Origin of the sequence: Pseudomonas putida, from assembly GCF_028682635.1 — a bacterium.
In the GTDB taxonomy this organism is placed as follows: Bacteria; Pseudomonadota; Gammaproteobacteria; order Pseudomonadales; family Pseudomonadaceae; genus Aquipseudomonas; species Aquipseudomonas putida_AE.
This window is the reverse complement of record NZ_JANHLK010000015.1, coordinates 1-57,671: the sequence shown is the minus strand read 5'-3', so window position 1 is coordinate 57,671 and position 57,671 is coordinate 1. Positions and strand designations below refer to the sequence as shown.

At 60.8% G+C, this 57,671-nt stretch carries 44 protein-coding genes and 1 riboswitch; of the genes, 31 read left to right on the top strand and 13 right to left on the bottom strand.

Translation table 11 applies throughout. The annotated features are described in order from the left end of the window. Positions 1-213 precede the first annotated feature (213 nt). Complete coding sequence (putA, locus tag NPS56_RS19100) at positions 214-4,164, bottom strand: trifunctional transcriptional regulator/proline dehydrogenase/L-glutamate gamma-semialdehyde dehydrogenase (protein WP_274076047.1); 3,951 nt, start codon at positions 4,162-4,164, stop codon at positions 214-216. Positions 4,165-4,626: 462 nt separating this feature from the next. Between putA and putP the strand changes: the two genes are divergently transcribed. From putP to NPS56_RS19075, 5 genes are all read left to right on the top strand, one after another. Further along, a complete protein-coding gene (putP, locus tag NPS56_RS19095) occupies positions 4,627-6,111 on the top strand; it encodes a sodium/proline symporter PutP (protein WP_274076046.1) in 1,485 nt (494 codons plus the stop codon). Between the two features lie 289 nt (positions 6,112-6,400). Next, positions 6,401-6,571 (top strand): PAAR domain-containing protein, encoded by a 171-nt coding sequence (locus tag NPS56_RS31340; protein ID WP_274076045.1) that lies wholly within the window; start codon positions 6,401-6,403, stop codon positions 6,569-6,571. Next, entirely contained in the window at positions 6,498-6,815 is a 318-nt protein-coding gene (locus tag NPS56_RS19085) for a hypothetical protein (RefSeq protein WP_274076134.1), read from the top strand. The genes NPS56_RS31340 and NPS56_RS19085 overlap by 74 nt, the downstream gene beginning before the upstream one ends. 569 nt (positions 6,816-7,384) lie before the next feature. Next, positions 7,385-7,714: a hypothetical protein gene (locus tag NPS56_RS19080; RefSeq protein WP_274076044.1), complete on the top strand. Its 330-nt coding sequence runs from the start codon at positions 7,385-7,387 to the stop codon at positions 7,712-7,714. A gap of 187 nt (positions 7,715-7,901) precedes the next feature. Further along, positions 7,902-8,738, top strand: a complete 837-nt coding sequence (locus NPS56_RS19075; protein WP_274076043.1) for a 23S rRNA (adenine(2030)-N(6))-methyltransferase RlmJ — start codon at positions 7,902-7,904, stop codon at positions 8,736-8,738. A 110-nt stretch (positions 8,739-8,848) separates the two neighbouring features. On the opposite strand, the gene msrA is transcribed toward NPS56_RS19075, so the two are convergent. The 5 genes from msrA to aceE all read right to left on the bottom strand — a co-directional run bounded on the left by msrA (position 8,849) and on the right by aceE (position 18,794). Continuing rightward, positions 8,849-9,496, bottom strand: a complete 648-nt coding sequence (gene msrA / locus NPS56_RS19070; protein WP_274076042.1) for a peptide-methionine (S)-S-oxide reductase MsrA — start codon at positions 9,494-9,496, stop codon at positions 8,849-8,851. Positions 9,497-9,558: 62 nt separating this feature from the next. Then, positions 9,559-12,252, bottom strand: coding sequence for a putative bifunctional diguanylate cyclase/phosphodiesterase (locus tag NPS56_RS19065; RefSeq protein ID WP_274076041.1), 2,694 nt, complete (start codon positions 12,250-12,252; stop codon positions 9,559-9,561). 264 nt (positions 12,253-12,516) lie between these two features. Next, positions 12,517-13,911, bottom strand: a complete 1,395-nt coding sequence (locus tag NPS56_RS19060; RefSeq protein WP_274076132.1) for an alkaline phosphatase D family protein — start codon at positions 13,909-13,911, stop codon at positions 12,517-12,519. Positions 13,912-14,175: 264 nt separating this feature from the next. Next, a complete protein-coding gene (gene aceF, locus NPS56_RS19055; RefSeq protein ID WP_274076040.1) occupies positions 14,176-16,137 on the bottom strand; it encodes a dihydrolipoyllysine-residue acetyltransferase in 1,962 nt (653 codons plus the stop codon). An 11-nt stretch (positions 16,138-16,148) separates the two neighbouring features. Then, positions 16,149-18,794, bottom strand: a complete 2,646-nt coding sequence (aceE, locus tag NPS56_RS19050; protein ID WP_274076039.1) for a pyruvate dehydrogenase (acetyl-transferring), homodimeric type — start codon at positions 18,792-18,794, stop codon at positions 16,149-16,151. Positions 18,795-19,177: 383 nt separating this feature from the next. Between aceE and glnE the strand changes: the two genes are divergently transcribed. The 16 genes from glnE (at position 19,178) to NPS56_RS18970 (ending at position 38,247) form a co-directional block, all read left to right on the top strand. Beyond that, positions 19,178-22,117 carry a bifunctional [glutamate--ammonia ligase]-adenylyl-L-tyrosine phosphorylase/[glutamate--ammonia-ligase] adenylyltransferase gene (gene glnE / locus NPS56_RS19045; RefSeq protein ID WP_274076038.1) on the top strand — a complete coding sequence of 980 codons (2,940 nt, stop codon included), beginning with the start codon at positions 19,178-19,180 and terminating at the stop codon, positions 22,115-22,117. A gap of 307 nt (positions 22,118-22,424) precedes the next feature. Continuing rightward, positions 22,425-23,459, top strand: a complete 1,035-nt coding sequence (gene waaF / locus NPS56_RS19040) for a lipopolysaccharide heptosyltransferase II (RefSeq protein WP_274076037.1) — start codon at positions 22,425-22,427, stop codon at positions 23,457-23,459. Between the two features lies 1 nt (position 23,460). Beyond that, the gene (gene waaC, locus NPS56_RS19035; RefSeq protein ID WP_274076036.1) at positions 23,461-24,522 is read left to right on the top strand and encodes a lipopolysaccharide heptosyltransferase I; all 1,062 of its coding nucleotides are present in this window, start codon (positions 23,461-23,463) and stop codon (positions 24,520-24,522) included. Beyond that, entirely contained in the window at positions 24,522-25,643 is a 1,122-nt protein-coding gene (locus NPS56_RS19030) for a glycosyltransferase family 4 protein (RefSeq protein ID WP_274076035.1), read from the top strand. The genes waaC and NPS56_RS19030 overlap by 1 nt, the downstream gene beginning before the upstream one ends. Next, complete coding sequence (gene rfaP, locus NPS56_RS19025; RefSeq protein ID WP_274076034.1) at positions 25,644-26,450, top strand: lipopolysaccharide core heptose(I) kinase RfaP; 807 nt, start codon at positions 25,644-25,646, stop codon at positions 26,448-26,450. Then, positions 26,450-27,184 (top strand): lipopolysaccharide kinase InaA family protein, encoded by a 735-nt coding sequence (locus NPS56_RS19020; RefSeq protein ID WP_274076033.1) that lies wholly within the window; start codon positions 26,450-26,452, stop codon positions 27,182-27,184. The genes rfaP and NPS56_RS19020 overlap by 1 nt, the downstream gene beginning before the upstream one ends. Beyond that, on the top strand, positions 27,181-27,933 hold the full coding sequence (locus NPS56_RS19015; protein WP_274076032.1) for a lipopolysaccharide kinase InaA family protein: 753 nt from the start codon (positions 27,181-27,183) through the stop codon (positions 27,931-27,933). The genes NPS56_RS19020 and NPS56_RS19015 overlap by 4 nt, the downstream gene beginning before the upstream one ends. Further along, positions 27,933-29,384, top strand: coding sequence for a lipopolysaccharide kinase InaA family protein (locus tag NPS56_RS19010; protein ID WP_274076031.1), 1,452 nt, complete (start codon positions 27,933-27,935; stop codon positions 29,382-29,384). The genes NPS56_RS19015 and NPS56_RS19010 overlap by 1 nt, the downstream gene beginning before the upstream one ends. 218 nt (positions 29,385-29,602) lie before the next feature. Next, positions 29,603-29,938, top strand: a complete 336-nt coding sequence (locus NPS56_RS19005) for a YceK/YidQ family lipoprotein (protein WP_274076030.1) — start codon at positions 29,603-29,605, stop codon at positions 29,936-29,938. A 130-nt stretch (positions 29,939-30,068) separates the two neighbouring features. Beyond that, a complete protein-coding gene (locus NPS56_RS19000) occupies positions 30,069-31,826 on the top strand; it encodes a carbamoyltransferase family protein (protein WP_274076029.1) in 1,758 nt (585 codons plus the stop codon). Further along, positions 31,810-32,940, top strand: a complete 1,131-nt coding sequence (locus NPS56_RS18995) for a glycosyltransferase (RefSeq protein WP_274076028.1) — start codon at positions 31,810-31,812, stop codon at positions 32,938-32,940. Before NPS56_RS19000 ends, NPS56_RS18995 begins: the two co-directional genes overlap by 17 nt. Next, entirely contained in the window at positions 32,940-33,836 is an 897-nt protein-coding gene (locus NPS56_RS18990) for an antimicrobial resistance protein Mig-14 (protein ID WP_274076027.1), read from the top strand. The genes NPS56_RS18995 and NPS56_RS18990 overlap by 1 nt, the downstream gene beginning before the upstream one ends. A gap of 8 nt (positions 33,837-33,844) precedes the next feature. Then, entirely contained in the window at positions 33,845-35,245 is a 1,401-nt protein-coding gene (locus NPS56_RS18985) for a PIG-L deacetylase family protein (RefSeq protein ID WP_274076026.1), read from the top strand. Positions 35,246-35,330: 85 nt separating this feature from the next. Continuing rightward, positions 35,331-36,287 carry a glycosyltransferase gene (locus NPS56_RS18980; RefSeq protein WP_274076025.1) on the top strand — a complete coding sequence of 319 codons (957 nt, stop codon included), beginning with the start codon at positions 35,331-35,333 and terminating at the stop codon, positions 36,285-36,287. A 55-nt stretch (positions 36,288-36,342) separates the two neighbouring features. Continuing rightward, on the top strand, positions 36,343-37,104 hold the full coding sequence (locus NPS56_RS18975; RefSeq protein WP_274076024.1) for a glycosyltransferase family 2 protein: 762 nt from the start codon (positions 36,343-36,345) through the stop codon (positions 37,102-37,104). A 48-nt stretch (positions 37,105-37,152) separates the two neighbouring features. Then, positions 37,153-38,247, top strand: coding sequence for a glycosyltransferase (locus NPS56_RS18970; protein WP_274076023.1), 1,095 nt, complete (start codon positions 37,153-37,155; stop codon positions 38,245-38,247). On the opposite strand, the gene NPS56_RS18965 is transcribed toward NPS56_RS18970, so the two are convergent. Then, positions 38,242-38,847 carry a toluene tolerance protein gene (locus tag NPS56_RS18965; protein ID WP_274076131.1) on the bottom strand — a complete coding sequence of 202 codons (606 nt, stop codon included), beginning with the start codon at positions 38,845-38,847 and terminating at the stop codon, positions 38,242-38,244. The genes NPS56_RS18970 and NPS56_RS18965 overlap by 6 nt on opposite strands. Positions 38,848-38,957: 110 nt before the next feature. Between NPS56_RS18965 and NPS56_RS18960 the strand changes: the two genes are divergently transcribed. The 3 genes from NPS56_RS18960 (at position 38,958) to hldE (ending at position 43,575) form a co-directional block, all read left to right on the top strand. Next, positions 38,958-40,130, top strand: coding sequence for an O-antigen ligase family protein (locus tag NPS56_RS18960; protein WP_274076022.1), 1,173 nt, complete (start codon positions 38,958-38,960; stop codon positions 40,128-40,130). 15 nt (positions 40,131-40,145) lie between these two features. Next, a complete protein-coding gene (gene msbA, locus NPS56_RS18955) occupies positions 40,146-41,951 on the top strand; it encodes a lipid A export permease/ATP-binding protein MsbA (RefSeq protein ID WP_274076021.1) in 1,806 nt (601 codons plus the stop codon). Between the two features lie 199 nt (positions 41,952-42,150). Beyond that, a complete protein-coding gene (hldE, locus tag NPS56_RS18950) occupies positions 42,151-43,575 on the top strand; it encodes a bifunctional D-glycero-beta-D-manno-heptose-7-phosphate kinase/D-glycero-beta-D-manno-heptose 1-phosphate adenylyltransferase HldE (protein ID WP_274076020.1) in 1,425 nt (474 codons plus the stop codon). A gap of 69 nt (positions 43,576-43,644) precedes the next feature. Here the strand turns inward: hldE and NPS56_RS18945 are convergent, their stop codons facing one another. From NPS56_RS18945 to NPS56_RS18925, 4 genes are all read right to left on the bottom strand, one after another. Beyond that, positions 43,645-44,613 carry a metal ABC transporter ATPase gene (locus NPS56_RS18945; protein WP_274076019.1) on the bottom strand — a complete coding sequence of 323 codons (969 nt, stop codon included), beginning with the start codon at positions 44,611-44,613 and terminating at the stop codon, positions 43,645-43,647. Between the two features lie 33 nt (positions 44,614-44,646). Further along, a complete protein-coding gene (locus tag NPS56_RS18940; protein WP_274076018.1) occupies positions 44,647-45,459 on the bottom strand; it encodes an aldo/keto reductase in 813 nt (270 codons plus the stop codon). Further along, positions 45,456-46,631: an NAD(P)/FAD-dependent oxidoreductase gene (locus NPS56_RS18935; protein WP_274076017.1), complete on the bottom strand. Its 1,176-nt coding sequence runs from the start codon at positions 46,629-46,631 to the stop codon at positions 45,456-45,458. The genes NPS56_RS18940 and NPS56_RS18935 overlap by 4 nt, the downstream gene beginning before the upstream one ends. Positions 46,632-46,812: 181 nt before the next feature. Further along, positions 46,813-47,145, bottom strand: a complete 333-nt coding sequence (locus NPS56_RS18925) for a DMT family transporter (protein WP_008004867.1) — start codon at positions 47,143-47,145, stop codon at positions 46,813-46,815. A 103-nt stretch (positions 47,146-47,248) separates the two neighbouring features. On the opposite strand from NPS56_RS18925, the gene NPS56_RS18920 reads away from it, so the two are divergent. Both NPS56_RS18920 and waaA read left to right on the top strand, forming a co-directional pair. Next, positions 47,249-48,163 carry a LysR family transcriptional regulator gene (locus NPS56_RS18920; RefSeq protein ID WP_274076016.1) on the top strand — a complete coding sequence of 305 codons (915 nt, stop codon included), beginning with the start codon at positions 47,249-47,251 and terminating at the stop codon, positions 48,161-48,163. After that, entirely contained in the window at positions 48,156-49,433 is a 1,278-nt protein-coding gene (gene waaA / locus NPS56_RS18915) for a lipid IV(A) 3-deoxy-D-manno-octulosonic acid transferase (protein WP_274076015.1), read from the top strand. The genes NPS56_RS18920 and waaA overlap by 8 nt, the downstream gene beginning before the upstream one ends. An 85-nt stretch (positions 49,434-49,518) precedes the next feature. Here waaA and NPS56_RS18910 read toward each other — a convergent pair whose 3' ends face one another. After that, positions 49,519-50,952 (bottom strand): TolC family outer membrane protein, encoded by a 1,434-nt coding sequence (locus NPS56_RS18910; RefSeq protein ID WP_274076014.1) that lies wholly within the window; start codon positions 50,950-50,952, stop codon positions 49,519-49,521. Between the two features lie 205 nt (positions 50,953-51,157). Further along, positions 51,158-51,263, top strand: a riboswitch (TPP riboswitch). 163 nt (positions 51,264-51,426) lie between these two features. On the opposite strand from NPS56_RS18910, the gene thiC reads away from it, so the two are divergent. Together thiC and cytX are read left to right on the top strand one after the other, a co-directional pair. Then, positions 51,427-53,316, top strand: coding sequence for a phosphomethylpyrimidine synthase ThiC (gene thiC, locus NPS56_RS18905; protein ID WP_034148712.1), 1,890 nt, complete (start codon positions 51,427-51,429; stop codon positions 53,314-53,316). A 151-nt stretch (positions 53,317-53,467) separates the two neighbouring features. Beyond that, positions 53,468-54,760: a putative hydroxymethylpyrimidine transporter CytX gene (cytX, locus tag NPS56_RS18900; RefSeq protein WP_274076013.1), complete on the top strand. Its 1,293-nt coding sequence runs from the start codon at positions 53,468-53,470 to the stop codon at positions 54,758-54,760. Here the strand turns inward: cytX and NPS56_RS18895 are convergent. Next, complete coding sequence (locus tag NPS56_RS18895) at positions 54,729-55,475, bottom strand: DUF3298 domain-containing protein (RefSeq protein WP_274076012.1); 747 nt, start codon at positions 55,473-55,475, stop codon at positions 54,729-54,731. The two genes, cytX and NPS56_RS18895, sit on opposite strands and share 32 nt — an antisense overlap. 207 nt (positions 55,476-55,682) lie before the next feature. On the opposite strand from NPS56_RS18895, the gene NPS56_RS18890 reads away from it, so the two are divergent. The 3 genes from NPS56_RS18890 (at position 55,683) to cpdA (ending at position 57,662) form a co-directional block, all read left to right on the top strand. After that, on the top strand, positions 55,683-56,300 hold the full coding sequence (locus NPS56_RS18890; RefSeq protein WP_274076011.1) for an NUDIX domain-containing protein: 618 nt from the start codon (positions 55,683-55,685) through the stop codon (positions 56,298-56,300). Then, positions 56,291-56,743 (top strand): DUF1249 domain-containing protein, encoded by a 453-nt coding sequence (locus NPS56_RS18885; RefSeq protein WP_008063540.1) that lies wholly within the window; start codon positions 56,291-56,293, stop codon positions 56,741-56,743. Before NPS56_RS18890 ends, NPS56_RS18885 begins: the two co-directional genes overlap by 10 nt. Positions 56,744-56,846: 103 nt before the next feature. Continuing rightward, positions 56,847-57,662 (top strand): 3',5'-cyclic-AMP phosphodiesterase, encoded by an 816-nt coding sequence (gene cpdA / locus NPS56_RS18880; RefSeq protein WP_274076010.1) that lies wholly within the window; start codon positions 56,847-56,849, stop codon positions 57,660-57,662. Positions 57,663-57,671 lie beyond the last annotated feature (9 nt).

The window sequence follows — 57,671 nt, the reverse complement described above, 5'->3', positions numbered from 1 at the left end:
GTGGTTGAACAGGATGATTGATGAGCGTGATGGTAGGACAGAGCAGGGCCTTAGCCGGCGCCACAATAACAAATGTGGGAGCGGGCTTGCTCGCGAAGAGGCCGGCAAATTCAACATCTTTGTTGAATGACACACAGCCTTCGCGAGCAAGCCCGCTCCCACAGGGGTATTGCATATCGGGCAGCCATTGCGGCTGCCCGATCGTGTTGCGGTTTATCCGATGGTCATCAAGCTGGCATTACCACCCGCCGCAGCCGTGTTAACGCTCAAGGCCCGCTCAATCACCAGGCGCTCCAACGCAATGTTGGTCTCACCCTGCGACAAGCCCTGAACCCCGACAATGGCGCCCGCACGCTTGGCCACTTGCTGGCAAACCGCGCGCAACTGGTCGGAATGGCCGTGATGCAGCACCGCATCAATTACCACTTCATCCTTGTTCCAGTCGGACACCAGCTTGATGCGTGCCTGAATGTCTTTCGGCAGACGGGCGAACAAAGCCTTGGTCAGCTCAGCTTCCGGCCATACCGCCGAACCGCCGACAGCCAGTACTGCCGCCAGTTGCGTCAGCAGATCGCCTTCGACTTCCGCCAGGCACAGCACGTGCTCACGCGGCAGGATCGCATAACTGTTGCGCTCGCCGGTCGGGCCAGCCAGAACGCGGGTGATACCGCTTTGCGATTGTGCGGCGAACTGTACGCACAGAGTGCTCAGGTCGGTGAACTTGTTGCTGTCGGCCCAGGCTTTCAGGGCGGTCAGCGGCTTGCTCATGGCGTCGCGCAGGCGAACGTCCGGTGCGGCAATCGCGTCGCCTCGGGCGAAGGATTGTTCGATCGCATCGGTAGGACGGGTCGACAGCAGGCGGTACAGGTACAGCGGGCCACCGGCTTTCGGACCAGTACCCGACAGGCCTTCGCCGCCGAACGGTTGTACGCCGACCACGGCACCGACGATGTTGCGGTTCACGTAGACGTTACCGGCATTGACGTTGTCGATCACCTTGGCGATCGTCTCGTCGATGCGGGTGTGCACACCCAGGGTCAGACCGTAGCCGGAAGCGTTGATCTGTGCGATCAGTTGATCGATGTCCTTGCGCTTGTAGCGCACCACGTGCAGCACCGGACCGAAGATCTCCCGTTGCAGTTCGTCGAAGCTTTCCAGTTCGATCAGCGTCGGCATCACGAAGGTGCCGCGTTTGACTTCTTCGGCGTCGGTGATGGCCACCTGGTACACGCTGCGACCTTTGTCGCGCATGGCCTGGATGTGCTTCTCGATGCCAGCCTTGGCTTCGGCGTCGATCACCGGGCCGATGTCCACGGACAGGCGCTCAGGGTTGCCGAGGCGGCTTTCAGCCATGGCGCCCTTGAGCATTTCGATCACGCGGTCGGCGGAATCTTCCTGCAGGCACAGCACGCGCAGGGCTGAGCACCGCTGGCCGGCGCTGTCGAAGGCCGAGGAAACCACGTCGATCACAACCTGTTCGGTCAGTGCCGAAGAGTCGACGATCATCGCGTTCTGGCCACCGGTTTCGGCGATCAGCGGAATCGGGCGACCCTGGCTGTCCAGGCGACCGGCAATGTTGCGTTGCAGCAGACGAGCGACTTCGGTGGAACCGGTGAACATCACGCCTTTGACGCGATCGTCACCCACAAGGCCAGCGCCGACGGTTTCGCCGCGACCCGGCAGCAGTTGCAGCACGCCCTCGGGAATGCCGGCTTCGAGCAGCAGGCGCACGGCTTGAGCAGCGACCAGCGGAGTCTGTTCCGCAGGCTTGGCCAAGACCGGGTTACCGGCTGCCAGTGCCGCAGCTACCTGGCCGCTGAAAATCGCCAGCGGGAAGTTCCACGGGCTGATGCACACCACCGGGCCCAGCGGACGGTGGGCGTCATTGGTGAAGTCGTTGCGTGCCTGCACCGCGTAGTAACGCAGGAAGTCCACGGCTTCACGCACTTCGGCGATGGCGTTGGCGAAGGTCTTGCCGGCTTCGCGAGCCAGCAGGCCCATCAGCGGCTGGATCTCACCTTCCATCAAATCGGCAGCGCGTTCCAGGATCGCAGCGCGTTCGGCCGGCGGGGTGGCCTGCCAGATCGGCGCAGCGTTCAGGGCGCACTGGATCGCGTTGTCGACGTCTTCGACGGTCGCTTCCTGTACATGGCCAACCACGTCACGCAGGTCGGACGGGTTCAGCACTGGCGCGGGGGTTTCGCTGCTGGACGCGCAACCGAGCATCGGCGCGGCCTTCCAGTGGTTGTGCGCGGTAGCCAGCAGGGCGCAGGACAGGGAAGCCAGACGATGTTCGTTGGCCATGTCGATGCCGCTGGAGTTGGCGCGCTCGGCACCGTACAGGTCACGCGGCAGCGGAATGCGCGGGTGCGGCAGGCCGAAACCACCTTCCACGGTCGCCATCTGCTCGATGCTGGCTACCGGGTCGGCTACCAGTTCCTGGATCGAAATCGACTGGTCGGCAATCCGGTTGACGAACGAGGTGTTCGCGCCGTTTTCCAGCAGGCGACGCACCAGGTAGGCCAGCAGGGTTTCATGGGTGCCGACCGGTGCGTACACGCGGCACGGACGGTTCAGCTTACCTTCGGAAACTTTGCCTACAACCTGTTCGTACAGCGGTTCACCCATGCCGTGCAGGCACTGGAACTCATACTGGCCCGGGTAATAGTTCTGACCGGCGATGTGATAAATGGCCGACAGGGTGTGGGCGTTGTGCGTGGCGAACTGCGGGTAGATGACTTCCGGCACCGACAGCAGTTTGCGTGCGCAAGCGATGTAGGACACGTCGGTGTACACCTTGCGGGTGTAGACCGGATAGCCTTCCAGGCCTTCGACCTGGGCGCGCTTGATCTCGCTGTCCCAGTACGCGCCTTTCACCAGGCGGATCATCAGGCGATGACGGCTGCGGCGAGCCAGGTCGATCACGTAGTCGATCACGTACGGGCAACGCTTCTGGTAAGCCTGGATGACGAAACCGATGCCGTTCCAGCCAGTCAGTTGCGGCTCGAAGCACAGGCGCTCGAGCAAATCCAGCGACAGCTCCAGGCGGTCGGCTTCTTCGGCGTCGATGTTCAGGCCGATGTCGTATTGCTTGGCCAGCAGGGTCAGCGACAGCAGGCGCGGGTACAGCTCGTCCATCACGCGCTCGTACTGCGCACGGCTGTAACGCGGGTGCAGGGCGGACAGCTTGATCGAAATGCCCGGGCCTTCATAAATCCCACGACCGTGGGACGCTTTGCCGATCGAGTGGATGGCTTGTTCGTACGAGGCCAGGTACTTCTGCGCATCGTGCTCGGTCAGTGCGGCTTCACCGAGCATGTCGTAGGAATAGCGGAAACCCTTGGCTTCGAACTTGCTGGCGTTGGCCAGGGCTTCGGCGATGGTTTCGCCGGTGACGAACTGCTCGCCCATCAGGCGCATGGCCATGTCGACGCCCTTGCGGATCATCGGCTCGCCGCTCTTGCCGATGATGCGGCTCAGGGACGACGTCAGGCCGGCTTCGTTGTGCGTGGACACCAGCTTGCCGGTCAGCAGCAGGCCCCAGGTCGCGGCGTTGACGAACAACGACGGGCTGTTGCCCAGGTGCGGGTGCCAGTTGCCGGTGCTGATCTTGTCGCGGATCAGGGCGTCGCGGGTGCCTTTATCCGGGATGCGCAGCAGCGCTTCGGCCAGGCACATCAGCGCCACGCCTTCCTGGGACGACAGGGAGAACTCCTGCAGCAGGCCTTGAACGATACCGGCACGGCCGCCAGCGCTCTTCTGGTTGCGCAGTTTTTCCGCGATAGACGCGGCGAGTTTGTTGGTGGCTTCGGCCATAGGCGCCGGCAGGCGTGCCTGCTCGATCAGCATCGGCACCACTTCCGGCTCAGGGCGACGGTAGGCGGCAGTGATCGAAGCGCGCAGTACGGATTGCGGCAGGATGCTTTCGGCGAATTCGAGGAAGCACTGGTGGGCGTGATCCAGAGGCGCGTCGACGCTGTCGTCGGAATCCTTGGTCAAACCGTTCAGCTCGGACAGGGTTGCACCACCCTCGAGTTTTTCCAGGTAATTGAAGATTGCCTGCTTGATCAGCCAATGCGGCGTGCGATCAATCGAGGTCGCGGCAGCCTTGAGGCGTTCGCGGGTCGGGTCGTCAAGTTTGACCCCAAGGGTGGTGGTAGCCATGTTTTTATCCTCATGTTTGCCACGACTGCGTGGCATCAGCTGGCGGCAAGATTAGCCGTGCGACTGTTGAGGTGCAACCGGGTGCAACCCTTTTTTTGTCGGAATGTTACGCAGCTCGTCAGGAAATAAATTCTGGTACGCAAGTGCCGCCTCTGCTTGGTGCTTTTTAGGGTGGCTGCTCCTTCTTCTTGCTCCGAAAAGGAGCAAAAAACCGGTTTTGAAATTTATTTCCGACTAGGTGCAACTTATTCTCGAGAAACTGGTTGCACCTTATTTGCTTTGTTGAATAGCATTCGCGCCCAAGGTGCAACCCGAACTCGATTCGGGTGCTCCGGCTGATGGCTTTCCTGGGGAAACATCAGTCATAAATGCGCGGGATCCCGGATCGCCTGTCAAACGTCACCGTTTGCCAGCGGTTCACCAGCCGCCGCTACATAAAAACAAAGCCAGGGCGTCACTTAAATGAGCGTAAGCAATCCAACCCTGATCACGTTCGTGATCTACATCGCAGCAATGGTGCTGATCGGCTTCATGGCCTATCGCTCTACCAACAACCTTTCCGATTACATCCTGGGCGGCCGTAGCCTGGGCAGCGTCGTGACCGCGTTGTCCGCTGGTGCCTCCGACATGAGCGGCTGGTTGTTGATGGGCCTGCCGGGCGCGATCTACATGTCCGGTCTGTCCGAAAGCTGGATCGCCATCGGCCTGATCGTCGGTGCGTACCTCAACTGGCTGTTCGTCGCTGGCCGTCTGCGTGTGCAGACCGAGCACAACGGCGATGCGCTGACCCTGCCGGACTACTTCTCCAGTCGTTTCGAAGACAAAAGCGGCCTGCTGCGGATCATCTCCGCCGTCGTGATCCTGGTGTTCTTCACCATCTACTGCGCTTCCGGCATCGTGGCCGGCGCCCGTCTGTTCGAAAGCACCTTCGGCATGTCCTACGAGACTGCGCTGTGGGCCGGCGCTGCGGCGACGATTGCCTACACCTTCGTCGGCGGTTTCCTGGCAGTGAGCTGGACTGACACCGTACAAGCGACCCTGATGATCTTCGCCCTGTTGCTCACGCCGATCATCGTGCTGCTGGCCACCGGTGGCGTCGACACCACGTTCCTGGCCATCGAAGCGCAAGACGCCAGCAACTTCGACATGCTGAAGAACACCACCTTCATCGGCATCATCTCGCTGATGGGTTGGGGCCTGGGCTACTTCGGCCAGCCGCACATCCTGGCGCGTTTCATGGCAGCCGATTCCGTGAAGTCGATCGCCAAGGCCCGTCGCATCTCCATGGCCTGGATGATCCTGTGCCTGGGCGGCACCGTGGCGGTAGGCTTCTTCGGTATCGCCTACTTCTCGGCGCACCCGGAAGTAGCAGGTCCTGTGACCGAAAACCACGAGCGTGTGTTCATCGAGCTGGCGAAAATCCTGTTCAACCCATGGGTTGCCGGTGTACTGCTGTCGGCCATTCTGGCGGCGGTCATGAGCACCCTGAGCTGCCAGCTGCTAGTGTGCTCGAGCGCCCTGACCGAAGACTTCTACAAGACCTTCCTGCGTAAATCCGCTTCCCAGGTTGAACTGGTCTGGGTCGGCCGCGCCATGGTGCTGCTGGTTGCCCTGATTGCCATCGCGATGGCCGCCAACCCGGAAAACCGCGTACTGGGCCTGGTGAGCTACGCCTGGGCCGGTTTCGGCGCTGCATTCGGTCCGGTCGTACTGATCTCCGTGATCTGGAAAGACATGACCCGCAACGGCGCACTGGCCGGCATCCTGGTCGGCGCGATCACCGTGATCGTCTGGAAGCATTTCGAACTGCTGGGCCTGTACGAAATCATCCCTGGCTTCATCTTCGCCAGCCTGGCGATCTACATCGTCAGCAAGCTGGGCACGCCGACTGCCGGCATGCTTTCGCGCTTTGCTGCTGCCGAGGCGGATTTCCGTTTGAACAAGTGATAAGTGATGGGGTGAACGCTCCCCGTCGCTGATGAAAGAACGGCTCGCAGCCTCAAGGTGCGGGCCGTTTTTTTTTGGCGCGCCAGGACCGAAAACCGGCGTTAGTCATCCCGTTTCCGTGGTCCTTTTCCGTCCAGCTCGTAAGGCATTTCCTGATTTTCTAGACCGTCTTGAGTTTCCTCTCTGTCCACGTACTTTGCGTTAAGCCGCTCATCCCGAGTCGGCTTATCGATGGTTAACAGTGGTGCGCTTTCCATGACTGGGGCGCCAGCAGAGAGGGAGATCAGCAATGGCCAAAGGACATTTCATTCGCCTGGGTGACGAGACCACTTGCGGCGGCAAGGTGTTGGAAGCCGACACACGCGTCATGATGTTTGGTATCGCCCATGCGCGTGAAGGCGACCGCGTTTCCTGCGGCGGTTCAGGATGTGTGTTCTGCGGGAAACACCGAAGCTTGTGAGAGAGTCAAATTCACTGAGGCGGGAAGCTTTGCTGGAGGTCTGGCCGGTGGCTGGGCATCCGGTATTGTGTTAAGTGCCCCTCTAGTTGGAGGGCTCTGCGTGGGACTTGGTGGTTATACCAGAGGATTATCCGTATTGGCTTGCGGAGTTTTGGTGGTCGGAGGAGCAACCTTTTCTGCAGGTCAAGCGGGTGAAAAAGTTGGTGAGAATATCGCTGAGAAAATTTATGAGTTAGTGAAGTGACTTTGAGCACGGCTGATAAATTATTTCTCGTAGTCGGACTAATTGATTTCGGAGGGCTCATCGCATGCATTGGATTTACCCTGTACCTGGCCTATACAAAAATGAAGGTCTTGCTGGGTTATTTCCAAAACAGCCCTGCCGTTATAAGTCTTGCACCTCTAAGCTGCGGCGGACCTTGGGGGAAATTGATGGTGGTAGGGGGGATCTCTGGGTTTGTGACATTCCCCGATTTCTACATTAAACGCGGTCGTATCAGTGCCGACGATATAAGAAGCCTACCGTCATCACTTAGATTTAGGCTGATTGTATTGCAGTGGTCTGTGATCGTTCTTCTATTGATTATGTTCTGCCTCGCAGCGATGGTTGAAATGGAGATTTTCTAGTCGGCCTCTGCAGCTTAAAGATGTCGTTTATATGCGTCCGTAAGATCAGTTGCGGCGGCTACGCGCGGGCACGCTTCGGCGTGGTCGAGTTTTCCCAAGGTCTCGATATTCCTACCCCGCGCTTAGCTGCCACCCTAGCCTGTAGGAAGGCTGATGGCAGCTCCGATTCATCTTTAGGAGCTACTAATGAAAACAATTCACCCCGATCCGCCCTACGAAAAACCAACTCCCCATCCCGACAACCGCTTCATGGCATTGACCAGCAACTGCACCGATATGCCCACCCTGTTCGTCGACACCCACGCGCCACTCGACGTCCTTGCGGACGCCGCAAACTACAGAGTCCGCGCAGTTACCCAGGTGCTTGAGAACCTGTCGATGCGCGGTTCCATTGAGTGTGAGTCCTTTATCCTCAGCGACTTTGCCTTGCTTTGCGCTATTCCGCTGCGCGATGGCTGTGACGTGCTGGATGTGGTTGGGCGGCGATTGCGGGCGCGGCATTCGGCAGGGGTGTAGGCGTCGTCACAAGATCAAGATCAAAAGATCGCAGCCTTCGGCAGCTCCTACAGGTGTCAGATCCATCTTGCGCGATCCTTGTAGCTGCCGAAGGCTGCGATCTTTTGACGTTGAGGGCCACTCAGCCCCCAACCCCTGACTTGCTGGCCGGTAAAAGGTAAACTTGCCGGCCTTCGCAGGAGCAACCATGAATTATCGCCACGCCTTCCATGCCGGCAATCACGCCGATGTGTTCAAACACCTGACCTTGACCCGCCTCATCGCACTGATGTCGCGCAAGGAGCAGCCGTTTGCCTATCTCGACACTCACGCCGGCATTGGTCTGTACGACCTTCAAGGCGATCAGGCCAGCCGTACCGGTGAGTACCTGGAAGGCATCGCGCGTTTGTGGGATCAGCCGGATCTGCCGATCCTGACGGCTGATTACATGCAGGTGCTGCATGAGATGAACCCGGATGGACAGTTACGCTATTACCCGGGGTCGCCGGAGTTGGCGCGGCGCCTGACGCGTGCGCAGGACCGTGTGTTGCTCAACGAGAAACACCCGGAAGACGGCGTGTTGCTCAAGGACAATATGGCCGGGGATCGGCGGGTCAAGGTGCATCTTGGTGAAGGCTGGCATGTGCCGCGGGCGTTGCTTCCAGTGCCCGAGAAGCGCGCGGTGATGTTGATCGATCCGCCGTTCGAAAAGCTCGACGAGATGCAGCGCTGTGCAGCGTCCTTGAAAGAGGCTGTGGGGCGGATGCGCCAGACCGTGGCGGCGATCTGGTATCCGGTGAAGGATCAGCGCGCGTTGCGGCGTTTCTATAAGGATCTGGCCGGTACCGGTGCGCCGAAGTTGTTGCGGGTCGAGTTGCTGGTGCATCCGTTGGATACGCCTAACAGCCTGAACGGCTCCGGTTTGGCGATTGCCAATCCGCCGTGGGGGCTGGAGGAAGAGTTGCGTGAGTTGCTGCCGTGGTTGTCCGAGAAGCTTGGGCAGACGCAGGGCGGGTGGCGGATGGATTGGTTGATTGCCGAGTAATGCTCGGCCTGTAGGAGCCGGCTTGCCGGCGAAGGGGCCCGTAAACCTTGTGGTGATCTATCGGCCGTCTTCGCTGGCAAGCCAGCTCCTACAAAAGATTTTGCGTCAAATCAGATCGGGCAAGTCACGCCCGTACCGCCAATCCCGCAATAACCTTCCGGGTTTTTCGCCAGATACTGCTGGTGATAAGCCTCGGCGAAGAAAAACGTCGGCGCTTCGTCGATTTCGGTAGTGATGGTGCCCTTGCCGGCCTTGGTCAGTTCGACCTGGAACACCTGCGCGCTTTTTTTCGCGGCTTCCAGTTGGCTCGGGTTGGTCGCGTAGATCACCGAGCGATACTGGGTGCCGAGGTCATTGCCCTGGCGCATGCCCTGGGTCGGGTTGTGCAGTTCCCAGAACATCTTCAGCAGCGCTTCGTAGCTGACTTTTGCCGGCTCGTAGACCACCAGCACGACTTCGCTATGGCCGGTCAAGCCAGAGCAGACTTCTTCGTAAGTCGGGTTCGGGGTGAAGCCGCCAGCGTAACCCACGGCCGTACTGACCACGCCTTCACGCTGCCAGAACCTGCGTTCCGCGCCCCAGAAGCAGCCAAGGCCGAAGATCGCGAAATCCACGTCCATCGCGAACGGGCCCAGCAGCGGCGCGTCGTGGACGAAGTGTTTTTCCGGCACGGTCATGGGGGTTTCACGGCCAGGCAGAGCTTGTTCTTTGGTAGGGAGCACGTTTTTGTTCACCAGAATTTCCGAGCGCAGAACCATCTTCAGTCCTCTCAGTCATTGAAATAGTTAGAGATGCAGTGTGCCCGAGTGTTGGCTCGCTGTCAGGCGATCGGGCCGCGCGGATAGCGTTTGAGCCTGTCGATCAGGTCGAGGCCCGGGATCGGTTTGTCGAACAGGTAGCCCTGGCCAACGTCGCAACGGTGGCGACGCAGGAAGGCCAACTGCTCGGCGGTCTCGATGCCTTCAGCCACGACCTTGAGCTTCAGGTTGTGGGCCATGGCGATCACCGCGGAGGTGATTTCCATGTCGTCCTGGTTATCCGGGATCTCGTGGATGAAGCTTCGATCGATCTTGATGATGTCGATGGGGAATTTTTTCAAGTAGCTGAGCGACGAGTAACCGGTGCCGAAGTCGTCCATCGCCAGGGTCAGGCCCAGGCGCTTGAGCTGGTCGAGCTGCAGGTGAGTGTCTTCGGTGGCTTCCAGCAGCAGGCCTTCGGTCAGTTCCAGCTCCAGCAGGCGCGACGGCAGCGCTTCTTCCTTGAGGATGTTGGCGATGGACGCCACCAGGTCCGGGTCGGAGAACTGCTTGGGTGACAGGTTGATGGCCACCTGCAGGTTGCCCAGGCCGGCGGCCGTCAGCGCCTTGCTCATGCGGCAGGCCTGGCGGGCGATCCATTTGCCGATCGGTATGATCAGGCCGGTTTCTTCCGCGACGCTGATGAACTGGTCTGGGCGGATCATGCCTTTTTCCGGGTGATTCCAGCGCAACAGCGCTTCCATCCCCAGCAGGCGTCCGCTGCGCAGGCAGAGCTTGGGTTGGTAGAACACGTCCAGTTCGTTCTGGGTCAGGGCGCGACGCAGGTTGTTTTCGACGAACAGCTTGTAGCTGGCCTCGGCGTTCAGGGCTTCGGTGAAGACCTGCACCTGATGTTTGCCGTTGGCCTTGGCCTTGTGCAGGGCCAGCCCGGCGTTGCGCATCAGGGTCTGCGGGTCGCGCCCATGCAAGGGGGCACAGGCCAGGCCGACCGAGCCGGTCACGCTGATCAGCTGGTTGTCGACGAACATCGGTTTGTCGAGGGTCGTGAGCAATTGGTTGGCGACCTGCTGCCCGAGTTCAAGGCCCGTGTTGTCCAGCAGCACCGCGAATTCGTTACTGGCAAACCGCGCCAGGCTACCACCCGGGTTGAGGCTGTTGCGCAGGCGCCGGGCCAGGCTGATCAGCAGCTTGTCGCCGGTCTGATGGCCGAGGCTGTCGTTGATCCGCTTGAAGTTGTCGATGTCGACCAGCAACAGGCTGATCGGCGCGTCGCTGTCGCGGGCGAAGCGTTCGTCGAGGTTGCGAATGAAGGCCGGGCGGTTGCCAAGGTTGGTCAGGTTGTCGGTATAGGCCAGGCGCTCGATGCGTTGCTGGGCGAGCTTGGTCTGGGTGATGTCTTCATAGATGCCGATGTAATGGGTCAGCTCGCGGTTGTCGCCATAGACCTTGGAGATCGACAGCTGGCCCCAGTAGGGTTCGAGGTTTTTGCGGCGGCTCTTGAACTCGCCCTGCCAGCTGTTGCTCTTGGCCAACGCGGAGGGCGCGTCGAACAGCAGTTCACTGAGGTTCTCCAGTGCCGGCAATTCCGCCAGGCGCTGGCCGTGGACTTCTTCGGTGGTGTACTGGGTAATCGCCGTGAAGCTCGGGTTGACGTACTCCACGATGCCATCGCAATTGACCAGCAAAAAGGCGTTGGCGCTTTGCTCGACCGCCCGCTGGAACAAATGCAGGGCGCTGGTGGCGGTGCGTCGGTTGTGATTGTTGATGACCTGGGCAAACTGATCCGCCAGCTCACCGGCGAAAGCGATTTCGTCCGACTGCCAGGCGCGGGTCGCACCGGTTTGTTCCAGGCACAACACGCCGACCACCTGGCCGTCGACACGGATGCTGGCATCGAGCATCGCATTGACATCCCGCGGGCGCAGGCTTTCGGCCATGTCCCGGGTGCGCGGGTCGCGCATGGCGTTGTGGGCATCGATGGCGCGGCCGGTATGCAGGGCGTCGAGGTAATCGGGGAATACGCTGACGTCGATCGGCGCCGGCAACAGGTATTCCTGGGTCGAGCGGTGATAGGCCGAGATGGGCGCCAGCATCGAGCCTTCCAGGTGCCACAGGCTGGCGCAGTCGATCTGGTAAATCTCGCAGGCGCTGCGCGTGATCAGTTCGGCGGCTTCCCGCAGGGAATTGTTGCTGCTGTAGCGCTGGCGGGTCAGCAGCAGGATCAGGTCCTGCTGGGCACGCGCCCGGTCCAGATGTTGCAGTTGTTCCTGCTGGGCGCGCTGGTTGAGCTCCAGGGCGATTTGCAGGCGCGAGTTCTGGGTTTCGAGGTCCAGCGCCGGCAGCAGCGGGTCATCCTCGAACAGGCCGTCAATGACCAGCAGGTAACCGCGCAACAGGTGTCGATTGTGTTGTTTGTAGGCTTCGCCCAGCTCCAGCAGGCTCAGCGAGCCAGAGGCGGTGTGCAGGGTGTAGCGGATCAGATAGTGCGTGCTTTCGCTCAACTGCGCCTGAATCGCATCGTGCAGCTGATAGCGAGCTTCCGGCTCCATCAGGCTGGCGTAGGGCGAGCCGACCAGGGCGCACAGCTCCACCGCCGGCAGGCCGAACTGGCGTTCGCAATTGGGGTCGAGAAACAGCAGCGCCCAGCTTGGTTCATTCAGCCGTTCGAAACGCAGCATGCCGAGCCGCGAGGGCACAGGCAGCTGCGTCACTACCTCGGCCACCATACGGCTGGCGGCATCGGGTTGGCTTTTCATGGAGGGAAACTCGCTTCGAATATGCTGATCGCGCCGGGCTCTCGCCCTCTTTACTGTTGCCTGCGGCAAGGTTGCATCATTGCGACACTGACTGACAAGAGAGATGAAGGCCAAGTGCTATAAGAATATGTCGGCAGCAGTGAAGATTTCTCCAGCGCACGACTGAAAGATTGTATTAGGCCGAAAGGTTCCCAGCCTTCGGCAGCTCTACAGGGGGGGTTGTGTACTCCTGTAGGAGCTGTCGAAGGCTGCGATCTTTTGCTTTTAACGCAGCAAAATACTGACCGCCTGTAACAGGCCGCCATCCCGGTCGTGATAGCGCACATGAACCTGCTCCGAATCGACGATCAGGTGCGCGAAGTTATCCTGGCTGATCACATCACTGGTCAGCGCGTGTCGGTAATCGCCCCCAGCGGTTCGGGCCAGGGGTTTATCGAGGATGAAGGTGGAGGCCTTGGCATAGGGCAGCAGCTTGCTGTTGCACAGGGGCGAGGAGACGATGGTATGCACTTCGAAGCTCGGGTCCGTGCTGTGGGTCAGACGGCTGGTCAATGAGCCGTGGACGTCGCCTGAAATGATGAAGACATTTTTGATGGCGTATGTGCGAATCGTTTCAAGCAGCCGTAGTCGTTGCGTGGGAAAGCCTTGCCAGGCGTCGTTGTCCGGGCGTTTGTTGTCGGGGTAGAACATGACGCTGGTGACCACGAATTTGACCCGGGCCGAACTGTTGATCAGCCACTCGCACAAGGCCTGCTCCTGCTCGATATCGAGGATGCGTCGGTCGTTGGCTGCAAGATTGCGTCGGGTACGGGTGTCGGTGACGAACCATTCGATATCACCGTCGGTGAACTGGTACCAGTATTTGTCCAGTTTTCGGTTGATTTGCCCATCGGCGCAGAGTTCGTATGCCGGGCCATGGCTGGCCTGGTACAACTCATAGGCGTTCATCGCATTGGCATATAGAAAGTCATCGGACTTGTTTCTGTTGGCTGGCCAATTGTCCTCGATCTCATGATCATCGAGGGTCATATAAGTTGGCAGGGCTGACATTAACTTTGCGATGTGTGGCTGTGAAAAGGCCACGCGATATTTGCGAAGAATATCCTTGAGTTCGCGGTCCGGGGCAATGAAGTTCAGATCATCGACGTAGATCTGGTCACCGGTCATCAACATTGCACTGACAGGCGGATCGGCCTGCTCGGCCAGTCTTGCTATTGACGCGAATATCCTGTCACCCAGATGCGGTTCGGCCGCAATGCCTGCGGTCAGCCGCAGATAGCGACAAGAGCCCGTGACATAGGCCTTGGGTTGTGCGGCCTGGCTCGAGCGGGTGCGCAGACGATGGATTTGCCGAGGCCACTGCAAGGGCAGTTCCTGGATTGTCTCTACAGAGGAAACAGGCTTGATCGGGTTGAACCAGCCGGCTTGATATTCATGCACGGTGTCGGCGGTCAGGTTGTTGAGAACCAGGACGGCGGACATGTCACGGGCTTTCTCGAGTTCGGCGAAAGTACCCTTTGACCAGTTCTCGTCACCGAGGCGCCGATAACGAATGCCGGCAAATGCACGTGCGTCTTTATTTGCCTCTCCACGCAAAAAGATGCGTGCGTGGTTAGTTGTGGTGTGGCCAATGATTGGCCCGACTGTAGGTTTAAACATGTTCGAATCCATTCGGTTGGTATTAACGAGCAATCGGCTTTAAATGGCCGTGCAAGCAGGCTAGTTATTTGGCCTTGAAAAATACCGGGCTGAAATGGACTCGACTTGTGGGGGATATCAGCCACAAATGTAGGACGTCATCTACTGAGTTAAAAAACGCTGGGCAAAAAAAGCCCCGCCAAATTGGCGGGGTTGAGGTACGAGCGTGGCGCTCGGAAAACGTGAAACGCGACAGGCCCTCCGGTAAGGGAGGGCCGGCCGGTGTTACAGCAGGATGGTGCGGATGTCCGCCAGCAGGTCGCTCAGACGCTTGGTGAAGCGTGCAGCAGCGGCGCCGTTGATCACACGGTGATCGTAGGACAGCGACAGCGGCAGCATCAGTTTCGGCTGGAAGGCTTTGCCGTCCCAGACTGGCTGGATGGTTGCCTTGGAAACACCGAGGATCGCCACTTCCGGCGCGTTGACGATCGGCGTGAAGCCGGTGCCGCCAATGTGCCCGAGGCTGGAAATGGTGAAGCAGGCGCCTTGCATCTCGTCCGACGAGAGCTTCTTGGTCCGGGCTTTTTCAGCCAGGGAAGCAGCTTCGGCAGCCAGTTGCAGCAGGCTCTTCTGGTCGACGTTCTTGATGACCGGTACCAGCAGGCCATCCGGAGTGTCGACGGCGAAGCCGATGTTCACGTATTTCTTGCGGATGATCGCTTTGCCGCTTGGCGCCAGCGAGCTGTTGAAGTCCGGCAGTTCCTTGAGCAGGTGCGCGCAGGACTTGAGCAGCAACGGCAGGATGGTCAGCTTGACGCCGGCCTTCTCTGCGACGGCTTTCTGGGCGGTACGGAACGCTTCCAGCTCGGTGATATCCGCCGAGTCGAATTGTGTCACGTGCGGCACGTTCAGCCAGCTGCGGTGCAGGTTGGCAGCGCCGACCTGCATCAGGCGGGTCATCGGCACTTCTTCGATTTCACCGAAGCGGCTGAAGTCCACGACCGGAATCGGCGGGATGCCCGCGCCACCGGTAGCGCCAGCAGCAGCGGCCGGTGCTTCCTTGGCCTTCTGCATCATGGCTTTGACGTAGACCTGCACGTCTTCCTTGAGGATGCGACCGTGCGGACCGCTGGCACCAACGGCGCTCAGCTCGACACCGAATTCGCGGGCCAGTTGACGCACGGCAGGGCCGGCGTGAACCTTGGCGCCAGGCCTGGCTGGAGCGGCAACCGGTGCGGCGGCGGCAGGTGCTGCAGCAGCAGGAGCCGCAGCGGCTGGCGCAGGAGTACTCGGCGCGGCAGCGGCAGGTGCCGCAGCAGCGGCCGGGGCAGCGCCTTTGACTTTCAGCTTGAGGATCAGGTCGCCGGTACCGACTTCGTCGTCCAGCTTGACGGAGACGCTCTCCACCACGCCAGCGGCAGGCGATGGAATTTCCATGCTCGCCTTGTCGGATTCCAGGGTGATCAGCGACTGGTCGGCTTCAACGGTGTCGCCGGCCTTGACCAACACTTCGATGATCTTGGCCTTGCCCGCCGAACCGATGTCCGGAACGTGGATGTCCTGGACGCTGTCGGCAACCGGAGCAGCCGGAGCGGCAGCGGCTGGCGCAGGAGCAGCGGCAGCAGGAGCGGCAGCCTGGGCCGGAGCGGCAGCAGCCGGTGCCGCAGCACCCGCCACTTCCAGGTCCAGGATCAGGTCGCCGGTGCCGACTTCGTCGTTGAGCTTGACGCTGATGGCCTTTACCACGCCAGCGGCAGGCGACGGGATTTCCATGCTGGCCTTGTCGGATTCCAGGGTGATCAGCGACTGATCAGCTGCGACGGTGTCGCCTACCTTGACCTGGATCTCGATGATCTGGGCCTTGCCCGACGAACCGATGTCCGGCACGTGCACTTGCTGAACCGAAGCGGCAGCAGGCGCAGCAGCAGGAGCGGCCGGCGCTGGTGCAGCGGCCGGTTTCTCTTCTGCTTTTGCAGCAGCAGGCGCAGCTGCAGCCGCAGGAGCAGCAGCGGCACCTTCGACTTCAAGCTCCAGCAACTCGTCGCCTTCTTTCAGGCGATCGCCCAGCTTCACTTTCAGGCTCTTGACGATACCGGCCTTCGGCGCAGGCACTTCCATGCTCGCCTTGTCCGATTCCAGCGTCAGGATGCTTTGCTCGGCTTCGATACGGTCGCCGACCTTCACAAACAGTTCAATTACTTCACCTTCACCGCTGCCGATGTCAGGTACGCGAATGAGTTCGCTCACAGAATCTCTCCTCAGCAGTCCAGTGGGTTGAGTTTTTCCGGGTTGATACCGAACTTCGCGATGGCTTCAGCCACGACCTTAGGTTCGATGTCACCACGGTCAGCCAGTGCTTCCAGGGCTGCCAACACCACGAAATGACGGTCAACTTCGAAGAAATGACGCAGTTTCTTGCGGCTGTCGCTGCGGCCGAAACCGTCGGTGCCCAGGACTTTGAATTCCTTGGACGGTACCCACTGACGGATCTGCTCGGCGAACAGCTTCATGTAGTCGGTCGAGGCAATGACCGGACCTTTACGGCCGTTCAGGCACTCTTCCACATAGCTCAGCTTAGGCTTCTGGCCAGGGTGCAGACGGTTGGTGCGCTCAACGGCCAGGCCGTCGCGACGCAGTTCGTTGAAGCTGGTGACGCTCCACACGTCGGCGCCGACGTTGAACTCTTCACGCAGGATCTTCGCCGCTTCACGGACTTCACGCAGGATGGTGCCGGAGCCCATCAGCTGGACGTGGTGCGCCGCTTCGCGGGTGTCTTCCTCGAGCAGGTACATGCCTTTCTTGATGCCTTCTTCGGCACCGGCCGGCATGGCTGGCTGCTGGTAGGACTCGTTCATCACGGTGATGTAGTAGAAGACGTCCTGTTGCTCTTCGGTCATCTTCTTCATGCCGTCCTGAATGATCACCGCCAGCTCGTAGCCGTAGGTTGGATCGTAGGTGCGGCAGTTCGGGATGGTCGCGGCCAGCAGGTGGCTGTGACCGTCTTCGTGTTGCAGGCCTTCACCGTTCAGGGTGGTACGGCCGGCGGTACCGCCGATCAGGAAGCCACGGGTACGGCTGTCGCCAGCTGCCCACGCGAGGTCGCCGATACGCTGGAAACCGAACATCGAGTAGAAGATGTAGAACGGCAGCATCGGCTGGTTGTGGCTGGAGTACGAAGTACCGGCAGCGATGAAGGAGCTCATGGCGCCCGCTTCGTTGATGCCTTCTTCGAGGATCTGGCCCTTCTTGTCTTCCTTGTAGAACATCACCTGGTCTTTATCGACTGGCTCGTAGAGCTGGCCGACGGACGAGTAGATGCCCAACTGACGGAACATGCCTTCCATACCGAAGGTACGGGCTTCGTCCGGGATGATCGGCACGATGCGCGGACCGATTTCCTTGTCCTTGACCAGTTGCGCGAGGATGCGCACGAAGGCCATGGTGGTGGAGATTTCACGGTCGCCCGAGCCGTCCAGGATAGCCTTGAGGGTATCCAGTGGCGGCGTCGGTACGCTGAAGCTTTGTGCGCGACGTTGTGGCACGAAACCGCCCAGTGCAGTGCGGCGCTCGCTCAGGTAGCGGGCTTCGGCGCTGTTTGGCTCCGGCTTGAAGAACGGCAGGTTTTCCAGCTCTTCATCTTTCACTGGAATGTCGAAGCGATCGCGGAACAGCTTCAGGCTTTCAACATCAACCTTCTTGGTGTTGTGCGCGGTGTTCTTCGCTTCGCCGGCACCGGTGCCATAACCCTTGATGGTCTTGGCCAGGATGACGGTCGGTTGTTCCTTGTGGTTGACCGCTTCGTGGTACGCCGCGTAGACCTTGTACGGGTCGTGGCCGCCACGGTTGAGTTTCCAGATCTCGTCATCGGACAGGTCTTCGACCATCGCCTTGAGTTCTGGCGTGTTGAAGAAGTGTTCACGCACGAACGCGCCGTCTTTGGCTTTGTAGTTCTGGTACTCGCCGTCGATGACTTCGTCCATGCGACGTTGCAGGATGCCGTCGACGTCCTTGGCCAGCAGTGGGTCCCAGAAACGGCCCCAGATGACTTTGGTCACGTTCCACTGGGCACCGCGGAACACGCCTTCGAGTTCCTGGATGATCTTGCCGTTGCCGCGAACCGGGCCGTCGAGGCGCTGCAGGTTGCAGTTGATGACGAAGATCAGGTTGTCCAGCTTCTCGCGGCCAGCCAGGGAGATCGCGCCCAGGGATTCCGGCTCGTCGCACTCGCCGTCGCCCAGGAAGCACCAGACTTTCTGCTTGCCGGCAGGAATGAAGCCACGGGCTTCCAGGTACTTCATGAAACGCGCCTGGTAGATCGCCTGGATCGGGCCCAGACCCATGGATACGGTCGGGAACTGCCAGAAGTCAGGCATCAGCCAAGGGTGCGGGTAGGACGACAGGCCCTGACCGTCCACTTCCTGACGGAAGTTGTTCATCTGGTCTTCGGAAATGCGGCCTTCCATGAACGCACGGGCGTAAACGCCTGGCGAGGTGTGGCCCTGGAAGTAGATCAGGTCGCCGCCGTGTTCGTCGGTCGGGGCCTGGAAGAAGTAGTTGAAGCCGATGTCATACAGGGTCGCACTGGAAGCGAAGCTGGAGATGTGACCGCCGAGGTCAGAATCTTTCAGGTTCGTACGCATTACCATGGCCATCGCGTTCCAGCGTACCAGCGAGCGAATGCGGCGTTCCATGAACAGGTCGCCAGGCATGCGTGCTTCGTGGGTTACCGGGATGGTGTTGCGGTAAGGCGTGGTGATGGCGTAAGGCAACTGCGAACCGCTGCGGGTTGCGAGTTCACCCATACGGGTCATCAGATAGTGAGCACGGTCTTCGCCTTCTTTGTCGAGAACCGATTCCAGGGCGTCCAGCCATTCCTGGGTTTCGACGGGATCGAGGTCTTGCATGGCTTGCTCCAGGGCGGAAAGGCTACCAGAATCGGTTGCCTGAGTTAGCGACTGGCCTTGTGGGCAGACGTTATGAATTCTTGGATTGCCGATAGGTTGGTCCGGCGGTGTGTAGTTTTACTACAAATCATCCGGCATTTCAGCCTTGCTAATGTATATACGAGTAGTAAAACTACAGATGAGCGGCTTGTGGCCCCCGGCTGCGTTGTGAGAATAATCGTTAAGGTTGGTATTTTGCCAACCGAAAAAGGTGAAAGCTTGATGTTCGCTGCCGATAAAAAAGAATTTTCAGCTATTTCTAACCTTTGTTCGACACTCCTTCAGGTAGTGGGTTTGCGAGATTCACTACATGCTGACCGTCACACGCCGATCAAGGATAGACCATGAGCCTGCCCCCGCTTGCCGACCTGCCCGCCATTCTGTTGCCGTTTGTCACTCGCGCCGAGCAGTCGTTCCGTACTGCCGTCGAGGCATTGGATGACGACCATCGCCTGTCCGCGTGGACACCTGAACGCTGGGCGCAATTTGCCCGCGTCACCGCTGCCAGCGACTTCGTCACTGAACAAAGCGTGCGTGATCCGCGGATGCTGCTGGAACTGGTGCAGTCCGGCGAGCTGGACCGAAGCTTTGCCTCCGGCGAGTTGTGCGCGCAAATTGCGGCAGCCGTGAACCTGGCCGAAACCGATGATCAACTCGGTCGGGCGTTGCGCCGCCAAAGGGCGCGCCACCAAGTGCGAATCATCTGGCGGGACCTGACCCGCCAGGCTGATCTGATCCAGACCTGCCGCGACCTTTCGGACATGGCTGACGCCAGCATCGATCAAGCCTATCAATGGCTATACGCGCGGCACTGTCAGCAGTTCGGCGTGCCGACCGGCCGCCGCAGCGGCGAGCCGCAGCAGATGGTCGTCCTTGGCATGGGCAAGCTCGGTGCCGTTGAGCTGAATCTGTCGTCGGATATCGACCTGATTTTCGCCTACCCCGAAGGCGGCGAAACGGTCGGCGTTAAACGCTCGCTGGATAACCAGGAATTCTTCATTCGTCTCGGCCAGCGCCTGATCAAGGCCCTGGACCCGATGACCGTCGACGGTTTCGTGTTCCGCGTCGACATGCGCCTGCGACCTTATGGATCGTCGGGCGCGCTGGTATTGAGTTTCAACGCGCTGGAGCAGTACTACCAGGACCAGGGTCGCGACTGGGAACGCTACGCGATGATCAAGTCGCGGGTGGTGGCCGGCGATCAAGTGGCCGGTGCGCAGCTGCAAGAGATGCTGCGCCCCTTCGTCTACCGGCGCTACCTGGACTTTTCCGCCATTGAAGCGCTGCGCACCATGAAGCAGCTGATCCAGCAGGAAGTGCGGCGCAAGGGCATGGCCGACAATATCAAGCTCGGCTCCGGTGGCATCCGTGAGGTGGAGTTCATCGCCCAGGCCTTCCAGCTGATTCATGGCGGTCGCGATCTGAGTCTGCAGCAGCGTCCATTATTAAAAGTGCTGAGTACGCTGGAGGGTCAAGGTTACCTGCCGCCAGCGGTGATCAGTGAACTGCGCGAAGGTTACGAATTTCTGCGTTATACCGAACACGCGATCCAGGCGATTGCCGATCGCCAGACGCAAATGCTGCCCGACGGTGTCCAGGACCAGGCGCGCATTGCCTTCATGCTGGGCTTCGCCGACTGGTCGGCGTTCCATGAGCAATTGATGTACTGGCGTGGCCGTGTGGCCTGGCATTTCGGTCAGGTGATCGCCGACCCCGATGAAGAGCAGGGTGCCGAAAGCGAAGTGGTGGTGGGCGGTGAATGGCTGCCGTTGTGGGAGGAAGCCCAGGATGAGGAAGCCGCCTGCCGTCAGTTGCAGGAGGGCGGCTTCCTTGATGCCAGCAAAGCATTGAAGGCCTTGGCCAACTTGCGTGGCAGCCCGCAGTTGCGCGCCATGCAGCGTCTGGGGCGCGAACGTCTCGATGCCTTTATTCCGCGCTTGCTGGCTCAGGCCGTAGAGCATGCCAATCCGGATCTGGTGCTGGAACGGGTATTGCCACTGGTGGAAGCCGTGGCGCGTCGTTCTGCCTACCTGGTGCTGTTGACCGAAAACCCCGGCGCACTGCGACGCTTGCTGACCCTGTGCGCGGCTAGCCCGTGGATCGCCGAACAGATCACCCGTTTTCCGCTGTTGCTCGACGAGTTGCTCAACGAAGGCCGATTGTTCAAACCGCCGTTGGCGCCGGAGTTGGCCGCCGAGTTGCGCGAACGCCTGACGCGGATTCCCGAGGACGACCTCGAGCAGCAAATGGAAGCCTTGCGTCATTTCAAGCTGGCGCACCGCTTGCGGGTCGCCGCTTCGGAAATCGCCGGCAGCCTGCCGTTGATGAAAGTCAGCGATTACCTGACCTGGCTCGCCGAAGCGATCCTGGAGCAAGTGCTGGCCCTGGCCTGGCGGCAAACGGTCGCCAAGTACGGCACACCGCTGCGCACCGATGGCACCTTGTGCGATCCCGGCTTCATCATTGTCGGTTATGGAAAAGTCGGTGGCCTGGAATTGGGGCATGGTTCGGACCTGGACCTGGTGTTCATCCATGATGGCGATCCACAGGCAGAAACCGACGGGCCGAAGTCGATCGATGGCGCGCAATTTTTCACCCGGCTGGGGCAGCGGATCATTCACTTGCTGACGGCGCAGACCAACTCCGGTCAGCTCTATGAAGTCGACATGCGCCTGCGGCCGTCCGGTGCATCGGGGCTGCTGGTGAGTTCGCTGGGGGCCTTTGCCCGCTATCAGGAAAATGAAGCCTGGACCTGGGAGCATCAGGCGCTGGTCAGGGCGCGGGTGCTGGTGGGGAGCGAGGATGTCGGTCGGGCGTTCGAGCAGGTTCGCGCGGCGATTCTGGGCAAGGCGCGCGACTTGCCGACCCTGCGCCAGGAGGTCAGCGAGATGCGCGCCAAGATGCGCGATAACCTGGGCAGCAAGAGTACCGCGGCCGGCACCGGGGCAAATGCCTTCGAGGCCACGGCGCCCTTCGACCTCAAGCAGGACGCCGGAGGTATCGTCGATATTGAATTTATGGTGCAATACGCGGCCCTGGCGTGGTCCGAAACACACCCGCCACTGCTGCGCTGGACGGACAACATCCGCATTCTGGAAGAGCTGGAGAAGGCAGGGCTGATGCCCGTCGAGGATGCCAGCCTGTTGCGTGAGGCTTATAAAGCCTACCGCTCCGCCGCCCACCGGCAGGCTTTGCAGAAGGATGCCGGGGTGATACCGGGCGACCAGTTCGCGGACGAGCGGCGACAGGTCATGCGGATCTGGCGTGAGCTGGGGCTAAGCTGAAACGCGCCTGTCGGAGCGACTGGATTCAAATGTGGGAGCGGGCTTGCTCGCGAAAGTGGAGTGTCAGGCAACATCAATGTTGGATGTGATGGCCCCTTCGCGAGCAAGCCCGCTCCCACAGTAGATCTGCAGTGTCATGCAGGTCGAGGTACACCAATACCCAATGTGGGAGCGAGCCTGCTCGCGATAGCGGAGTGACAGTCGACAGCAATGTTGGAGGTGATGACCCATCGCAAGCCGCCTTGCTCCCACAGTGATTCTCGAGGCGGGGAGGCGTAGGCCTCCCCGGTTCGTTTATGGAAACCACATGAAAATTCTGATCGTTGGGCCCAGTTGGGTCGGTGACATGGTGATGGCGCAGACACTGTTTCAGTGTCTCAAGCAACGCCACCCGCAATGCGAAATCGACGTGCTGGCCCCCGAGTGGAGCCGGCCGATTCTTGAGCGCATGCCCGAAGTTCGCCAGGCCTTGAGCTTTCCGCTCGGCCACGGTGCACTGGAACTGGCGACGCGTCGACGCATCGGAAAATCCCTGGGCGGCCAGTACGACCAGGCGATCCTGCTGCCCAATTCCCTGAAGTCGGCACTGGTGCCGTTCTTTGCCGGCATCCCCAAGCGCACCGGCTGGCGTGGCGAGTTCCGCTACGGCCTGCTCAACGATGTGCGCACGCTGGACAAAGAACGTTACCCACTGATGATCGAGCGCTTCATGGCCCTGGCCTATGAGCCGGGCGTTGAACTGCCCAAGCCTTACCCGCGCCCGAGCCTGCGGATCGATCCGGTGACTCGCGAGGCCGCATTGGCCAAGTTCGGCCTGGCCCTCGACCGTCCGGTGTTGGCCCTGTGCCCCGGTGCCGAGTTCGGCGAGTCCAAGCGCTGGCCGTCGGAGCACTACGCCAAAGTCGCCGAAGCGAAGATTCGCGAAGGCTGGCAAGTCTGGCTGTTTGGTTCGAAGAACGATCATGCCGTGGGTGAAGACATCCGTTCGCGGCTGATCCCCGGCTTGCGTGAAGAGTCGGTGAACCTCAGTGGCGGCACATCGTTGGCCGAGGCCATCGATTTGTTGTCCTGCGCCGATTCCGTGGTGTCCAACGATTCTGGCCTGATGCACGTTGCCGCTGCGCTGAACCGCCCGCTGGTGGCGGTCTACGGCTCGACGTCGCCGGGCTTCACGCCGCCGCTGGCCGAGCATGTCGAGATCGTGCGCCTGGGCATCGAATGCAGCCCATGCTTTGATCGCACATGCCGTTTCGGCCATTACAACTGCCTGCGCCAGCTGATGCCGCAAGCGGTGAACGAAGCCTTGCAGCGTTTGCAGGGCACTGTGGTCGAGGTCAAATAGTTTGCGGGTACTGCTGATCAAGACTTCATCGCTGGGCGACGTGATTCATGCGCTGCCGGCGCTGACCGACGCCTCGCGGGCCATCCCCGGCATCACGTTCGACTGGGTGGTGGAGGAAGGTTTTGCCGAAATTCCGAGCTGGCACCCGGCGGTGGGCAAGGTGATCCCGGTGGCGATCCGGCGCTGGCGCAAGAACATCTGGCAGACCATCAAGAGTGGCGAGTGGAAACGCTTCAAGCAAAGCGTCCGCGCCTCCAAATATGATCTGGTCATCGACGCCCAGGGCCTGCTGAAAAGCGCTTTGCTCACCCGGTATGTGAAAGCCCCGGTGGCGGGTCTCGATAAAAGTTCGGCACGCGAGCCCGTCGCCGCGCGGTTCTATAACCGTCGCCTGGCGGTTGCCCGCGGACAGCATGCGGTGGAGCGGGTGCGTCAGCTGTTCGCCATCGCCCTGGGTTATGACCTGCCCAAGGGCCTGGGCGACTACGGCCTGAGCGTCGAACGCCTGGTCGAGCTGCCGCGCAAGAATCCCTATGTGGTGTTCCTGCACGGCACCACCTGGGACACCAAGCACTGGCCCGAAGCCTACTGGCGCGAGCTGACCGAACGGGTCGGATATCTCGGGGTGGGCGTGAAACTGCCGTGGGGCAACGCGGCGGAGAAGGCCCGCGCCGAGCGCATCGCCGCCGGCTTCAAACACGCCGAGGTATTGCCCAAGTTGAATCTGGCCGGGGTCGGTAAAGTCCTGGCTGGCGCGCAAGCCTGCGTGGCGGTGGATACCGGTCTCGGTCATCTGGCCGCGGCACTGGATGTGCCGACGCTGTCGCTGTTCGGCCCGACCAATCCGGGCCTGACCGGGGCCTACGGCAAGTCGCAGATACACCTGGCCAGCGACTTCCCCTGCGCGCCGTGCCTGCAAAAGAAATGCACCTATCAACCGACGGCCGAAGATGCCCGTCAGTTTGACCTGAAACGCGAGTGGCCATTGTGCTTCACGCGTCTGAATCCCGAGCGTGTCGCGAGCCGACTGAGCACGTTATTACTGGCTGAGGAGCTGCGCTGATGCAATTGGCATTTGTCCTGTACAAGTATTTTCCCTTTGGTGGCCTGCAGCGCGATTTCATGCGCATCGCCCTGGAGTGCCAGAAGCGCGGCCATCAGATCCGCGTCTACACGCTGATCTGGGAAGGTGAGGTGCCGCCGGGTTTCGAAGTGCTGGTGGCGCCGGTCAAGGCCTTCTTCAACCATCGACGCAACGAAAAGCTCAGCGAGTGGATGGAAGCGGACCTGGCCAAGCGTCCGGTGGACCGCTTGATCGGCTTCAACAAGATGCCGGGCCTGGATGTCTACTACGCCGCCGACGGCTGCTTCGAAGACAAGGCGCAGAACCTGCGCAACTCGCTGTACCGACGTTGGGGCCGCTACCGCCACTTCGCCGAGTACGAGCGGGCGGTGTTCGCCAAAGAGGCGAAGACCGAAGTGCTGATGATTTCCGAGGTCCAGCAACCGCTGTTCATCAAGCATTACGGCACGCCGCTGGAACGCTTCCACCTGCTGCCACCAGGCATTGCCCAGGATCGTCGTCGGCCGGCGGATGCGGACGAGATTCGCGCCGGGTTCCGCGCCGAATTCAATCTGAAGGACGATGACTTGCTGCTGGTGCAGATCGGCTCCGGGTTCAAGACCAAGGGTGTGGATCGCAGCCTCAAGGCCTTGGCCGCATTGCCCGCTGATCTGAAGAAGCGCACCCGGCTGTTTGTAATTGGCCAGGACGACCCCAAGTTATTCCAGATGCAGAGCGCCACGCTGGGGCTCGGCGACAACGTGACGTTCCTCAAGGGCCGCAGCGATATTCCGCGTTTCCTGTTGGGCGCCGATCTGTTGATCCACCCGGCCTACAACGAAAACACCGGTACCGTGCTGCTCGAAGCGCTGGTGGCCGGGTTGCCGGTGCTGGTGAGCGCGGTCTGCGGGTACGCCCATTACATCGCCGAGGCCGACGCTGGCCTGGTGCTGGACGAGCCGTTCGATCAAGCCCAGCTGACCCAGTACCTGACCGGCATGTTGAACGACGCTCAAGCAAGGGCGGCCTGGAGCCGCAACGGTGTGGCCTTCGCCGAGACGGCCGACCTCTACAGCATGCCGCAGCATGCGGCCGATGTGATTCTGGCGGAGCACGCTTAAATGAAGTTGATGCTGGCTGAACCGTTCAAGAGCCTCTGGGCCGGACGCGACCCGTTCGCCGAAGTCGAGGGATTGCAGGGCGAGGTGTACCGTGAGCTCGAAGCTCGCCGTACCCTGCGCACCGAGGTGGACGGCAACGGGTTTTTCGTGAAGATCCACCGTGGCATCGGCTGGGGCGAGATCTTCAAGAACCTGCTCACCGCCAAGCTGCCGGTATTGGGTGCCGGCCAGGAGTGGAAGGCCATCCAGCGCCTGCAGGAAGTCGGCGTGCCTACCATGACCGCCGTCGCCTATGGCGAAAAAGGCAGCAACCCGGCGGACCAGCATTCGTTCATCGTCACCGAAGAGCTGGCGCCGACCGTCAGCCTTGAAGATTTCAGCATCAACTGGTCCAAGCAGCCGCCGGAGCCAAAACTCAAGCGCGCGCTGATCGCTGAAGTGGCGCGCATGACCGGCATGATGCACCGCGCCGGGGTCAACCATCGTGACTGCTACATCTGCCACTTCCTGCTGCACACCGACAAGCCGGTGACCGCAGACGATTTCAAACTCTCGGTGATCGACCTGCACCGCGCCCAGACCCGTCCGACGATCACCTCGCGCTGGCGTAACAAGGATCTGGCGGCGCTGTATTTTTCCGCCCTGGACATCGGCCTGACCCGGCGCGACAAGTTGCGTTTCCTCAAGGGTTATTTCCAGCGGCCGCTACGCCAGATCCTGGGCGAAGAAGCGGGGCTGCTGAGCTGGCTCGAAGGCAAGGCCAACAAGCTTTACGAGCGTAAACAGCGGTACGGAGACGCGCTCTGATGGCGGGTTGGAGACTGGAGCCTGCTTATCGCGATCTGGCACAAGACTTCGGCAGCCTTGATGCCGTGTTTGCGCTGCAGGGCGAGCGCCTGACCCGCGATCCGCTGTCGGAGGTCATTCGCGTCCAGCGCAATGGCGTCAACTATTACGTCAAGCGCTACGTGGGGGCAGGCAAGGGCTTGCGCCGCTACCTGGGCAAGCCACGGGTGAAGATGGAGTGGCAGAACCTCAAGCGCTTTGCCAAGTGGGGCATCCCCACCGCCGAGGTGGTGGCCTGGGGGCTGGAGCGTCGCGGTGCAGCCTATGATCGTGGGGCGATGATCACCCGCGAACTGCCACATACGGAAGATTTGTCGGCCCTGGCCGAGCGGCACGATGCGAAACTGGCGGACCGCGCCTGGGTCGACAGCATCAGCCGACAACTGGCCAATTACACCCGCACGATGCACGAGCATCACTTTACCCATAACGATTTGAAGTGGCGCAACCTGCTGGTCGACGATCAGGCCCGACTGTTCCTGATCGATTGCCCCAACGGTGATTTCTGGAGAGGTTTCTGGCTCAAGTACCGAATCACCAAGGACCTGGCCTGCCTGGACAAGGTCGCCAAGTATCAACTGTCGGCCACCCAGCGCCTGCGCTTTTACCTGCAATACCGCCAACGGACCCGGCTCAATGCCGCCGATAAAAAACGCATCCGGCACGTGGTGAGATTTTTCGAGGGACGCGAATGACTGATTTTCTGGCCGCTGAAGACCGTGCGCTGCTTGAGCGTCACGGCCTCGGCACGTTCGACGCGCTCTGGGCCCGGCAGCTCGATGCCGTGGACGAACCCAACACCCTGCGGGGTGGCTGGAGCAGCGTGTTTCGACTGGAACTGGAAGGTCGTGGCTACTACCTCAAGCGCCAGAGCAACTACCAGATGCATACCTTGCATGCGCCGTTTGGCGAGCCGAGTTTTGCCCGGGAGTTTCGCAACATCAGCCGTTACGAAAAGCTCGGCATACCGGCGCTCAAGGCGGTGTTCTTCGGTGAGCGCAAGGTGGACGGTGAAACCCGGGCCATTCTCCTGACGCGTGCCCTCGACGGTTGGGATGATCTGGATTCGCTGTTGCATCGTTGGACGGATCTCGGCGAGGCGCAGCAGGTAGCCATTCTGCAAGCTTGCGGGCACCTGGCGCAGCGTCTGCACGGCATGCGCCAGGTGCATGGCTGCTTCTACCCCAAGCATATTTTTCTGCGGGCCACCGGCGACGGGTATCAGGCGCAGCTGATCGACCTGGAAAAGACCCGGCACCTGTTGTTCGGGCTGCGCGACCGCGTAAAGGACCTGGAGCCGTTGCTGCGTCGGGCGCCCGAGTGGAGCGAAGGGCAATTGCGGGTGCTGCTGGGCGCTTATCTGGATCAACCCCAGGACAGCTCGTTGATCGACACCTGGCTGACGCGCCTGACCGCGCGACGCAGCCATAAGGAGAAGCGCTGATGCGTTTATCCGAACTGAAAAGCGCTGGCCGTCACCCGAGCCTGCCGCTCAGTCTTTCACTGGCCGATGCTGCCGGGCCGGCGCAGCTACAGTTGCTGACCCTGTTGCGGGTCTTGCCCGGGCAGCGTTATGTCGGTGCGGGTGTCTGGCGCGGTCGGCCCGTGCTGGCCAAGTTGCTGGTTGGCAGCAAGGCTGCGCGGCATTTCCAGCGCGAGCTGGACGGTGTACGACTGCTCGCCGCCCAGGGCCTGACCACGCCGCTGCTGTTGGCTGACGGTCTGAAGGATGGCGAGGGTGGCTGGCTGCTGTTTGAATTCCTTGAGAGCGCCCAAAGCCTGGGGGATGCCTGGCAGCAGGTGGAAGGCCTGCCGGTGCTGGCCGATGAGCAGTCAGCCGTTTTGGCGCAAGCCTTGGGCGCGATCGGTCAAATGCATCGCAAAGGTTTGTGGCAGGAAGACCTGCACCTGGACAACCTGCTGCGCCAGGGCAATCGACTGTATTTGATCGATGGCGCCGGTATCTGCAGCGAAACGCCAGGCCAGCCGCTCTCGCGGCAAAAGGTCCTGGAAAATCTCGGGGTGTTTTTCGCCCAGTTGCCCAAGTCGCTGGAGCCGTTCACCGAAGAATTGCTGGTGTACTACCTGCTGAGCAACGGCGAGCATGCCCTGCCCATGGAGGCGCTGCAGAAACAGGTCGACAAGGTTCGCAGCTGGCGCCTCAAGGACTTCCTGATCAAGGTCGGTCGCGAATGCACGCTGTTCAGCGTCCAGCGCGGAGCGTTCGGCTTGCGGGCGATTCGTCGCGAAGAAGAAGCGGCCATGCTGCCCGTACTGGCCCAGGCCGATGCCTTGCTGGATCAGGGGCACCTGTACAAGACCGGCGGCGCGGCGAGCGTTGGCAAGGTCGAGGTGGATGGCCGAACGCTGGTGATCAAGCGCTACAACATCAAGGGTTTCGCCCACTGGCTCAAGCGCTTCTGGCGCCCGAGCCGTGCCTGGCACTCCTGGCGCGAAGGCAATCGCCTGGCCTTTCTCGGCATCGCCACGCCCAAGCCCCTGGCGGTGCTGGAGAAGCGTTTTCTCTGGTTGCGCAGCCGTGCCTATCTGATCACCGAACATCTGTCGGGGCCGGACATCATCGAGCGTTTCGCACCGTACATCGAGAGTGGTGATGCGCCTGAAGCCGAGTTGCTGGCGCTGGATCACCTGTTTGCCGAATTGATTGCCGAGCGCATCAGCCACGGCGACTTCAAGGGTCACAACCTGTTCTGGCAGCAGGATCGCTGGGCGCTGATCGATCTGGATTCTATGTGCCAGCACGGCTCGCTCGCCAATTTCGCCCCGGCGTATGCGCGGGATCGGGCGCGGTTCATGCGCAACTGGCCTGAGAGTAGTGCGCTTTATCAGGTCATCGATCAGCGTCTTCCGAAAGATATCTCCAGCGCAGTCTGAATCTCTTCGCGAGCAAGCCCGCTCCCACATTTCAACCGCGTTCACATAGATGAAAGCGGTCGAAATGTGGGAGCGGGCTTGCTCGCGAAGGGGCCGGAACAGCCAGCGAAGATAAGGGACAACTTCTTAAGCATCGTCCTACAGGAACTTGGGAAGCCATGAACTGTGGCGTGAATGACCACGATGCTAGCTTGCCTGACGTTCACGGAGGGCAAGCTTTGACGATCAAAAAGGCAGTCACATCAGGTGTCATCTCACTGGCTTTGACAGGGTGCGGGACCGTCTCGACGGTCTTGCAGGACGATGCCGACGCGGCCCAGGCGCTTCGACGGCAAAAAACTTATTGTCAGTTCATCCCACGGGTCTACAGCGGCCTGGCCTACGACTTTTGCGTATTGAATGCGCCTCCCGATCCAACGGGTATCTTCGTTCCAGTCATTTTGCTGGACCTGGCATTGTCCGGCACGCTGGATACCGTAGTCTTGCCCTACACCCTTTACCGGCAGGGCACGGATGGCAACATCCGTATTTACTGGCGGCCTGCCCGAGGCTGATAACCGTAGGGTCATTCCCGGCATCTTTAAGCTATAATCCCGCCCTTTAGCTGTCTCTCGCCCGTTGCGAGGGCACATTAATTATTGAGGCGCATTGCGCCTGCACGCAGACTAAAGAGGCTAGACCCCTGTGGCATTGACGATTCTTGGCCTGTCCGGCGCCCTTAGCCATGATCCTTCCGCAGCCCTGTACATCGACGGCAAGCTGGTCGCGGCGGCGGAAGAAGAGCGCTTCGTACGCGATAAACATGCAAAGAACCGCATGCCCTACGAATCGGCGAAGTTCTGCCTGGAACAGGCCGGCATCAAGCCTTCCGACGTTGACGTGGTAGCGATTCCATTCGCACCGATCAGCCTGTTCGGCAAGGCCCGCTGGCAGTACGCCAAGCGTTACTGGTACGCCCCGGATCGTGCACTCGACGCGATCCTGATGGGCAACCGTCGCTACAAGCGCTATCGCAACAAGATCGTCTGGTGCCTGGAGCAACTGGGCTTCGACCCGAAGAAGATCAAGATCGAGCCGGTCGAACACCACTTGGCCCACGCTTCCAGTGCCTACCACTGCTCCGGTTTCAAAGAGAAAACCGCGATCCTCGGGATCGACGGCAAGGGCGAGTACGCCACGACCTTCTTCGGTTATGGCGAAAACGGCAAGATCCACAAGATCAAGGAATTCTTCGATCCGGACTCCCTCGGTGGCCTATACGGCGCGATCACCGAGTTCCTCGGTTTCGATATGCTCGACGGTGAGTTCAAGGTCATGGGCATGGCGCCGTACGGCGACGCCAGCAAATACGATTTCTCGCGCCTGGCCTCGTTCGAAAACGGCGAATTGGTGATCAACACCGACTATGCCAACGTCATCGGCCTGCGTCGCTACAAAGAGAAGGGCAAGGGTTACTACTTCTCGCCGAAGCTGATCGAGTGGCTGGGTCCGAAGCGCGAAGGCGACATCGCCGACGAGCCGTACATCCACTACGCCGCGAGCATCCAGGCGCTGTTCGAAAAAATTGCGCTGCAGATGATCGACCACTACCTGGGCGACGTGCTCAAGGAAACCGGCAAGCTGGCCTACGCCGGTGGCTGTGCGTTGAACGTCAAGCTGAACCAGAAAATCATCGCCCGCGACGACGTCAAGGAACTGTTCGTCCAGCCTGCATCCGGCGACGCCGGTACCGCGGTGGGCGCGGCAGCCTATGTGTCCCACGCCCGTGGCGTCCCGGTCGAGAAGATGGAACACGTGTACCTCGGCCCGTCGTACAGCAACGAAGACGTGATCGCGGCCTGCGCCCGTCACGAGAACAAGCCGACCTGGCGCAAGCTCGACAACATGCCGGAGCAGATCGCCAGGATCATGGTCGATGGTAACCCGGTGGCCTGGTTCCAGGGCCGCATGGAGTTCGGTCCGCGCGCACTGGGTGGTCGCTCGATCATCGGTTGCCCGAGCATTCCCGGCGTGGCCGACCGCATCAACCACCAGATCAAGTTCCGCGAGCGCTGGAGGCCTTTCTGCCCGTCGATGCTCGACACCGTGGCGCCGCAGATGATCAAGATCGATCACCCGGCTCCGTTCATGACCTTCACCTTCGAAGTGGCTGAAGAGTGGAAAACCCGCGTGCCGGAAGTCGTCCACGAAGACGGCACTTCCCGTGCCCAGGTGCTCAAGCGCGAATACAACCCGCGCTACTACGACATGATGAAGGCGCTGGAAGTCCTCACCGGCAATGGCGTGTCGCTGAATACCTCGCTCAACCGTCGTGGCGAGCCGATGATCTGTTCACCGACCGACGCCTTGAACATGTTCTTCGGTTCCGATCTACAGTATCTGATCATGGAAGACATCCTGGTGGTCAAAGAGGGCGCGGACACCTATGACACGCTCGGCTGAACGCCATGTGCTGCAGTTCTGCCACGGCTATGACGGGCCGTTCCTGGACTGCGCGCGGCAGTACGCCAGCCTCTTCGCGGGGACCGGTTACCGGGTGACCACGGTGTTCCTGACCGGGGTCGCCGATGCCGAGGTTGCCGCCGGTTGCGCCTCCGATGAAGTGTTGTTCATGGAATACAGCTCCAAGGCCATTCGTGGCTTGAAGCTGGGCGCCATCGGCGATCTGCGCAAGATCGCCGCTTCGCGCAATTTCAGTTTCTGCATTGCCCATCGCTTCAAGCCCATCTACATCGCCTTGCTCGGCACCTCGTTGCCGGTGATTGGCGTGCACCATGCGTTTGACGATTACAAACGCGGCACACGCAAACTCTTCGCGCAGGTTTTCCGCAAGCGCCTGAGCCTGCTCGGGGTGTCCGATGCGGTGCGCGATGACATGCGCCAATGCCTGCCGAAGTGGCCGGCGGCAAAGATTCAGACCCTGTATAACCGGATCGATGTGCCGGCTTTGCAGGCAAGCCAGGTATCGGTTCGCGAGGCGCGCGAGACCCTCGGCCTGTCGGAGGACGCCTGGATTGTCGGCAACGTCGGTCGCCTGCATCCGGACAAGGACCAGGCCACCTTGCTGGACGGTTTTGCCCAGGCGCTGCCCGGGTTACCGGCCAACAGCCAGCTGGTGATCCTCGGTAGCGGTCGACTGGAGCAGGATCTGAAAGCCCAGGCGCGCGAGCTGGGCATTGGCAACCGCGTGCTGTTCCTTGGTCAGGTCCCTGAGGCCCGACGGTATTTCAAGGCATTCGATGTGTTTGCCCTGAGCTCCGATCATGAACCTTTCGGCATGGTGCTGCTCGAAGCCATGGCGGCGGGCGTGCCGTTGCTTGCAACGGCGTGTGGCGGCGCGAAGGAAGTGGTCGAAGGCGTGGGCATCCTGTTCCCGCTGGGCGATGCCGAGCACCTGGCTCAAGGCCTGCAACATCTGGCCGCAATGGACGAGCAGCAACGTCGCCAGTGTGCCGAGCTGATGCTCGAGCGCCTGCGCGAACGCTTCTCCGACCGCGCGGTGCGCGATGCTTTCTGGCACTTGCCGCACGTTACCGAACTGGCACAGAGGGGCTGATGCTCAACCGATTTCAAGGCTGGCGCGAACGTGGCTGGTCGCTCTCCGATGCCCCGACCTATGCCCAGGCCTGGCAGCGTTATGGCGGCAGCGTCGCCACTCACCCACTGGTGGTCGAGCGCCTGGCGCAGCTGGCCGGTATCCCCGTGCGATACCTGGCCTGGGAGCAGGACGGCGAAATCAAGGCCGCAATCCCGACCTGGGGGCGCGACCTCGCCTTGTCCAAGGACGTGCTCAAGCGTAACGGCAAAAAGGGCCTGTTCGACCTTGGCAATGCCGAGATCATCCTGCCGGCTGCGGCCGATGCCCAGGCACCTTTGCGCCATCGCGGGCGTTACCTGTCGGCGCTCAACGAAAACCGTTTCACCGGCATCCGGCTGCAGGCCGAGCAACTGGCCATGGCCCGCACGCCCGAAGAGTTGTCGAAGAAGTTTCGCTACAACCAGCGCCGCGAACTCAGGTTGCTGGAAGAGGCAGGCGGCGTAGTACGACCGGTCAGCGAATTTTCCAGCCAGGAGCTGGGGGCGATCTATTGCGATCTGTTCCAGCGCCGCTGGGGGTTCCCGGCGACCGGTGCCGAGCGCATGGCCGAGGTCATCGAGTTGTTGCGCGAGCTGCTGATCGGTTCGGTGATTTTCCTCAACGATGCCCCCATTGCCATTCAACTGGTGTACCGCGTCGAGACGCCGCAGTGGATCAGCGTCGAATACATCAATGGCGGTGTCGACCCCGAAACCCGCGAGTTCAGCCCCGGTAGCGTGCTGAGTTTTCTCAACACCCAAAGCGCCTGGGAGCACGCCAGGGCACTGGACAAGCCCCTGCGCTTTTCCTTTGGCCGCGCCGACCGGGAATACAAGGATCGCTGGTGCAACCCTGTGCCGGTCTACACCGTATGAGTCAGCCCATGAACCGCAAACAGCAATTGCTCAAGCGCCACCGGCGCAACAAACGCATCGGTCTGCTGGTCGCACTGGTGCTGTTGATCCTTTGCGGCATCCTGGTGGCGTGGTGGTTGCCGCTGGTGCTGGCGGTGGTGGGCTGGGTGGTCCACGAAGCCTGGTTTGCCGATCACCTGTTCTATTCGCCGAACGACCACTATCAATACACGTTTGCGCCCTACACCCCGCAGCCCAAGGTGCACCTGAGCGGGGAGCATCTGCGCCTGGACGAGGGTGTCATGCTGGTCGACGACGCGACGCTGGTGCTGGCCCTGAAGGTAAAAAGCACGTGGCTGGGACGCTTCTTCGATCCTGTGGTCGAGTTGTTGGGTGGCGATAACCCGGACCGGCAGACCTTCGAGCGGGGTGTGAATGGCCTGCGTTACCTCAATCTCAGTGGCCAGGCTCAGGTGCTGTCGCGTGGTGAGTTGCGTCTGCGCGGGCGTTTCTGCCGGCTGGTGGGCGAGCCGGTCCTGTGGGCATTCGAGCATCCGGACTTTCGCCGGCAACGGGTGATGGTCATCGCCCCGCACGCCGATGATGCCGAGCTGGCCGCCTACGGTTTGTACAGCCAGGCGGACGAGACCTGGATCGTGACGCTCACCGCCGGTGAAATCGAAGCCGAACATTATCAGCGCATGGGCATGGACAAGGTCGAGGCGGCGCGCCTCAAAGGCCGGTTGCGCGCCTGGGACAGCATCGCCGTGCCGCGCTGGGCCGGTGTACCGCAAGCCCATTGCGTGCAGTTGGGCTATTTCTGCCTGCAACTGGCGGCCATGCAGGCATCGCCCGCCAAGCCGATAGGCTCGCGGGAAGCGGATTTGGACGACACCCGGTTGTTTCGTCAGTTGAACCCGTTTGGCCTGCCGGGCGATGTCGATGGCGCGCCCACCTGGAACAACCTGCTGGCGGATCTGCAAGCCCTGCTGCTGCGGGCTCGGCCTGAGGTGATCGTGTTGCCGCACCCGACCCTCGACCCCCATCCCGATCACATTTGCGCGCAGGCCGCGGTGCTCGAAGCGCTAAAGGGTCTTGATTGGCAGCCGACGCTGTTGGGGTATGCCAATCACCTGCACGACAACGATCGCTGGCCCATGGGTGACACCGGAGCCGGTATTGCCCTTCCTCCTGTGTTCGATCCGGGCCAGCAGATGCATCCCTGGTGTCTGCAGCTTTCCCTGGCGCAGCAGCGTGACAAGGCCATGGCATTGGCAATGATGCACGACCTGCAGCCACCGGCTCCCTTCAAGCGTCGCCTGCGGCGTGGTTTGCAGCGGTTGCTCGCGGGGCGGGGCGGTTCGCCATACGGCGAAAATGAATTTTTTCGCAAGGCTGTGCGACGCCAGGAACTGTTTTGGCGTTTGTAAGGTGTCATGGGCCTGAAGGTCGGCTGCCTGGCGGCAGGTTCGGATTCAGGTGTTGCTCCATTTGCCTGTTGTGGCAAGGAAGACGATGAAAGTTCTATTTCTGGTGCAGAAAGATCAGCGGGCCATTCTGGACCGTCTGTACGACGGGGTCGCGGCTCATTGCGAGTGCGACTTGCGGTGGTTGAGCAGCAAGGAACAGCGCAACCTGCGCAGTTATTTCCGGCGTGAAGTCGATGTGTCCCGATACGACCGGATCGTGTTTTTCCTGCGTTTCAAGCAGGAGATCCGCCAGGTCGGATTTATCCGCACGATTCCCAACCTGGTCATTCTCGAACACGATGCTTACCAGAACTACATTCCTTGCAAGTACACCGGCAAGTTCAGCGCGCACTACCGTCGCCTGCCCTGGGCGCGGGTCATCAGTTCCGGCTTCGTTGTCACCGAGCGCCTGCGTGCAGAGGGTTTCGATGCGGTGTTCGTGCCCAAGGGCTATGACCAGACGCAACTTGCGGATCAGGGGCGCGAGCGGGATATCGAGCTGGCGTTCGTCGGCAGTACCAACAGCGTTGCCTACAGCGGTCGCAAGGCCTTGCTCGATGAACTGGGTCGCGTCGAGCCTTTGGTGGTGACTCGCACCAAATCCGGCGAGGAGTACCGCGATACGCTCAACCGCATTCGCTTTTTCGTCAGTGCCGACGTCGGCATGGGCGAGTTCATGATCAAGAATTTCGAGGCCATGGCCTGTGGCTGTGTCTTGCTGGCTTATGATCAGGGCGCAGCGGAAAACCAGGCGCTGGGCTTGCAGGACATGCAAAACGTGGTGTTCTACCAGGACATTGCGCAGCTTCAGGAGAAACTGGCCAGACTGCGCAGCGAACCGCAACTGGCGCAGAGCATCGCTCGCAATGGTCGGGAGTTGGCGGTCAACCAATTCAGCTTTGCCCGCATCGGCCAACGTATCGTCGAAGAACTTGAGCCTGCACTGCGCCCTCGCGCGCCGTTGAGTCTGTTGGAAAGAATTCGACTCAATTTGGGTGTTTGACAAGCGTTGGCCAGCCATTGATATTGCTGGCCACTTCTACTTTGTTGAGACAACCGTGCATTTTTCCCACGAGAGTGACATCACGCTGGTGGTCACAAGCTGTGGTCGCCTGGACCTGCTCAAGACCACCCTCGAGAGCTTCGATCGATTCAATACGGCGCCCATCCGCGAAGTGTTCATCACCGAGGATGCAGGTGACGCAGAGGTACACGCGGTGATTCCAGCCCACTGGAAGGATCACTGCACGGTCTTCGTCAATCGACCCAAGCTGGGTCAGCTGGCGTCGATCGACCTGGCGTACGAACACGTCAGCACGAGCTATATCTTCCATTGCGAGGATGACTGGGAATTCTACCGCCCAGGGTTTGTGGAGGACTCCATGACCGTTCTCCAATCTCGCCCGGAAATCCTGCAAGTATGGTTGCGTAGCTATACTCATGATCTGCGGGTTCACAGCCCCTACATTCATCTGGGGCCGCGTGAAGTCGTCGGTGGAGTGGCTTGCCATCCATTGATTTCCGACAAGCCGGAGTGGCAGGGGTTCTCGCTGAACCCAGGCCTGCGACGGGTCAAGGAATATCGATTGTGCGCGCCTTTTTCCGGGCACGCTGGCGAGAAAGCGCTGTCACAGCGATACGCACAGTTGAACCTGACTGCCCTGACGCTTGAAGCGGACGCAGTCATGCACACCGGGTTTGGCCTGCACGTGCAAACGCCTGTAGAGCGACAGCGCAAGGCGCGTCGCAGCCGGCGCGAACAGGTCAAGTTCGTTTTGTTTTTGTTGTTGGGAGTCTGCATTGGCTGGTCCATCAAGTAGCGACACCGCAGCTTATCCCCATAACCTTTTGTATTGGCTGCTTGCCCTATGAGTATTCTCAACGTGATGTGGGCAGGTGGTGCTCCGTTTGCCTCGATCCACAAGGTGCATCAGCAGATACTGTCTCAAGCCTTGCCCTCGGCCCCGGTGAAAACCTGGTTGCTCCAGGGAGACGCCGCCGAATGCGGAGTGGACGTCGGTGAGATACGCGAGTGGGGACTGTCTTCTGCCCGATTGAAAGGGCGGCATTTCTGGCGATTGACCAAACCCTGGATGCGAGCCCGCTTTCACCGCGCCCTCCAGGACAGCGACGCACGACTGTTGTTGCTCGACGGATTGGGCGTAGCGCGCACGCTGTTACCGATACTCAAGTCCTTGCCGCATATCCGCGTCGTGGTCATCTTTCATGGGGCGACTCGGCTGCATGCGGGTGATCGAGTGCTCTTTCAACAGCTCCCGGCTTCCCAGCTGGCCTTGGCTGCAGTGTCGAACACCCTCGCAGCCTCACTGAGCAGTGACTTGCAAATACCGGTCATGACCTTGCGCAGTGCCTTTGAGCCTGCCGCCTTCTGTTGCGCTTTGCTTCCTCGGGAAGAGGCGCGGACCCGGTTGGGCTTGCCTGCGGACGGTGGGCCGGTATTGGGAGCGGTGGGGCGCCTGGTTTCGGAAAAGGGCTTCGGCTGCCTGCTTGATGCTTTTGCGGCGGCATTGCGGGAGCGCCCCGACCTGAAATTGGTGATTGTCGGGGAAGGCAGCACCCGCGCCTCGCTGCAGGCTCGTATTGATGAGCTGGGGCTGCATGGGCAAGTCTTGCTGCCGGGCCATCTTGATGATGCGGCGCGTCTTTATCGTGCGTTCGACTGGGTCGCGATCCCGTCGCGGGAGGAAGGTCTGGGGCTGATCATGCAGGAGGCGGTCATGGCGGGGGTTCCGGTACTGTCCAGTGACCTGGCGGTATTTCGCGAACAGCTGGCCGATAGTGGCTGGTACGCCCCGGTTGACGATGTGAACGCCTGGCGCGACGCGATCTTGCGAGCGTTCAGCGTCTCTGCCGCAGCGGTCGCCGCTGATCAGTTCCAGGCATTAGGGCCGGATCAAGCCTGGCTGAGCTTCAGCCAGACCGCCCGTGCACTACTCTCATGAGGGCAGCACTGCCTGCTCCAATGCTTGCATCGGAAAGGTGTCGTTCAGGTTCTCGCGTGCAATATAGCGCGCGAAGTGTTGCAGGTTGCGTTTGATCAGATGCCGAGGCAAAGGGGCTCGCAGGAAACGCATGTCAGCCACATCGATCAGGCCCATTTGATTGTCGGGCGTGATCACAATATTGCCCAGGTGCAGTGAGCGGAAGTAGATCCCCGATTGATGCAGTCGACGTATCAATCCGGCCAGTTCAGGCAAGGCTTGCGGCCAGTTGAAACCGTCCTTGCTGGCGATCTGGCGCAGGGTCTGGCCTGGCAGCGGCTGGTACAGCACGGCTGTCATGCCGGGCGCCTGCAGTCGGTAATACTGCAGGACCTGCAAGGTCGGCACACCGAGCTTCTGCAGTTCGACGGCATTGTCGATGAAGCGTTTCGAGTAAGGCCGAAACAAGGCGGATGAAAATATACGCTTGCGACGAAACAGTTTGAGGATATTCCCGTCTTGCAACAGGTAGACTTTTGGCCCGTAACTGTCGGCCTCCAATACTTTGGCACCGTCAATCATTTGATTCAGGGTGGCTTGAGGGAGCCGGGAACATTGCATCGTAGAAAGCCTTGTTGGAAGAACGGGGCGCCATGGCGGGCAATGATGCCGAAAAAATTCAGCTTTAACCATGTCGGGTTGGGTGAGCGAACGCTTACAGGAGCAATTTGATGCAAGAAACTCGTTGGGCGCAAGCATGGATGACAGTAGGTCTTTTGTGGTTTTTGTTGGCCATCGCCATTGCGCCTACCAACAAGCTCTATCAGCAAGGCTTGGTGGTGTTTCTCTGGTTGCCTGCAATCATGCTCTGCTGGTCCGCACGGGCCCGGCTTCGGGAATTGTTCCATGAACAGCGCTGGATCTACCTGCCGTTGCTGGGGCTGGTGATCTGGTCACTGCTCAGTCTTTCATGGTCGAACACGCCTGATCCTGATCGCGCAGCCAAGCGCGTGCTGTACATCGTGGTGTTCCTGTTGTTCTTTCCGGTTTTCGCCAATGCCCGACCCGAGCGCGTGATCCGCGTCATGCAATGGGGAGGTATAGGGCTGGCTGTCACGGCGCTGGTGGCGATCGTCAAATTTTATGGAATGCATGGCAACGTCTGGGTTTCACGCGTGGAAGGGCTGGGCGAATTGTCCCATCCGATCCTGGGCGGCTACGTCATCGGCCTGGCAGCCGTGTGGCTGGTACTCTGGACACCGCGTACGGGCTTGATGCAGGTAGTCTATGCCCTTGCATTGGGCGTTCTGGGGATATTTGTCCTGCTCAGCCAGAGTCGCGGCGCGGCCCTGGCACTGTTTCTCACGATACTGGCCATGCCGGTCTGGTGCCGTGACCGACGCAGTCGTCTCGTCGCGGCGCTCGCATTGATCATCGCGATGCTGGCGTTCTGGCTTTTCGAATCCCTGGTCCTGTCGCGCGGTGTTTCCTATCGCCCGCAGATCCTGATGGCCAGTTTGCAAATGATCGCGGAACACCCATGGCGCGGCCTGGGCCTTGGCAGTAACTACAATGTGTTCGCCGATGGGCAGCATTTTGACCACGCCCATAACCTGTTCACCCACGTAGCCATCGAATTGGGCCTGCCAGGGTTGTTGTTGTGGGTGGCGACCTGGATCGCAGTACTGCGCGAGGCCTGGAAGGTTCGGGAAACGCTCTATGCCAAGGGGGTCATCGGCATCTGGTTGTTCTCTACCCTGGCGATGCAATTCGATGCCGCCAGCCTGAACGGCACACCGAGGGCCGAATGGTTTATCAGCTGGTTACCCATTGGCCTGGCCAGTGTTTTGGTATGGGCGCGGGCCAATCCCGACGCTTGTGATAAAATTTCGCGTTCTTCCTAACCAGTGAGCTCTACGATGAGTGACGCACCGCCCAAAGCGGGACAGGACTCCAGCCTGAAAATCTATTTTCGGCTGTTGGGGTATGTAAAACCTTATCTCGGCCTTTTCTTGCTGAGTATCGTGGGCTTCGTGATCTTTGCCTCCACACAGCCGATGCTGGCGGGGATTCTCAAATATTTCGTCGATGGCCTGAGCAATCCTGAAGCGGTGCTCTTCCCCAACGTCCCTTATCTGAAGGACTTGCAGCTGCTGATGGCCGTGCCATTGCTGATCATCCTGATCGCGGCGTGGCAAGGCCTGGGCTCCTTCCTTGGCAACTATTACCTGGCGAAGGTTTCGCTGGGGCTGGTGCATGACCTGCGGGTCGAGTTGTTCAACAAGTTGCTGGTTCTGCCAAACCGCTATTTCGATACGCATAATTCCGGGCATCTGATCTCGCGCATCACGTTCAACGTGACCATGGTGACCGGTGCCGCTACCGATGCAATCAAGGTGGTGATTCGCGAAGGCCTTACCGTGGTCTTCCTGTTTGCCTACCTGCTGTGGATGAACTGGAAACTGACCATCGTGATGCTGGCCATCCTGCCGCTGATTGCACTCATGGTGGGTAACACCAGCAAGAAATTCCGCAAGCAGAGCAAGAAGATCCAGGTGGCCATGGGCGATGTGACCCATGTGGCGTCCGAGACCATCCAGGGTTATCGCGTGGTGCGCAGCTTCGGTGGCGAGAGCTATGAAGAGCGGCGCTTTGCCGAAGCCAGCCAGGGCAATACCGACAAGCAACTGCGCATGACCAAGACCGGGGCGGTCTACACGCCGATGCTGCAGTTGGTGATCTACACCGCCATGGCCGTGCTGATGTTCCTGGTGCTGTTCCTGCGCGGTGATGCCACCGCCGGTGACCTGGTGGCCTACATCACGGCGGCGGGTCTGCTGCCCAAGCCGATCCGGCAGCTGTCGGAAGTCAGTTCGACCATTCAGAAAGGTGTCGCCGGTGCCGAAAGCATTTTCGAGCAACTGGACGTCGAGCCGGAAGTCGACCACGGTACCGTTGAGCGCGACCGCGTCAATGGCTACCTGGAAGTGCGCAACCTGAGCTTTACCTATCCCGGGACAGAGCGTGAAGTGCTGAAGAACATCAGCTTCACTGCGGCGCCAGGGCAGATGATCGCACTGGTTGGTCGCTCTGGCAGCGGCAAGTCGACACTCGCCAGCCTGATACCGCGCTTCTACCATCATGAAGTCGGCGAGATCCTGCTCGATGATGTCGAAATCGAAGACTACCGCCTGCGCAACCTGCGTCGGCACGTAGCACAAGTCACACAACATGTGACCCTGTTCAACGACACTATCGCCAACAATATCGCCTACGGTGACCTGGCTGGCGCACCTCGCGCAGACATTGAAAAGGCTGCTGCGGACGCCTATGCCATGGACTTCATCGCGCAGATGCCGCAAGGCCTGGATACCCAGGTCGGGGAAAACGGCGTACTGCTGTCCGGCGGCCAGCGCCAGCGCCTGGCGATTGCCCGGGCCTTGCTGAAAAATGCCCCGTTGCTGATTCTCGACGAAGCCACCTCGGCGCTCGATACCGAGTCCGAGCGGCACATTCAGGCAGCCCTGGATCAAGTCATGAAAGGTCGTACCACGCTGGTCATCGCTCACCGGTTGTCGACTATCGAAAAGGCCGACCTGATTCTGGTGATGGATCAGGGTGAAATCGTCGAGCGTGGCACCCACACGCAATTGCTGGCGCAAAATGGCTACTATTCGCGCCTGCATGCGATGGGGCTCGATACGCCGGCCGAAGACATCGCCTGACACCGACTTCAGGGTGAGCCTGGCTCACCCTGATGCTCAGCCGGCGTGCAATGCGCCGCTCGAGTGAATCCATGCGCGATTCTTGCTCAATAATTGATCAAAAAGCCTTGGCGCAAGATCCCGTTGCAGCCGTCACACAAGCCTGTGCCCACCCTGTGTTAATATCGCGCCCCTGTTCATTTTGTATGTGGGTTGCTCCATGAAGTTGTCCATGCCGCGATTCGATCAAGCCCCTGTCTTGGTGGTCGGCGATGTCATGCTCGACCGTTACTGGCATGGTGGTACCTCACGGATTTCCCCTGAGGCGCCAGTACCGGTAGTCAAGGTCGAACACATCGAGGACCGCCCGGGCGGTGCCGCCAACGTTGCGTTGAACATTGCCGCCCTTGGCGCGCCAGCCTCGCTGGTCGGCGTCACTGGCGACGATGAAGCCGCCGACAGCCTGGTCAATAGCCTCAAGGGGGCCGGTGTGCGCGCGTTGTTCCAGCGCATCGCGCACCAGCCGACCATCGTCAAACTGCGGGTCATGAGTCGTCACCAGCAACTGCTGCGAATCGACTTCGAAGAACCGTTCGCCACCGACTCCCTGGCGTTGTCCGTGCAAGTCGACGAACTGCTCGAAGGCATCAAGGTGCTGGTGCTGTCCGACTACGGCAAGGGCGCACTGAAAAACCATCAGGTGTTGATCCAGGCCGCCCGCGCCCGTGGCATTCCGGTGCTGGCCGATCCCAAGGGCAAGGATTTCTCCATTTATCGCGGAGCGAGCCTGATCACGCCGAACCTCAGCGAATTCGAAACCATCGTCGGTGGTTGCGCCGATGAGCACGAATTGGTCAGCAAAGGCGCGCAGCTGATGCACGACCTGGACCTTGGCGCCTTGCTGGTGACCCGTGGTGAGCACGGCATGACCCTGCTGCGGCCTGATCATCCGGCATTGCACCTGCCGGCACGCGCCCGTGAAGTGTTCGACGTGACCGGTGCTGGCGATACGGTGATTTCCACCCTGGCAGCGGCGATTGCTGCGGGTGAAGAGCTGCCGCACGCGGTGGGCCTGGCCAATCTGGCGGCCGGCATCGTGGTCGGCAAGCTTGGTACGGCGGCCATCAGCGCGCCGGAACTGCGTCGGGCTATCCAGCGTGAAGAAGGCTCCGAGCGCGGCGTGTTGGGCCTGGAGCAGCTGTTGCTGGCAGTCGATGATGCGCGTGCGCATAAAGAGAAGATCGTCTTCACCAACGGCTGCTTCGACATCCTGCATGCCGGGCACGTGACGTACCTGGAGCAGGCGCGGGCGCAAGGCGATCGCCTGATCGTCGCGGTCAACGACGATGCGTCGGTCAGCCGCCTGAAAGGGCCCGGCCGTCCGATCAACAGTGTCGACCGGCGCATGGCGGTGCTGGCAGGTCTGGGCGCGGTCGATTGGGTGATCAGTTTCGCTGAAGGCACACCGGAGAACCTGCTGCGCGAGGTCAAGCCGGACGTGCTGGTCAAGGGTGGGGACTACGGGATTGACCAAGTGGTCGGTGCGGACATCGTGACCGCTTACGGCGGGACCGTGAAAGTGCTGGGGCTGGTGGAAAACAGCTCAACGACCGCCATTGTCGAGAAGATCCGCAAGTCCGAATAAACCCAAAAAAAATCGCAACTTGCGGCACGTGACCCTGTAGGAGCTGCCGCAGGCTGCGATCATTTGCTTTTAAGAGTTGACCTTTTTACGCGGCACAATCTTCTTCAGCAGTTGCCTGGCCTTGCCACGCAATCGCGCCAATCCCGAAGCCTTCCCCGGCGGCGTCAAACCCTGCTGCCGCACCCAGTCCTTCCAGCGAATCCGCTCATCTTTCACCAGCCAGCCTTCCTGCCGGGCGAAACTTTCGGCCAGGTACAGCCCACGCGTGCTCGCCGGGTGCAATTGATCCTTTTTCAAGGTGTAGAGCTCGGCCAGGGGGTGGCCATCCTGCAAAGGCATCAGGTACAGGTCGGGACGCTTGCGATCCAGGCGGGCGACCAATTGATCGCCTTCCAGGCGTTCGTCGACGTGAAACAGGCTCAGGGACTTGGCTTCCTTGGGCACCTCCAGGCGCAAGTCGTAGATCAACTGCAGCGATGCGGTCGGCAAGTGCACGTAGGCCCGTGGCCGTTCGATCAATGGCAGGTTGGCGCAACGTACCGGACGTGCCGAGCCGGACAGCGGCGACAGGCGAAACGGCAGGGCTTCGCGGTAGTGCAGGGCGCTGGAGTAGGGCGCGGGTAGCCAGGTGTCGTTGAAGCGTCCGCCGAGCCAGCCTTCCGGGGTTTCCAGCAGGCATTCCTCGGCAATTTCCTGGATGGCCGTGTGCAACGGCAGGTTCAGCTCATGGGCCGGCACGTAGCCGGAAATCAGCTTGAGCACCACGTCGCCGCGGTCCTGCCGCCGTTGGCGCACCAGTACCCAGTAATCGCGATTCTGCCAATGCAGTGTCAGGCGAACCGAAACCCCGAGGTTGGCCAATTCCAGGGAAAAGCGTTGCGTATCGGCGACGGTCACCGGGCGCCGACGTTGCAGGATCTGGGAGAAATTCAGCGGCCTCCCGACGCTCTGATAACTCAGGCCTTCGGGAGTCGCTTCGACGAATAACGGCAGGGTCTTGAAGTTGCTCGGGTTCTTTCTAATGAGCGTACGCGGCATGTCGGCTCCTGCTTTAGGCCGCGTGGGGCGGCATCAGTGGCTACGTAGGACCTGGGCAACGGTCGCCACGTTATGGGCGAGGTGCAGCGGGTTGATCGTTCCGACAATAGCACTGGCCACGCCGGGATGTTCGAACAACAACTCGAAACTGGCGCGCACAGGGTCCACGCCTGGGCTCAGGCACACATGACCGCTGGCGAGGGCTTTCTTGACCAGAATGGCTTTGCCGTGAGCAGCAGCATAGTCAATCACGGCCTTTTCGCTTTGCTCGTTCAGATTGTAGGTGACCATGGCGCAATCACCTTGCTCCAGCGCCTTCAAGCCGCCTTCGACGGTTTTGCCGGAAAAGCCGAAGCCGCGAATCTTGCCTTCGGCCTTGAGTGCGGCAAGGGTTGCGTAGACTTCGCAGTCGTTGAGGATCGCCAGGTCGTTGCCGTCGGAGTGCACCAGCACCAGGTCGATAAAATCAGTTTCAAGGCGTTGCAGGCTGCGCTCCACCGAGAGGCGGGTGTGGGCGGCGCTGAAATCATGGCGGGACTGCCCGTCGGCAAACTCTTCGCCGACCTTGCTGACGATCACCCAATCCTGACGCTGACCCCGCAGCAGCGGGCCGAGGCGCTCTTCGCTGCGACCATAGGCCGGCGCGGTGTCGATCAGGTTGATGCCCATATCACGCGCGAGTTTGAGCAGCATGCGCGCTTCGTCATCATCGGGAATCTGGAAACCGTTGGGGTACTTCACCCCTTGATCGCGGCCGAGTTTTACCGTGCCCAGGCCTAGTGGCGATACTGTCAGGCCAGTGCTGCCCAAGGGGCGGTGAAGGTCGTGCAAAGTCGGTTGGCTCATGGCAGCAGTTGCTCCCAGGCCGGGACGCCCATCGGCGGTTTTGGCAGCGGCGGCAATGCGCTGGCGGGGCCCGGTTGAATGCCATCGCGGGCGAGGCTGGCGATCACCCGGTCGGCGAAGTCCGGCGCCAGTGCCAGTTTGGTTGGCCAGCCCACCAGCAGGCGACCTTCCTCGGCCACAAAGGCGTTGTCGGGGCGGGTCAGCCCCGATTGCAATGGCTCCGCGCGGTCCACGCGCAGGGTTGCCCATTGCACCGTGCTGAGGTCGATCCATGGCAACAACTGGCCGAGTTCTTTTTGCGCGGTGGCGATCTGTTCGGCGGGTTCACGGGCCACGCCTTCGGCTTCGGCAATGTCGCCGCCCAGGTACCAGACCCACTGGCCATCGGCCGCCGGGTGTGTGGTCACGGTAATGCGCGGTTTGGTGCCGCCACCCAGGCAATGGGCGTACAGCGGCTTGAGGCTCGGGCCCTTGGCGATGATCATGTGCAGCGGGCGACGTTGCATGGCGGGCTGGGTCAACCCCAGCGCTTCGAGCAACGCCGCCGTTCCGCCACCGGCGCTCAATACGATGCGTTGGGCGCGGATCTCGCGTTCATCCACCTTGAGGCCGACCAGCACACCACCCTCCAGCAGCGGTTCGATCTTCTGGCCGGCGAGCAGGCCGTCACCCGCGAGGTCTGCCAGGCGCTGGATCAGGCTCGGTACATCGATCACCAGTTCCGCCAGGCGATAGACTTTGCCCTTGAAGCGTTTGTCTTGCAGGGCCGGTGGCAATTGGTCGCCCTTGACCTGATCGACGCGACCGCGCACGGCCTTGCTGGCGAAGAAGCTGGTGAGGTTGCCGGCAATGGTCCCCGGTGACCAGAGATAGTGGGCCTCGGACAGCAGACGCACGCCCGACAGGTCCAGTTCGCCGTCGCCAGCGAGGGCTTCACGCCAGCGCCGCGGCATGTCGGCAATGGCTTCCGAGGCGCCGGTCAGTGCGCCATGCAGAGCATATTTGGCTCCGCCATGGATGATGCCCTGGGACTTCACGCTCTGCCCGCCGCCGAGGCTGGCGCTTTCCACCAGCACGGTCGAAAAACCCTGGCGGCGCAGGCGCGCATTCAGCCAGAGGCCGGCGACACCAGCGCCGACAATGAGAACGTCGGTGGAAATAACGGATGGCATGCGGCGACCTCAGTGTTCAAGACGAGGGCGCAGTATACAGACTCGAAGAAGCGTGGATTTGTTGGTGATCAATTGTGGGAGCGGGCTTGCTCGCGAAGGCGTCGTGTCAGTCGGCTTCAACGGTGGATGACACACCGCATTCGCGAGCAAGCCCGCTCCCACATTGGATTGTGCGTGAGTCTTAGTGTCCGGCGGTTTTGGAGAACAACTGAATCACCACGACACCCAGGACGATTAGCGCCATCCCCAGCATCGCCGGCACATCCAGCTTCTGCCCGTAGATAAACAGCGCCGCGACGCTGACCATTACGATGCCCATGCCGGCCCATACCGCGTATGCCACGCCCACCGGTACGCTGCGCACCACGAGGGTCAGCATCCAGAAGGCGATGCCGTAGCCGACGATCACCAGCAGCAGCGGCAGCGGGGTGCTGAAGCCTTTGACCGCTTTCATCGAAACAGTGGCAATCACTTCGGCGCAGATGGCAATGGCCAGGTAGTAGTAAGCGGTCATGGGTCAATCCTCGTATGAAGTGTTGCTTGTTGAGTTCGGCATTCTAGAGATTCTCCAGATGCGGTAAAGTCATTACCTATCTGTTATGAAGATGGGTTTGTCGATGCAATGGAACCTTGAACAACTGCGCCTGTTTGTCGGCGTGGCGGAGCAACGCTCGTTTTCTGCCGTGGCACGGGACCAGCGCAAAGCCCAGTCGGCGGTCAGTAGTGCAATTGCGCTGTTGGAGGAAGACCTGGGCGTGAGCCTGTTCGACCGCAGCAGCGGCCGCCAGCCGAAACTCACCGAGGCCGGCAACGCCTTGCTGGAAGAGGCGCGGGAAGTGCTGCGCCAATGTGAGCGTCTCAATGGCCGGGCGCTGGCGATGATGCGCGGCCAGGAGGCCCGTCTGCGCCTGGCCCAGGATGAGGCGATGCCGTACCAGCCGATCATCGAAAGCTTCGAAGCCCTGGCGGAAAAATTTCCCAGCATTGAAGTGCAACTGACCAGCGCTGCCCAAGGTGATGTGGCGCGCAAACTGGTGGAGCGTCGGGCCGATCTGGGGTTGCTGTTTTACCACGATCAAATTCCTGAAGCCCTGGAGCGGCGGGTACTGGGCAGTGTCGAGATGGTCACGGTATGCGGCGTCGGGCATCCATTGGCGGCAAAGGCTGAAGTGAACTGCCAGGAACTGGCGCAGCATCGCCAGTTGCTGATGTCCACGCAGTCCAGCGTCTACCCCGGCAGCGAACCGGCCAGCCCGCAGGTCTGGCGGGCCGACAGCTTTTATGTGATGGCTGAATGGTTGGTGCGCGGTCTTGGCTGGGCCTGGCTGCCACGGCACGTAGTTCAGTACCCGGCGTATCAGGATTTGATGGTCGAACTGGTCAGCGAATGGACCCCGCCGGCCCTGGTGGTGGAACTGGTCTGGCGGCGCGATGAGCCGCTGGGTCCGGCGGCTCGCTGGTTGGCGGAACGTTTTGCCGTGCATCTGCAGGCGATCGGTGAAAAAACCGATAAACTCCGCCGCCATGAATAGAACTCTCTACACCGTGCTGTTTTACCTGGGGCTGCCATTGGTGGCGATTCGGCTGTGGCTGCGCTCGCGCAAGGCGCCGGCCTATGCCAAGCGCATCGGCGAGCGTTTCTCCTACGGGATGCCGACGATGAAACCCGGAGGAATCTGGGTGCACGCGGTGTCCGTAGGCGAAAGCATTGCCGCCGCGCCGATGATTCGCGCCTTGCTGCAACGTTATCCACAGCTGCCGATCACCGTGACCTGCATGACCCCCACCGGTTCGGAGCGCATCCAGGCGTTGTTCGCCAACGAGCCGCGCATCCAGCACTGCTATCTGCCGTACGACTTGCCGTGCGCCGCCAAGCGTTTTCTTGATCGCGTCCAGCCAAAGCTGGCGGTGATCATGGAAACCGAACTCTGGCCCAACCATATCCATCAATGCGCCAAGCGCGGGATTCCCGTGGCGCTGGCCAATGCGCGGCTGTCCGAGCGTTCGGCCAGGGGCTATGGTCGCTTCAGAAAACTGACCGCTCCGATGCTCGCCGAGATGAGCCTGTTTGCGGTGCAGACCGAAGCCGAGGCCCAGCGTTTTCGTGAGTTGGGCGCGCGGGGGGAAACCGTCGAAGTCACCGGCTCGATCAAGTTCGACCTGACCATCGACCCGCAACTATTGCAGCGTGCCGCCGAGTTGCGCGGGCAATGGCAGGCGCAGGAACGCCCGGTGTGGATTGCCGCCAGTACCCACGATGGCGAAGACGAGGTGGTCCTGGCAGCCCATCGCCAGTTGCTCGCGAGCCATCCCGATGCCTTGCTGATTCTGGTGCCGCGCCATCCTGAGCGCTTTAACCCGGTTTTCGAATTGTGCCGTCAGCAGGGTTTCGAAACAGTCCGTCGCTCCACGGGCGAACCCGTAACCGCAAAGACTTCGGTGCTGCTGGGTGACACCATGGGCGAGTTGCTGTTTCTCTATGCCCTGGCTGACAGCGCGTTCGTCGGCGGTAGCCTGGTGCCCAATGGCGGGCATAACCTGCTTGAGCCGGCGGCACTCTCCAAGCCAGTGCTGAGCGGCCCTCATCTGTTCAACTTCCTTGAAATCGCAGCGCAGTTGCGCAGTGCCGGGGCGTTGCAGGAGGTTGAGGATGCGCAAGGTCTGGCGGTGGCGGTGCAGCGCCTGTTCGAATTGCCGCGCGATGCGCAGCGGATGTCGGAAGCGGGGTTGAAGGTGATGCGCGCCAATCAGGGGGCGCTGCAGCGGTTATTGGATGGGTTGGGGCGGTTGATCGACCGTTAGAAACAAAAAGATCGCAGCCTGCGGCAGCTCCTACAGGGGGATGCATTCCAATGTAGGAGCTGCCGAAGGCTGCGATCTTTTGCTTTTAAGGCCTTGCCTTGAGTTGCTCAGCCGCGGCCTTCGCCAGATCCGGCGGCAGGAAGTCCTTGTCCGGGTTGTAGTTGGGATTGAGCCAGCGTGCCAGATCCTGCAAGTCCCCCGGGTTCAACGTACCGGCCTGCTGCTTCAAGCGCAGGTTGTCGAGGATGTAGTCGTAGCGGGTGTTGTTGTAGTCACGCACCGACGTGTAGAGCGAGCGCTGTGCATCCAGCACGTCGACGATGTTTCGCGTGCCCACCTGATAGCCGATTTCGGTCGCTTCCACCGCGCTCTGGTTGGAGATGATCGATTGCTTGCGCGCCTGCACCTGCTCGACATCGGTATTCACCGCGCGGTGCAGGTCACGGGTGTTTTCGACGATTTGTCGACGCAGGGATTCGCGTTGCTGCTCGGTCTGGTCCAGCTGCGCATAGGATTGGCGCACCTGGGAATTGATCAGGCCACCGCTGTAGATCGGGATGTTCAGTTGCAGGCCAACCGAGGTCTGCTCGACGTCGCCCTTGTACGGTTGGCCGAAGGCGCTCGGGTTGCTGAAACCCAGTGCATCGTTGTCGCCTTTCTGGTATTGCGCCACGGCGTCGAGTGTCGGCGCATGGCCGGACTTGCGCTGCTTGACGGTTTGCTCGGCGGCGCTGACGGCGTAGTTGCTGGCCAGCAGGTTGAGGTTCTGCCTGGCCGCCGTTTCGACCCAGGCCTTGGCGTCGTTCGGCGCGGGCGGCAGGATCGGCAGGTTGTGGCTGATGCCCTGGATCGAGTTGTACTGACGGTTGGTCAGGGTGACCAAGGCTTCGAAGGCATCATCCACCTGGCGCTGGGCAACGATGCGGTTGGCGCGTGCGGTGTCGTAGCTGGCTTGCGAGTTCAGTACGTCGGTCTTGTCCGAGAGACCGACATCGAAGCGTTCGTTGGACTGGTCGAGCTGACGCTTGAACGCGGCTTCCTCGGCCTTGGTCGAGGCCAGGTTGTCCTGGCTGCGCAACACGTTGAAGTAACTGTCGGCCGTCTGCAGGATCAGGTTCTGCTGGGTCGCGGAAAGCTGCAATGCGGCCTGTTCGTTGACGTCCTTGGCGGCCTGGAACTGGAACCAGCGATCGGCGCGAAACAGCGGTTGCGCCAGGGTCGCCTGGTACGAATGGGCATTACGGTTGGCCGTGGCCGACGGCTGATCGATCGCCGTGCGTACGTTGGCAACATCGGCACCGCCCGACAGATTGGGCAGCAGTCCGGCACGGGCCTGGGGCACGACTTCCTTCTGGGCGCCATATTGGGCGATGGCAGCGGCGAGGTCGGCGTTGTTGTTCACCGCTTCCTGGTAGACGCTGACCAGATCGGTCCTGGTCGATAAGGGCGCTTCTGCTGCCCAGGCCATTCCATTGGACGCACAAGACACGGCAAGGGCCAGTGAGAGTTTGCGCAGCATAGGCGTTCCCTAGTAAAAATATTACACAAGTAATTTGAGCGCCAAGGCTAAGGCGCTGCCTGTGCAACGTCAATGCGCAGCTTGGCGTAGCGAGTGTAGTTGTGCATTGGAGCGGCAACAATCCTGGCGATCGCGCTAATTGCGCCATTCATCACGGTGTTTGCAACGGAGTTGGCGTTCTCTGCCAGTTGTGTCTAGACTGGCCGGGTTCTTGTCGGGGTGCCTTGCTATGAGGCTGAGATCGAATAATTTCGGATCCCGTTGAACCTGATCAGGTTAGCGCCTGCGTAGGGAACAAGATTTCTCGTCACCCGGCGAGTCCTCTTGTGCTTCGTCCGGGATGTTGTTCGACAATCGAACACCCCTCGAGCACTGAGCACAGCACAGCTGGTTTTTCAGCGCCCGTGCGTCCATTCGTTTACAGGTTCGCTCCGACAAAATTCCACTGCCTGGATGCTGTCTGGAGAGCCCGTGATGACTACAAAAGCAAAAATCGCCACCAACCTGAGTGACTCGGCCAAGGTCGATCAACAATCGGTGCAGCCGTTTACCCGCTCGCAAAAAATCTATGTCCAGGGCACTCGCCCGGACATCCTCGTGCCGATGCGCGAAATCAGCCTCGACGTGACGCCAACCGACTTCGGTGGCGAGGTCAACGCGCCGGTCGTGGTCTATGACACATCCGGCCCGTACACCGACCCCAACGTCATCATCGACGTGCGCAAAGGCCTGGCCGATGTGCGCTCGCCCTGGATCGAATCCCGCGGCGACACCGAGCGCCTGAGCGGCCTGAGCTCCAACTTCGGCCAGGAACGCCTCGCCGACCCGGAGCTGACCAAGCTGCGTTTTGCCCACGTGAACAACCCGCGTCGCGCCAAGCCGGGTGCCAACGTCAGCCAGATGCACTACGCGCGCCAGGGCATCATCACCGCCGAGATGGAATACGTCGCCATCCGCGAAAACATGAAGCTGGAAGTGGCCCGCGCCGCCGGCCTGCTGGACCAGCAACACGCCGGCCACAGCTTCGGCGCCAGCGTGCCGAAAATCATCACCCCGGAATTCGTCCGTGACGAAATCGCCCGCGGCCGCGCGATCATTCCGGCCAACATCAACCACACCGAACTGGAACCGATGATCATCGGCCGTAACTTCCTGGTGAAGATCAACGGCAACATCGGCAACAGCGCCCTGGGTTCGTCCATCGAAGAAGAAGTGGCGAAACTGACCTGGGGCATTCGCTGGGGTTCGGACACGGTCATGGACCTGTCCACCGGCAAACACATTCACGAAACCCGCGAGTGGATCATCCGCAACTCGCCGGTGCCGATCGGTACCGTGCCGATCTACCAGGCCCTGGAAAAAGTCGGCGGCGTCGCCGAAGACCTGACCTGGGAGCTGTTCCGCGACACCCTGATCGAGCAGGCCGAGCAGGGCGTCGACTACTTCACCATCCACGCCGGCGTGTTGCTGCGCTACGTGCCAATGACCGCCAAGCGCGTGACCGGCATCGTCTCCCGTGGCGGTTCGATCATGGCCAAGTGGTGCCTGGCGCACCACAAGGAAAACTTCCTCTACACCCATTTCGAAGACATCTGCGAAATCATGAAGGCCTACGACGTCAGCTTCTCGCTGGGTGATGGCCTGCGTCCTGGCTCGATTGCCGATGCCAACGACGAAGCGCAGTTCGGCGAGCTGGAGACCCTCGGCGAGCTGACCAAGATCGCCTGGAAGCACGACGTGCAGTGCATGATCGAAGGCCCGGGCCACGTGCCGATGCAGTTGATCAAGGAGAACATGGACAAGCAGCTGGAATGCTGCGACGAGGCGCCGTTCTACACCCTCGGCCCGCTGACCACCGACATCGCGCCGGGCTACGACCACATCACCTCCGGTATTGGCGCGGCGATGATCGGCTGGTTCGGTTGCGCCATGCTCTGCTACGTCACGCCCAAGGAGCACCTGGGCCTGCCAAACAAGGATGACGTCAAGACCGGGATCATCACCTACAAGATCGCCGCGCATGCCGCCGATCTGGCGAAGGGGCATCCGGGCGCACAGATCCGCGACAATGCCTTGAGCAAGGCGCGTTTCGAATTCCGTTGGGAAGACCAGTTCAACCTGGGCCTTGATCCGGATACCGCCCGTTCGTATCACGATGAGACGCTGCCGAAGGATTCGGCCAAGGTCGCGCACTTCTGCTCCATGTGCGGGCCGAAATTCTGCTCGATGAAAATTACCCAGGAAGTCCGCGAGTATGCGGCCAACCAACGGATCGAGGCGGTCGACGTGGATGTTGCCCAGGGCATGGCCGAACAGGCTGAGCGCTTCAAGCAGGAAGGCAGTCAGCTGTATCAGAAAGTTTGATCTGACCTGAAAGGGTGGGGCCTGCACAGGCCCCATCGCCAGCAGGCTGGCTCCCACATTGGATCTGTGAGTTTCACAAGTCCCCTGTGGGAGCCAGCCTGCTGGCGATAGCGATCAACACAACAACAAATGTCCCTCTGAGATAACACCCTTGAGCATTCAACCGAGTACTTATTCCCCCGACATCGCGGTGCCGACCGACAAACGTGTGTTCGGCGGCCGCGATCTGTTTTCCCTGTGGTTCTCCCTCGGCATCGGCCTGATGGTCCTGCAGACCGGCGCACTGCTCGCGCCAGGCCTGGGCCTGTCCGGCTCGCTGCTGGCGATTTTCCTCGGCACGCTGGTCGGCGTTCTACTGCTGGCTGCCGTCGGCGTGATCGGCAGCGACACCGGCCTGTCATCCATGGCCGCGCTCAAACTCAGCCTCGGCAGCAAAGGCGCCAGCCTGCCGGCGGTGCTGAACCTGCTGCAACTGATCGGTTGGGGCTCGTTCGAGATCATCGTCATGCGCGATGCCGCCAGTCTGTTGGGCGCCAAGGCCTTCAGCGAGGGTAGCGTACTGTCCAATCCAGTGCTGTGGACCCTGTTCTTCGGCGCGCTGGCGACCCTGTTGGCCGTCAGCGGTCCGTTGACCTTCGTGCGCCAGATCCTGCGTAAATGGGGCATCTGGCTGTTGCTGGCAGCGTGCATCTGGCTGACCTGGAACCTGTTCGCCAAAGCCGACCTGGCTGCCTTGTGGGCGCAGGCCGGTGACGGTTCGATGCCGTTCGCGGTGGGCTTCGACATCGCTATCGCGATGCCGCTGTCGTGGCTGCCACTGATTGCCGACTATTCGCGTTTCGGCAAGCGTGCGAAGAATGTCTTCGGCGGGACGGCGATTGGCTTCTTCATCGGTAATTTCTGGCTGATGAGCCTGGGCGTGGCCTACACCCTGGCGTTCGCGCCGAGCGGTGAAGTCAATGCCTTGCTGCTGGCATTGGCGGGTGCGGGCCTGGGCATTCCGCTGCTGCTGATCCTGCTCGATGAGTCGGAAAACGCCTTTGCCGACATTCACTCGGCAGCCGTTTCCAGCGGGATCCTGTTGCGCCTGAAAGTCGAGCACCTGGCCCTGGCCATTGGCGTGATCTGCACCCTGATCGCCTTGCTGGCGCCACTGGCCCAGTACCAGAACTTCCTGCTGTTGATCGGATCGGTGTTTGCGCCGCTGTTCGGCGTGGTGCTGGTGGATCACTTCATCCTGCGCAAACGCAGTGGCCAAGTGGCGTCAGCCGCATTGCGCTGGCCGGCGCTGCTCGCCTGGTTGGGCGGGGTGAGCACCTATCACTTGCTGGCCAATCTGTATCCGGACATCGGCGCAACCCTGCCGGCGTTGATCCTGGCAGGGCTGCTGCAGCTGGTGCTGGGCCGGGCCTTCAGTTACGGCCGGGAAACAGCTCGGGCTTGATGATGCCGTTCAGGCGAGGGTAGCGGATCTTCAGTTCGACATGGCCCAGCGCGTAAGGCGCGATGCTGCTTGTTTCGTACTTGAGGATCACCCCGCCGTAGGTCAGCGCCACGTTCTGGGTTTTCTGGAACGGCCAGCTCTTGACGAACTCCGGTTCCTGATCGAGCTTGGTGCTGATCAACCAGCTGTTATGCGCCACCTGCGCGGCTTTCCAGAACGCCTCTTCCTGCCCGGGCACCAGCATGTCCGACAGTGTCAGCACTTTATGCTGCTGACGCGAGTAGTTGATGAACCCCCGACCCGGCGTGCCATGGGCGCCGCCGGTGTCCAGGTAGCTGGACAACTCGATGATCACCAGTCCGTCATGCTGCTCACGTACCTTGGCCTGCAGGTAAATGCTGTTGCGCGGACCTGCGGTGCGCAAAAACTGTTCGCGATAGGCCGCCAGCGTCGGCGCCACCGGGGCGTCGGGTGAGGTGCGGGTCATTTGCAGCAGGCGTTTTTCGATGATGCCGTCCAGTTCAGGCTCGGCGGGGAAGTGCAGGGTATCGATGTTCACCAGCGGACAGTCCTGGTCCGTACAGCCTGGCTTGAGTTGCTCGGTGGCGTCGCGGGTAGTTTCCAGCGGCGCGCGATAGTTGGGCTGGAACAGGCTCTGGCAAGCGCCCAGGGTCAGGGCGAGAGCGGCCACGGAGGCAATTTTAAAAAGCGACATGGGCGTCCTTCATAAAACAGGGAAAGGCGAAAAGTTACCCGCTTCGACTGTCAACGGAGCAGTCAGTTCGCCACTAAGCTAATTAGAGTGGGTTTCGCCCTCACCGTCCATCTCGATGAAGGTAAAGGGGCTGCATCAAACCTCACGGGCGCGTTAGGATGGCGCGAAGTCGAGGTTGGAGCCTCGGTGTCAGATACGAGGATAGTCATGACTGATTTTGCCAAAGCCATTCCGACCGCCGTGGATATCGTTCGGCGCGAAAAGTGCTTCGAGGGTTTCTACAAGCTCGATCGCGTGCACTTGCGCCACGAACTGTTCGCCGGCGGCATGAGCCGCGAAATCAGCCGTGAACTGTTCGTGCGCCACGATGCGGTGTGCATGCTGCCCTACGACCCACAACGCGACGAAGTGGTGCTGATCGAGCAGTTTCGCGTCGGCGCCCTGGGCAAGATCGACAATCCATGGCTGATCGAACTGGTCGCTGGTCTGATCGACAAGGATGAGCAACCGGAAGAAGTTGCTCACCGCGAAGCGCAGGAGGAAGCTGGGCTTGTCATCGGGGCGCTGTGGCCGATGACCCAATATTTTCCATCGCCGGGCGGCAGCAACGAATTCGTGCATTTGTACCTGGGACGTTGCGATAGTAGTGGGGTAGGCGGCCTGCATGGGCTGGAGGAAGAGGCTGAAGATATCCGCGTCACGGTGTGGGCGTTCGAAGATGCCCTGCAAGCCGTACGCGACGGACGTATTGCCAACGCGGCCAGCATCATTGCCTTGCAATGGCTGGCACTGAACCGCGTTGAAGTGAGGGGGCTATGGTCGTAAACAAGCTGCGCGATCGCTATCGGGTGGACCTCGTGGGGCTACAGGCATCCTGCGAGGCGAACTACGCGCGCCTGATGCGATTGTTGCCGGACATGCGCAGCGAGCCGGCGGCGCGGCGGATCGCCGTGACCCATGGCGACCAGATGCTGGGCGTGCTGGCGCTGGAGGTGCTGCAGGTCTGTCCCTACACCACGACCCTGCAGGTGCGCCAGGAGCACAGTCTGCCCTGGCTGCCGGTGCCGCAACTGGAAGTGCAGGTCTATCACGACGCGTGCATGGCCGAAGTGGTCAGCGCCGAACATGCGCGGCGCTTTCGCGGCATCTATCCTTACCCGAACGCCTCGATGCATCAGCCCGACGAGAAGGCCCAGCTGAACATGTTCCTGGGCGAGTGGTTGAGTCATTGCCTGGCGTTGGGGCACGAGTACGAAGTGGTCCGTTGACGTTCTTGTGAACTGCGTCAGGTTCGCGGATTCCCCTTTTTGATCATCCCCCAGCATAATTGCGCCATAATTCAACCCCGCGATCACGCCCTGGGAGAACGCCTTGCCGAGCGTATCCAACTTGACCACCGCCGATCCGGCGTTGCTGGTGCAACTCTCCGACAGTCACCTGTTCGCCGAAGCGGACGGGATGCTGCTGGGCATGAATACCCGTGACAGCCTGCAAAAAGTCATCGACTTGGTACGCGAGCAGCAGCCTCGGATCGATCTGATCCTGGCCACCGGCGATTTGTCCCAGGACGGCACGCTCGAGTCATACCAGCAGTTTCGCGAGTTGACCCGACAGCTCGACGCGCCGGCGCGCTGGATTCCCGGCAATCACGACGAGCCGCGGATAATGGCCGAGGCCGCGGTGCAGAGCGCCTTGCTGGAGCCGGTGGTGGATGTTGGCAACTGGCGGGTCACCCTGCTCGATTCGGCCGTGCCGGGCTCGGTACCGGGGTATTTGCAGGATGAACAGTTGCAGTTGTTGGCCCGTTCCTTGAGCGAAGCGCCAGAGCGGCACCATCTGGTGTGCCTGCACCATCACCCGGTATCGATCGGCTGTGCGTGGATGGAGCCGATCGGTCTGCGCAATCCTGAAGCGTTTTTTGAAGTCCTGGATCGTTTTCCACAGGTGCGTGCCGTGCTGTGGGGGCATGTGCATCAGGAAATCGATCAATTGAGTAACGGCGTGCGTCTGATCGCCTCGCCATCGACCTGCATTCAGTTCGAACCGGGCAGCGAAGACTTCAAGGTCGGGGAGCAGGCGCCGGGGTATCGCTGGTTGCGGTTGTTGCCGGATGGGCGGCTGGAAACCGGTGTGGAACGCCTGACCGGGTTCGACTTTCAGGTCGATTACGGCTCCAACGGCTACTAACCCATCCCT

What these genes read in the sequence shown, in the direction of transcription:
- NPS56_RS19010 (WP_274076031.1), top strand. Translation starts at nt 27,933, where the DNA reads ATGCGTTTATCCGAACTGAAAAGCGCTGGCCGTCACCCGAGCCTGCCG.
- NPS56_RS31340 (WP_274076045.1), top strand. Translation starts at nt 6,401, where the DNA reads ATGGCCAAAGGACATTTCATTCGCCTGGGTGACGAGACCACTTGCGGC.
- thiC (WP_034148712.1), top strand. Translation starts at nt 51,427, where the DNA reads ATGACTACAAAAGCAAAAATCGCCACCAACCTGAGTGACTCGGCCAAG.
- NPS56_RS18910 (WP_274076014.1), bottom strand. Translation starts at nt 50,952, where the DNA reads ATGCTGCGCAAACTCTCACTGGCCCTTGCCGTGTCTTGTGCGTCCAAT.
- NPS56_RS19080 (WP_274076044.1), top strand. Translation starts at nt 7,385, where the DNA reads ATGAAAACAATTCACCCCGATCCGCCCTACGAAAAACCAACTCCCCAT.
- msbA (WP_274076021.1), top strand. Translation starts at nt 40,146, where the DNA reads ATGAGTGACGCACCGCCCAAAGCGGGACAGGACTCCAGCCTGAAAATC.
- NPS56_RS19060 (WP_274076132.1), bottom strand. Translation starts at nt 13,911, where the DNA reads ATGTTTAAACCTACAGTCGGGCCAATCATTGGCCACACCACAACTAAC.
- hldE (WP_274076020.1), top strand. Translation starts at nt 42,151, where the DNA reads ATGAAGTTGTCCATGCCGCGATTCGATCAAGCCCCTGTCTTGGTGGTC.
- NPS56_RS18945 (WP_274076019.1), bottom strand. Translation starts at nt 44,613, where the DNA reads ATGCCGCGTACGCTCATTAGAAAGAACCCGAGCAACTTCAAGACCCTG.
- NPS56_RS18960 (WP_274076022.1), top strand. Translation starts at nt 38,958, where the DNA reads ATGCAAGAAACTCGTTGGGCGCAAGCATGGATGACAGTAGGTCTTTTG.
- glnE (WP_274076038.1), top strand. Translation starts at nt 19,178, where the DNA reads ATGAGCCTGCCCCCGCTTGCCGACCTGCCCGCCATTCTGTTGCCGTTT.
- NPS56_RS19030 (WP_274076035.1), top strand. Translation starts at nt 24,522, where the DNA reads ATGCAATTGGCATTTGTCCTGTACAAGTATTTTCCCTTTGGTGGCCTG.
- NPS56_RS18890 (WP_274076011.1), top strand. Translation starts at nt 55,683, where the DNA reads ATGACTGATTTTGCCAAAGCCATTCCGACCGCCGTGGATATCGTTCGG.
- NPS56_RS18895 (WP_274076012.1), bottom strand. Translation starts at nt 55,475, where the DNA reads ATGTCGCTTTTTAAAATTGCCTCCGTGGCCGCTCTCGCCCTGACCCTG.
- NPS56_RS18925 (WP_008004867.1), bottom strand. Translation starts at nt 47,145, where the DNA reads ATGACCGCTTACTACTACCTGGCCATTGCCATCTGCGCCGAAGTGATT.
- aceE (WP_274076039.1), bottom strand. Translation starts at nt 18,794, where the DNA reads ATGCAAGACCTCGATCCCGTCGAAACCCAGGAATGGCTGGACGCCCTG.
- NPS56_RS18885 (WP_008063540.1), top strand. Translation starts at nt 56,291, where the DNA reads ATGGTCGTAAACAAGCTGCGCGATCGCTATCGGGTGGACCTCGTGGGG.
- NPS56_RS19020 (WP_274076033.1), top strand. Translation starts at nt 26,450, where the DNA reads ATGGCGGGTTGGAGACTGGAGCCTGCTTATCGCGATCTGGCACAAGAC.
- NPS56_RS18935 (WP_274076017.1), bottom strand. Translation starts at nt 46,631, where the DNA reads ATGCCATCCGTTATTTCCACCGACGTTCTCATTGTCGGCGCTGGTGTC.
- NPS56_RS18965 (WP_274076131.1), bottom strand. Translation starts at nt 38,847, where the DNA reads ATGCAATGTTCCCGGCTCCCTCAAGCCACCCTGAATCAAATGATTGAC.
- NPS56_RS19065 (WP_274076041.1), bottom strand. Translation starts at nt 12,252, where the DNA reads ATGAAAAGCCAACCCGATGCCGCCAGCCGTATGGTGGCCGAGGTAGTG.
- NPS56_RS18995 (WP_274076028.1), top strand. Translation starts at nt 31,810, where the DNA reads ATGACACGCTCGGCTGAACGCCATGTGCTGCAGTTCTGCCACGGCTAT.
- NPS56_RS18970 (WP_274076023.1), top strand. Translation starts at nt 37,153, where the DNA reads ATGAGTATTCTCAACGTGATGTGGGCAGGTGGTGCTCCGTTTGCCTCG.
- NPS56_RS18980 (WP_274076025.1), top strand. Translation starts at nt 35,331, where the DNA reads ATGAAAGTTCTATTTCTGGTGCAGAAAGATCAGCGGGCCATTCTGGAC.
- NPS56_RS18940 (WP_274076018.1), bottom strand. Translation starts at nt 45,459, where the DNA reads ATGAGCCAACCGACTTTGCACGACCTTCACCGCCCCTTGGGCAGCACT.
- putA (WP_274076047.1), bottom strand. Translation starts at nt 4,164, where the DNA reads ATGGCTACCACCACCCTTGGGGTCAAACTTGACGACCCGACCCGCGAA.
- NPS56_RS19075 (WP_274076043.1), top strand. Translation starts at nt 7,902, where the DNA reads ATGAATTATCGCCACGCCTTCCATGCCGGCAATCACGCCGATGTGTTC.
- msrA (WP_274076042.1), bottom strand. Translation starts at nt 9,496, where the DNA reads ATGGTTCTGCGCTCGGAAATTCTGGTGAACAAAAACGTGCTCCCTACC.
- rfaP (WP_274076034.1), top strand. Translation starts at nt 25,644, where the DNA reads ATGAAGTTGATGCTGGCTGAACCGTTCAAGAGCCTCTGGGCCGGACGC.
- NPS56_RS18920 (WP_274076016.1), top strand. Translation starts at nt 47,249, where the DNA reads ATGCAATGGAACCTTGAACAACTGCGCCTGTTTGTCGGCGTGGCGGAG.
- NPS56_RS18985 (WP_274076026.1), top strand. Translation starts at nt 33,845, where the DNA reads ATGAACCGCAAACAGCAATTGCTCAAGCGCCACCGGCGCAACAAACGC.
- waaA (WP_274076015.1), top strand. Translation starts at nt 48,156, where the DNA reads ATGAATAGAACTCTCTACACCGTGCTGTTTTACCTGGGGCTGCCATTG.
- putP (WP_274076046.1), top strand. Translation starts at nt 4,627, where the DNA reads ATGAGCGTAAGCAATCCAACCCTGATCACGTTCGTGATCTACATCGCA.
- waaF (WP_274076037.1), top strand. Translation starts at nt 22,425, where the DNA reads ATGAAAATTCTGATCGTTGGGCCCAGTTGGGTCGGTGACATGGTGATG.
- NPS56_RS19015 (WP_274076032.1), top strand. Translation starts at nt 27,181, where the DNA reads ATGACTGATTTTCTGGCCGCTGAAGACCGTGCGCTGCTTGAGCGTCAC.
- NPS56_RS18990 (WP_274076027.1), top strand. Translation starts at nt 32,940, where the DNA reads ATGCTCAACCGATTTCAAGGCTGGCGCGAACGTGGCTGGTCGCTCTCC.
- NPS56_RS19085 (WP_274076134.1), top strand. Translation starts at nt 6,498, where the DNA reads ATGCGCGTGAAGGCGACCGCGTTTCCTGCGGCGGTTCAGGATGTGTGT.